The 57,671-nt window shown below is 55.6% G+C and carries 46 protein-coding genes, 1 tRNA gene, 2 rRNA genes and 9 pseudogenes (2 of these 58 running past the window's edge); 23 read left to right on the top strand and 35 right to left on the bottom strand.

Annotated elements, in window-relative coordinates; translation table 11 throughout:
- The 4 genes in view from IFJ82_RS01885 to IFJ82_RS01870 are tightly spaced (at most 54 nt apart) and all read left to right on the top strand, a layout consistent with a single transcriptional unit that may run on beyond the window.
- Nucleotides 1-18, top strand: the 3' portion of a protein-coding gene (locus IFJ82_RS01885; RefSeq protein ID WP_192265421.1) for a carbohydrate ABC transporter permease. Its footprint begins 798 nt before the window's first position; only the last 18 of its 816 coding nucleotides appear in the window; its start codon lies beyond the left edge, outside the window; it ends in the stop codon at nucleotides 16-18.
- Complete coding sequence (locus IFJ82_RS01880) at nucleotides 15-1,241, top strand: ROK family transcriptional regulator (RefSeq protein ID WP_062809605.1); 1,227 nt, start codon at nucleotides 15-17, stop codon at nucleotides 1,239-1,241. Before IFJ82_RS01885 ends, IFJ82_RS01880 begins: the two co-directional genes overlap by 4 nt.
- Before the next feature lie 54 nt (nucleotides 1,242-1,295).
- The gene (locus tag IFJ82_RS01875; protein WP_192265420.1) at nucleotides 1,296-2,447 is read left to right on the top strand and encodes an ABC transporter ATP-binding protein; all 1,152 of its coding nucleotides are present in this window, start codon (nucleotides 1,296-1,298) and stop codon (nucleotides 2,445-2,447) included.
- Between the two features lie 48 nt (nucleotides 2,448-2,495).
- The gene (locus IFJ82_RS01870; protein WP_192265419.1) at nucleotides 2,496-4,823 is read left to right on the top strand and encodes a GH92 family glycosyl hydrolase; all 2,328 of its coding nucleotides are present in this window, start codon (nucleotides 2,496-2,498) and stop codon (nucleotides 4,821-4,823) included.
- A gap of 438 nt (nucleotides 4,824-5,261) precedes the next feature.
- Here IFJ82_RS01870 and IFJ82_RS01865 read toward each other — a convergent pair whose 3' ends face one another.
- The 10 genes from IFJ82_RS01865 to IFJ82_RS01820 all read right to left on the bottom strand — a co-directional run bounded on the left by IFJ82_RS01865 (nucleotide 5,262) and on the right by IFJ82_RS01820 (nucleotide 15,826).
- Nucleotides 5,262-7,034: an AMP-binding protein gene (locus IFJ82_RS01865; RefSeq protein ID WP_192265418.1), complete on the bottom strand. Its 1,773-nt coding sequence runs from the start codon at nucleotides 7,032-7,034 to the stop codon at nucleotides 5,262-5,264.
- A 175-nt stretch (nucleotides 7,035-7,209) separates the two neighbouring features.
- The gene (locus IFJ82_RS01860) at nucleotides 7,210-8,457 is read right to left on the bottom strand and encodes an MSMEG_0569 family flavin-dependent oxidoreductase (protein WP_192265417.1); all 1,248 of its coding nucleotides are present in this window, start codon (nucleotides 8,455-8,457) and stop codon (nucleotides 7,210-7,212) included.
- Nucleotides 8,458-8,471: 14 nt separating this feature from the next.
- On the bottom strand, nucleotides 8,472-8,759 hold the full coding sequence (locus tag IFJ82_RS01855) for an MSMEG_0570 family nitrogen starvation response protein (RefSeq protein ID WP_062809611.1): 288 nt from the start codon (nucleotides 8,757-8,759) through the stop codon (nucleotides 8,472-8,474).
- Nucleotides 8,747-9,928 (bottom strand): MSMEG_0565 family glycosyltransferase, encoded by a 1,182-nt coding sequence (locus tag IFJ82_RS01850; RefSeq protein WP_192265416.1) that lies wholly within the window; start codon nucleotides 9,926-9,928, stop codon nucleotides 8,747-8,749. Before IFJ82_RS01850 ends, IFJ82_RS01855 begins: the two co-directional genes overlap by 13 nt.
- Nucleotides 9,925-10,896: a sll0787 family AIR synthase-like protein gene (locus tag IFJ82_RS01845; RefSeq protein ID WP_075595768.1), complete on the bottom strand. Its 972-nt coding sequence runs from the start codon at nucleotides 10,894-10,896 to the stop codon at nucleotides 9,925-9,927. Before IFJ82_RS01845 ends, IFJ82_RS01850 begins: the two co-directional genes overlap by 4 nt.
- Nucleotides 10,896-11,483 carry an MSMEG_0567/Sll0786 family nitrogen starvation N-acetyltransferase gene (locus IFJ82_RS01840; protein WP_192265415.1) on the bottom strand — a complete coding sequence of 196 codons (588 nt, stop codon included), beginning with the start codon at nucleotides 11,481-11,483 and terminating at the stop codon, nucleotides 10,896-10,898. The genes IFJ82_RS01845 and IFJ82_RS01840 overlap by 1 nt, the downstream gene beginning before the upstream one ends.
- Nucleotides 11,480-12,589, bottom strand: coding sequence for an MSMEG_0568 family radical SAM protein (locus tag IFJ82_RS01835; RefSeq protein ID WP_192265414.1), 1,110 nt, complete (start codon nucleotides 12,587-12,589; stop codon nucleotides 11,480-11,482). Before IFJ82_RS01835 ends, IFJ82_RS01840 begins: the two co-directional genes overlap by 4 nt.
- Nucleotides 12,586-13,560 carry a Nit6803 family nitrilase gene (locus tag IFJ82_RS01830; protein WP_192265412.1) on the bottom strand — a complete coding sequence of 325 codons (975 nt, stop codon included), beginning with the start codon at nucleotides 13,558-13,560 and terminating at the stop codon, nucleotides 12,586-12,588. Before IFJ82_RS01830 ends, IFJ82_RS01835 begins: the two co-directional genes overlap by 4 nt.
- 24 nt (nucleotides 13,561-13,584) lie before the next feature.
- Entirely contained in the window at nucleotides 13,585-14,067 is a 483-nt protein-coding gene (locus tag IFJ82_RS01825) for an MSMEG_0572/Sll0783 family nitrogen starvation response protein (RefSeq protein ID WP_003621328.1), read from the bottom strand.
- 355 nt (nucleotides 14,068-14,422) lie between these two features.
- Nucleotides 14,423-15,826: an aminotransferase-like domain-containing protein gene (locus tag IFJ82_RS01820; RefSeq protein ID WP_003621326.1), complete on the bottom strand. Its 1,404-nt coding sequence runs from the start codon at nucleotides 15,824-15,826 to the stop codon at nucleotides 14,423-14,425.
- Nucleotides 15,827-15,993: 167 nt separating this feature from the next.
- Between IFJ82_RS01820 and IFJ82_RS01815 the strand changes: the two genes are divergently transcribed.
- On the top strand, nucleotides 15,994-16,635 hold the full coding sequence (locus tag IFJ82_RS01815; RefSeq protein ID WP_192265409.1) for an HPP family protein: 642 nt from the start codon (nucleotides 15,994-15,996) through the stop codon (nucleotides 16,633-16,635).
- Here IFJ82_RS01815 and IFJ82_RS01810 read toward each other — a convergent pair.
- Nucleotides 16,630-17,226, bottom strand: coding sequence for a DUF488 domain-containing protein (locus IFJ82_RS01810; protein WP_192265407.1), 597 nt, complete (start codon nucleotides 17,224-17,226; stop codon nucleotides 16,630-16,632). The genes IFJ82_RS01815 and IFJ82_RS01810 overlap by 6 nt on opposite strands.
- Here IFJ82_RS01810 and IFJ82_RS01805 point away from each other — a divergent pair.
- The 3 genes from IFJ82_RS01805 to IFJ82_RS01795 all read left to right on the top strand — a co-directional run bounded on the left by IFJ82_RS01805 (nucleotide 17,204) and on the right by IFJ82_RS01795 (nucleotide 19,619).
- Nucleotides 17,204-17,443 carry a hypervirulence associated TUDOR domain-containing protein gene (locus tag IFJ82_RS01805; protein ID WP_332828114.1) on the top strand — a complete coding sequence of 80 codons (240 nt, stop codon included), beginning with the start codon at nucleotides 17,204-17,206 and terminating at the stop codon, nucleotides 17,441-17,443. The two genes, IFJ82_RS01810 and IFJ82_RS01805, sit on opposite strands and share 23 nt — an antisense overlap.
- A gap of 489 nt (nucleotides 17,444-17,932) precedes the next feature.
- Nucleotides 17,933-19,153, top strand: coding sequence for an NO-inducible flavohemoprotein (hmpA, locus tag IFJ82_RS01800; protein ID WP_192265406.1), 1,221 nt, complete (start codon nucleotides 17,933-17,935; stop codon nucleotides 19,151-19,153).
- A gap of 91 nt (nucleotides 19,154-19,244) precedes the next feature.
- Nucleotides 19,245-19,619 (top strand): DUF488 domain-containing protein, encoded by a 375-nt coding sequence (locus tag IFJ82_RS01795; protein WP_192265405.1) that lies wholly within the window; start codon nucleotides 19,245-19,247, stop codon nucleotides 19,617-19,619.
- A gap of 106 nt (nucleotides 19,620-19,725) precedes the next feature.
- On the opposite strand, the gene acuI is transcribed toward IFJ82_RS01795, so the two are convergent.
- A complete protein-coding gene (gene acuI / locus IFJ82_RS01790) occupies nucleotides 19,726-20,709 on the bottom strand; it encodes an acrylyl-CoA reductase (NADPH) (protein ID WP_192265404.1) in 984 nt (327 codons plus the stop codon).
- Between the two features lie 582 nt (nucleotides 20,710-21,291).
- On the opposite strand from acuI, the gene IFJ82_RS01785 reads away from it, so the two are divergent.
- Nucleotides 21,292-22,197: a LysR family transcriptional regulator gene (locus tag IFJ82_RS01785; protein WP_225578734.1), complete on the top strand. Its 906-nt coding sequence runs from the start codon at nucleotides 21,292-21,294 to the stop codon at nucleotides 22,195-22,197.
- A 14-nt stretch (nucleotides 22,198-22,211) separates the two neighbouring features.
- Here IFJ82_RS01785 and IFJ82_RS01780 read toward each other — a convergent pair whose 3' ends face one another.
- Together IFJ82_RS01780 and IFJ82_RS01775 are read right to left on the bottom strand one after the other, a co-directional pair.
- A complete protein-coding gene (locus IFJ82_RS01780; protein WP_075632164.1) occupies nucleotides 22,212-23,288 on the bottom strand; it encodes an NAD(P)H-dependent flavin oxidoreductase in 1,077 nt (358 codons plus the stop codon).
- A gap of 373 nt (nucleotides 23,289-23,661) precedes the next feature.
- The gene (locus IFJ82_RS01775) at nucleotides 23,662-23,838 is read right to left on the bottom strand and encodes an SDR family NAD(P)-dependent oxidoreductase (RefSeq protein WP_192265402.1); all 177 of its coding nucleotides are present in this window, start codon (nucleotides 23,836-23,838) and stop codon (nucleotides 23,662-23,664) included.
- A gap of 143 nt (nucleotides 23,839-23,981) precedes the next feature.
- Here IFJ82_RS01775 and IFJ82_RS01770 point away from each other — a divergent pair, with 143 nt between their 5' ends.
- The 3 genes and pseudogenes from IFJ82_RS01770 to IFJ82_RS15935 all read left to right on the top strand — a co-directional run.
- A complete protein-coding gene (locus tag IFJ82_RS01770) occupies nucleotides 23,982-24,872 on the top strand; it encodes a LysR family transcriptional regulator (protein ID WP_239026120.1) in 891 nt (296 codons plus the stop codon).
- A 25-nt stretch (nucleotides 24,873-24,897) separates the two neighbouring features.
- Nucleotides 24,898-25,713 carry an alpha/beta hydrolase gene (locus IFJ82_RS01765; RefSeq protein ID WP_225578733.1) on the top strand — a complete coding sequence of 272 codons (816 nt, stop codon included), beginning with the start codon at nucleotides 24,898-24,900 and terminating at the stop codon, nucleotides 25,711-25,713.
- A gap of 134 nt (nucleotides 25,714-25,847) precedes the next feature.
- Nucleotides 25,848-26,054, top strand: a pseudogene (locus IFJ82_RS15935) (type II restriction endonuclease); the annotation flags it as partial.
- Nucleotides 26,055-26,126: 72 nt separating this feature from the next.
- Here the strand turns inward: IFJ82_RS15935 and IFJ82_RS01760 are convergent.
- The 8 genes and pseudogenes from IFJ82_RS01760 to IFJ82_RS01725 all read right to left on the bottom strand — a co-directional run.
- Nucleotides 26,127-26,741 (bottom strand): annotated as a pseudogene (locus IFJ82_RS01760) (IS5 family transposase); the annotation flags it as partial.
- A gap of 1,080 nt (nucleotides 26,742-27,821) precedes the next feature.
- Nucleotides 27,822-28,151, bottom strand: a pseudogene (locus tag IFJ82_RS01755) (NAD-dependent dehydratase); the annotation flags it as partial.
- A gap of 128 nt (nucleotides 28,152-28,279) precedes the next feature.
- On the bottom strand, nucleotides 28,280-29,527 hold the full coding sequence (locus IFJ82_RS01750) for a PepSY-associated TM helix domain-containing protein (protein ID WP_192265400.1): 1,248 nt from the start codon (nucleotides 29,525-29,527) through the stop codon (nucleotides 28,280-28,282).
- Between the two features lie 455 nt (nucleotides 29,528-29,982).
- On the bottom strand, nucleotides 29,983-32,478 hold the full coding sequence (locus IFJ82_RS01745) for a TonB-dependent siderophore receptor (RefSeq protein WP_225578732.1): 2,496 nt from the start codon (nucleotides 32,476-32,478) through the stop codon (nucleotides 29,983-29,985).
- A 381-nt stretch (nucleotides 32,479-32,859) separates the two neighbouring features.
- Nucleotides 32,860-33,075: pseudogene (locus tag IFJ82_RS01740) on the bottom strand (ParB/Srx family N-terminal domain-containing protein); the annotation flags it as partial.
- A 214-nt stretch (nucleotides 33,076-33,289) separates the two neighbouring features.
- Nucleotides 33,290-33,766 carry a DUF2840 domain-containing protein gene (locus IFJ82_RS01735; protein ID WP_192265399.1) on the bottom strand — a complete coding sequence of 159 codons (477 nt, stop codon included), beginning with the start codon at nucleotides 33,764-33,766 and terminating at the stop codon, nucleotides 33,290-33,292.
- A gap of 81 nt (nucleotides 33,767-33,847) precedes the next feature.
- On the bottom strand, nucleotides 33,848-34,291 hold the full coding sequence (locus IFJ82_RS01730; RefSeq protein WP_192265398.1) for a GNAT family N-acetyltransferase: 444 nt from the start codon (nucleotides 34,289-34,291) through the stop codon (nucleotides 33,848-33,850).
- Nucleotides 34,292-34,396: 105 nt separating this feature from the next.
- On the bottom strand, nucleotides 34,397-34,948 hold the full coding sequence (locus IFJ82_RS01725; RefSeq protein WP_192265397.1) for a 5' nucleotidase, NT5C type: 552 nt from the start codon (nucleotides 34,946-34,948) through the stop codon (nucleotides 34,397-34,399).
- Nucleotides 34,949-35,541: 593 nt separating this feature from the next.
- Between IFJ82_RS01725 and IFJ82_RS01720 the strand changes: the two genes are divergently transcribed.
- From IFJ82_RS01720 to IFJ82_RS01690, 8 genes and pseudogenes are all read left to right on the top strand, one after another.
- A complete protein-coding gene (locus IFJ82_RS01720; protein ID WP_192266614.1) occupies nucleotides 35,542-35,787 on the top strand; it encodes a hypothetical protein in 246 nt (81 codons plus the stop codon).
- 72 nt (nucleotides 35,788-35,859) lie between these two features.
- A complete protein-coding gene (locus IFJ82_RS01715) occupies nucleotides 35,860-36,114 on the top strand; it encodes a type II toxin-antitoxin system prevent-host-death family antitoxin (protein WP_192265396.1) in 255 nt (84 codons plus the stop codon).
- Nucleotides 36,115-36,123: 9 nt separating this feature from the next.
- The gene (locus tag IFJ82_RS01710; protein WP_192265395.1) at nucleotides 36,124-36,549 is read left to right on the top strand and encodes a hypothetical protein; all 426 of its coding nucleotides are present in this window, start codon (nucleotides 36,124-36,126) and stop codon (nucleotides 36,547-36,549) included.
- Between the two features lie 27 nt (nucleotides 36,550-36,576).
- Nucleotides 36,577-37,762 (top strand): annotated as a pseudogene (locus IFJ82_RS01705) (recombinase family protein); the annotation flags it as partial.
- A 555-nt stretch (nucleotides 37,763-38,317) separates the two neighbouring features.
- Nucleotides 38,318-39,097 (top strand): annotated as a pseudogene (locus tag IFJ82_RS15635) (AbiJ-related protein); the annotation flags it as partial.
- Between the two features lie 42 nt (nucleotides 39,098-39,139).
- The gene (locus IFJ82_RS15630; protein WP_225578818.1) at nucleotides 39,140-39,607 is read left to right on the top strand and encodes an abortive infection family protein; all 468 of its coding nucleotides are present in this window, start codon (nucleotides 39,140-39,142) and stop codon (nucleotides 39,605-39,607) included.
- 139 nt (nucleotides 39,608-39,746) lie between these two features.
- Nucleotides 39,747-40,628: a hypothetical protein gene (locus IFJ82_RS01695; protein ID WP_192265394.1), complete on the top strand. Its 882-nt coding sequence runs from the start codon at nucleotides 39,747-39,749 to the stop codon at nucleotides 40,626-40,628.
- The gene (locus tag IFJ82_RS01690) at nucleotides 40,606-41,166 is read left to right on the top strand and encodes a hypothetical protein (RefSeq protein WP_192265393.1); all 561 of its coding nucleotides are present in this window, start codon (nucleotides 40,606-40,608) and stop codon (nucleotides 41,164-41,166) included. Before IFJ82_RS01695 ends, IFJ82_RS01690 begins: the two co-directional genes overlap by 23 nt.
- A 101-nt stretch (nucleotides 41,167-41,267) precedes the next feature.
- Here the strand turns inward: IFJ82_RS01690 and IFJ82_RS01685 are convergent, their stop codons facing one another.
- On the bottom strand, nucleotides 41,268-43,571 hold the full coding sequence (locus tag IFJ82_RS01685; RefSeq protein ID WP_225578871.1) for an ATP-binding protein: 2,304 nt from the start codon (nucleotides 43,569-43,571) through the stop codon (nucleotides 41,268-41,270).
- Nucleotides 43,572-43,853: 282 nt separating this feature from the next.
- Nucleotides 43,854-44,021, bottom strand: a pseudogene (locus IFJ82_RS15970) (hypothetical protein); the annotation flags it as partial.
- Nucleotides 44,022-44,442: 421 nt separating this feature from the next.
- On the opposite strand from IFJ82_RS15970, the gene IFJ82_RS01680 reads away from it, so the two are divergent.
- Both IFJ82_RS01680 and IFJ82_RS01675 read left to right on the top strand, forming a co-directional pair.
- Nucleotides 44,443-44,694, top strand: coding sequence for a LysR substrate-binding domain-containing protein (locus tag IFJ82_RS01680; protein ID WP_239026119.1), 252 nt, complete (start codon nucleotides 44,443-44,445; stop codon nucleotides 44,692-44,694).
- A 420-nt stretch (nucleotides 44,695-45,114) separates the two neighbouring features.
- Complete coding sequence (locus IFJ82_RS01675; RefSeq protein WP_192265391.1) at nucleotides 45,115-46,293, top strand: site-specific integrase; 1,179 nt, start codon at nucleotides 45,115-45,117, stop codon at nucleotides 46,291-46,293.
- 244 nt (nucleotides 46,294-46,537) lie between these two features.
- On the opposite strand, the gene IFJ82_RS01670 is transcribed toward IFJ82_RS01675, so the two are convergent.
- The 8 genes and pseudogenes from IFJ82_RS01670 to IFJ82_RS15965 form a co-directional block, all read right to left on the bottom strand.
- Nucleotides 46,538-46,909 carry a very short patch repair endonuclease gene (locus tag IFJ82_RS01670; RefSeq protein WP_225578817.1) on the bottom strand — a complete coding sequence of 124 codons (372 nt, stop codon included), beginning with the start codon at nucleotides 46,907-46,909 and terminating at the stop codon, nucleotides 46,538-46,540.
- Between the two features lie 26 nt (nucleotides 46,910-46,935).
- A complete protein-coding gene (locus IFJ82_RS01665; protein WP_006115426.1) occupies nucleotides 46,936-47,868 on the bottom strand; it encodes a DUF4928 family protein in 933 nt (310 codons plus the stop codon).
- Nucleotides 47,865-48,728 carry a hypothetical protein gene (locus IFJ82_RS01660; RefSeq protein WP_035353460.1) on the bottom strand — a complete coding sequence of 288 codons (864 nt, stop codon included), beginning with the start codon at nucleotides 48,726-48,728 and terminating at the stop codon, nucleotides 47,865-47,867. The genes IFJ82_RS01665 and IFJ82_RS01660 overlap by 4 nt, the downstream gene beginning before the upstream one ends.
- Nucleotides 48,725-49,873 (bottom strand): DNA cytosine methyltransferase, encoded by a 1,149-nt coding sequence (locus IFJ82_RS01655; protein WP_035353456.1) that lies wholly within the window; start codon nucleotides 49,871-49,873, stop codon nucleotides 48,725-48,727. Before IFJ82_RS01655 ends, IFJ82_RS01660 begins: the two co-directional genes overlap by 4 nt.
- A 368-nt stretch (nucleotides 49,874-50,241) precedes the next feature.
- Nucleotides 50,242-52,527, bottom strand: a complete 2,286-nt coding sequence (locus IFJ82_RS01650) for an efflux RND transporter permease subunit (protein WP_225578730.1) — start codon at nucleotides 52,525-52,527, stop codon at nucleotides 50,242-50,244.
- A gap of 29 nt (nucleotides 52,528-52,556) precedes the next feature.
- Nucleotides 52,557-53,579: pseudogene (gene trbL / locus IFJ82_RS01645) on the bottom strand (P-type conjugative transfer protein TrbL); the annotation flags it as partial.
- Between the two features lie 5 nt (nucleotides 53,580-53,584).
- Nucleotides 53,585-54,322 (bottom strand): P-type conjugative transfer protein TrbJ, encoded by a 738-nt coding sequence (gene trbJ, locus IFJ82_RS01640; protein WP_192265389.1) that lies wholly within the window; start codon nucleotides 54,320-54,322, stop codon nucleotides 53,585-53,587.
- Nucleotides 54,319-54,417 (bottom strand): annotated as a pseudogene (locus IFJ82_RS15965) (conjugal transfer protein TrbE); the annotation flags it as partial. The gene trbJ and the pseudogene IFJ82_RS15965, both read right to left, overlap by 4 nt.
- Nucleotides 54,418-54,422: 5 nt before the next feature.
- Here IFJ82_RS15965 and IFJ82_RS01635 point away from each other — a divergent pair.
- On the top strand, nucleotides 54,423-54,701 hold the full coding sequence (locus IFJ82_RS01635) for an O-methyltransferase (RefSeq protein ID WP_192265383.1): 279 nt from the start codon (nucleotides 54,423-54,425) through the stop codon (nucleotides 54,699-54,701).
- 174 nt (nucleotides 54,702-54,875) lie between these two features.
- Here the strand turns inward: IFJ82_RS01635 and IFJ82_RS01630 are convergent.
- The 3 genes from IFJ82_RS01630 to IFJ82_RS01620 all read right to left on the bottom strand — a co-directional run.
- Nucleotides 54,876-54,952, bottom strand: a tRNA-Met gene (locus IFJ82_RS01630).
- Nucleotides 54,953-54,983: 31 nt separating this feature from the next.
- Nucleotides 54,984-55,099, bottom strand: a 5S ribosomal RNA gene (gene rrf, locus IFJ82_RS01625).
- 102 nt (nucleotides 55,100-55,201) lie between these two features.
- Nucleotides 55,202-57,671, bottom strand: a 23S ribosomal RNA gene (locus IFJ82_RS01620); it runs 271 nt beyond the window's last position.

Here is a 57,671-nt window from a genome sequence, read left to right as displayed (position 1 = left end):
GCCGGAGCCGTCAAATGAGCGCGACATCAGGACCGGACGGTGCGGGGCAGGCCTATTCACGCATCTATAACCGGCGTCTTATCTTTGAACTGCTGCATCAGGCCGGACCGCTAAGCCGCGTGGATATCGCCGAACGCATTGGCCTGAAACCACAGACGATTTCAGGCATCACGCGCGAACTCCTCAACCAGGGCCTGATACAGGAGGTGGGGAAATCCGTCGGGCAGCGCGGGCAGCCCCAGACCTACCTCGCCCCCAACCCGGAGGCAGGATATTCGCTGGGAATGCATGTGGACCGGGGGCACATTTCCATCGTGCTGGGGGATCTGCTGCTTAATGTCACAAAACGCATGGAATGGGACGGGGATACGACCGACCCTGTCCAGACGACGGCGGTTATGGCCGACCTTGTGGAGGCGGCGATCACCGCAGGCGGCATCCCCAAGGACCGGATCTGGGGCATCGGCCTGGTGCTGCCGACCCTGAATGCCGACACGTACGAGGCGGAAATGACGATGCCCGGATGGGACCTGTGGCGTGGTTTCGACGTTGCGGGCACCCTGGGGACACAGGTGGCGTTGCCGGTACTGCTTGAAAACGACGCGACCGCAGCAGCCGTGGGCGAACTGTTTTCCCATCCGGGCACGGCCCCGCGCAATGCCGTGCTGATCTATATCGGCTATGGCACCGGGGCGGGCATCGTCGTTGATGGCATGCCCATGAAGGGCGCACGCGGCAATGCCGGGGAACTCGGCCTGCTGCCTCTACCCGCGCCATGCGCCGACACGGGGGGCGCGGGCGTGATTGACGACCAGCTCTCCCTCCACGCCATTGCGCGACTGCTGCAACGCCCAAGCGAGGAACTGACCCCCGACATGCTGGGCACGTTGCATGCGCGGCGTGACAGCAACCTGATGCGATGGATGGAAACGGCGGCGCAGACGCTGCGCTTCCTCGTGGCGGTGGTGGAGACCGCGTTCGACCCGGAGACGATCTTCCTTGGCGGGGTGCTGCCGCCCTCCATGCTTTCGGCCCTGGTGGAACGTGCCTATCCGCTGCTCCCCTCGCTCAGCGCCGTGCGCGAACGCGACCTGCCCCGCCTGGTGGTGGCAAGCCTGCTGGCGGATGGCCCGGTGGTCGGGGGCATGACTCTGCCGATTTTCGTCAATACGCAACCCGATTTCCGGCACCTGTATATCCGCCAGGTCGGCAGTGACGAACGGCCCTTCGACCATCGCTGAGGGAGGGGCGTCACATGTGGTTCCGCCTCTCTGCCCCGCTGGAAACAAGCCCCGATGACGACACTTACGCTTAAGAACATCCGCAAGTCCTATGGTTCGGGGGAGATCATCAGGGGGGTGTCCCTGACGGTCGGGCATGGTGAATTCACCGTGTTCGTCGGTCCATCTGGCTGTGGCAAGTCGACATTGCTGCGCATGATCGCCGGGCTGGAGGAAATCAGCGGGGGGGACCTGCTGATCGACGGGCAGCGCGTCAACGATGTCGGCCCGGCCGGGCGCGGGCTGGCGATGGTGTTTCAGTCCTATGCGCTCTATCCGCACATGACTGTCTACCAGAACATGGAATTCGCCCTGAAGCTTGCGAAAATACCCAGGGCGGAACGCCATGCAAGGATCGGGGCGGTGGCCCGGACACTCCAGCTTGAACCTTACCTTCAGCACAGGCCCGCGGCACTGTCGGGGGGACAGCGCCAGCGCGTGGCCATCGGGCGGGCGATCGTGCGCAACCCGCGCCTGTTCCTCTTTGACGAACCCCTTTCCAACCTTGATGCGGCCCTGCGGGAACGGATGCGCGTGGAACTGGCGACACTGCACCGTCGCCTGGGGGCCACAACAATCTATGTCACCCATGACCAGGTCGAGGCGATGACGCTGGCCGACCGGATTGTCGTCCTCAACAAGGGCGTGGTCGAACAGGTGGGCGCGCCGCTTGAACTTTATCACCATCCGCGCAACCTGTTCGTCGCACGTTTCATCGGCATGCCGCCGATGAACCTGCTGCCCGCGCATGTCCGTGGCGCGGATGCGCGGGGCATGCACCTGATTCTGCCTGATGGGGGGGAGGCGCGCGCATGTGTCACCACCAGCGGCAGCCTGGATGGCACGGATGTCACGCTGGGTATCCGCCCCGAACATATCTGTCATATCCGTCCCGGCCCCGCAGGTGCTGACGCGGCGGGGAAGAATGTACAGCATGGCAGGATCATGCTGGTCGAACATCTTGGTGCGCTGAGCCATGTGCATGTACGCCTTGCCACGGGGCATGACCTTATCATCCAGACCCATGATGGCGGCGGACTGTCACGCGATGCCCCCATCACGTTTTCCCTGCCGGCACAACATTGCCAGGTTTTTGATTCCCATGGCCGCGCCATGGCACGCATGCCCCTGACGGCAGGCGCACATGCAGCAGGGCACGAAACGTAGCAGCCTTTCCCCAATTCCCATCACCCAATTCCCAGTCGAGAAACAGCGATGCAGCCATGCCACCGACGCGCCTTCCTGCTGAGCGGGACCAGCGCACTCCTGACCGCCTGCCATGCGACAGGCGGGAGATCTTCCTTTCCCGTCACGAAAGGGGGGAACGGAAACCTTGGGACATTGGTGGACCCGTTTATCGGAACGGGGGGACACGGACATACCTATCCCGGTGCCAGCGTGCCCTTCGGGATGGTGCAGGTCAGCCCGGACACGGACAATACGCGCTGGGACTCCGTCTCCGGCTATCATATCGACGACCCGACGATGCTGGGATTTTCGCACACACATCTCAGCGGGACAGGCGTGGGGGACATGCTGGATGTCCTGCTGCGTCCGGGGCAGGGCCGGGTGACGCTTGACCCCGGAAGCCTCATGCATCCGCAGGGCAGCTACCGCGCTCGCTTCCGCCACGAGGACGAACAGGCCGAACCCGGATATTACCGTGTGCGCTGGCCCGACGAAGGTATCGTGTCGGAACTGACGGCCACGGGGCGTGCCGGCATGCAGCGCTATCACTTCGAAAGGGACGGGGAAGCGTTTGTCCTCCTCGACTTCACGCACGGTATCCGCACGGATAATAACCGCCCGACCAGGGTGCATGATGCGTCCCTGTGCTGGTCGGGCGCTCTGCTCAGCGGATCGCGCATGGTGTCTGAATGGGCGTCAGGACGTGAGATCTGCTTTGCGCTGGAGTTTTCCCCCGCCCCGCACCATGTCGCCTTCTTCGTCGATGACCAGCCCGCCGCCGATGGCACGACGACGGTTTCCGGCACGTCACTCAAGGCCGTATGCCATTTCGGCAGGGCACGTGACATCATCACCCGGACAGGTATTTCCAGCGTCGATGTAAACGGCGCGAAGCACAATCTTGCCACCGAAATCACGGACTGGGATTTTGATGGCGTGCGGGCGCGGGCACGGGCGGAATGGGAAAGTTACCTGCAACGGATCGGGATATCGGGGGCGACATCACACCAGCACCGCATCATGCGTACCGCGATGTATCATGCCCTGCTGGGGCCGACACGGATCAATGACTGCGACGGTCGTTACCGGGGGCTGGACCGGCAGGTACATACCCTGCCGCCAGGACGGAAGGATGCCTATTCAACCTATTCCATATGGGACACCTATCGCGCCGAACATCCATTGCTGACGCTGCTGTGTCCTGAACGGGTGCCTGATATTGTCCAGAGCCTTGTCGAGATGATGAAGCAGTCGGGGGGACAGGTTCCGGTATGGCCGCTGCAGGATGTCGATACGCAGTGCATGACCGGCTACCACGCCGCAAGCGTGGTGAGCGAAGCCGCGAACAAGGGGTTTGGGGGCATCGAATATGCCGCCGCATGGCGGGCGATACGCAGGCGCGCATTCGCCAGCACCGATGGCGGGATGGGTGAATATCGCCACAGGGGCTGGATACCGGCGGATCGGGTGGGGGAATCCACATCAAGGACCGTCGAATACAGTTTTGATGATTGGGCCGCCGCACAGCTTGCCACCCGCAATGGCGCACGCGCGGATGCACGTACCCTTTTGGCGCGGTGTCATTCCTATCGGAACCTTTATGATTCCCACACGGGTTTTATCCGCCCGCGCCTTGCCTCCGGCCGCTGGGCGGAACCGTTCAGCGCCAATGAAATGGGCCATTCAGGCCAATGGCGCGATTATACCGAAAGCAACCCATGGCAGGCGACCCTGCTGGCGCAGCATGACGTATATGGCATGATGGACATGATGGGGGGTGAAGGAAAATTCCTGTCCTTCCTCGACGGCATCTTCGCCGCCAACCCCGCGCTTCCACCTGACGCACCGCCAGATATCTCTGGCCAGATGGGACAATATGCACATGGGAACGAACCCAGCCATCATATTGCCTATCTGTACGCCTATGCCGGGCGACCGTGGCAGACACAGGACCGTGTGCGCATGATCCAGACGCAACTTTACGCACCCCGGCCCGACGGCATGGCGGGCAACGAGGATGTCGGGCAGATGAGCGCCTGGTTCATCCTGTCGGCGCTGGGCTTTTACCCGGTGGATCCGACAACGGGCATTTATGTTTTCGGAAGTCCGCTTTTCACATATATGCATTTACAAACCATCGGCCCACGCGCCCTGGTCATCGAAGCGCCAGGGGCCAGTGACACGCGACGTTTCATACGCGGGGTTTCATGGAACGGGCAGCCATGGACGAAAAGCTGGATATCCCACCAGCAGCTTGCCAATGGCGGCGTACTGCATTTCGATATGGCCGATGAGCCGAATTACACATTCGGCAAGGAGCACAAGGACCGCCCACCCAGCCTGGGCCGCACATGAGCGCAAGAATTTTCACGAACTGTTTGAAACGAAATGCTTCATGGAAACTGATAAAATCATTCAGTTTTTTCATGAGAGAAAATTTTCAGAGATGTTTAAAAAACCTTTTCCAGAACTTTCATGATTCAGGCAGGTTGCCCGTCCCGCCTGTTACAGGATTCTTGAACAATTTTCGCCAGAAATACACTGAAACAATGGAAGTTTTTTCTTAAATCATCGCATTTTCAAAATATTAAAGTGAAAATGACATTTCCCATCAATAAAAAACAGGGGAAGTTTTTGGGTGCCGCCTTTCGATCGAAAGGCGGCGTCTTCTGAAGCTTTTTAGAAAAAGCTTCACCAAAAACTTTTATAATTTCAGGATGTTATTAAGCCTGACTTTTCAGATATCCTCTTATATCCAGTAGCATCGGAAAATTCCCTTCATGCCCGGCCCGTTCAGCAGGCGGTCAGGTGACGTCGCCTGATCTTGCCAGATATGGTGGTTGGCAAATGCCTGACGAAACGCACATCACGCAGCCCGACCCACCTGCCGATGACCCGGCGGACCTGCGCGATAATTTCTTCAGAAGACGGCGCACAGCCGGTGCCAGCAACCGGCACCACATAAGCAACGGGTCGCTGTCCGCGCAGATCGTCTGGAACCGCGACCACAGCACACGCATGTACGGCCGGATGGGTGGCAATGACCTTTTCAATCTGCACCCCTGAAATCCGCCGCCCCGCGACCTTTATCACGTCATCCGAACGCCCGAGCATATGCACGCCATGTGCACCGTCGATCATGCCTTCGTCAAAAGTCCGGTAATACCTGCCTGTGTCATCAAGATATGTGGACGGGACACGGACGCCCCCGTCCTTCCACATCCCGGCAAGGCAACCAGGCGGCAGTGGCAGGGACAAGATAATTTCGCCACAGGAATGTTGTGCAAAGGCGGGCGCGATGGCCGGACGAAATCCCGGTGCAGGCCGCCCGATCTCGTTCATCAGTGATGTCGGCTCACATTCAGGCAGGCCAAAGAAATGGGCGGTGATACTCCACCCGGTTTCGGTCTGCCACCAGTGGTTGACCACCGGTTTGCGGAAATATGACCGCGCCCAGTCCAGAAGGGTCGGGTCCGCATACTCGCCCGCCACGAAAATACGCGCCAGCGCGGGCAGGATCACCCCTGACGGATGACGCCCCTCCTGTCGCATCAGGCGCATCTGTGTCGGTGTCGTGAACAGGCACCTGACCCCATATTCATGACACAACGCCTGGATAAGCGAGGCGGACGGCGCACCTTCGACAATCACGCTGCTACACCCGTTAAGGAGTGGCGCATAAACACCATAAGAATGACCGACAACCCAGCCGAGATCCGATGTCGTGAAAAAGGTATCACCGGGTTTGCAGCCATAGATCAGTTCCATGGACAAGGCGAGGGCCACGGCATGTCCGCCATTGTCACGCACGATGCCCTTCGCATGACCTGTCGTGCCGGATGTATGCAGGATATAAAGGGGATCTTCGGAACGCAGTGTGACTGGTCCTACGGGCGTGGAATGTTCCAGCATATGGAAATCATGATCCCGCCCCGGCAGGAGCGGCGCCGTACAGGCCCGGCGCTGCACGATCACACAGGCCTGTGGTCTGTGCATCGCGGTGGCAAGCGCATCATTCAGGACAGGTGCGGCCGGAACCGCCGAATGCCCCTGAAAGCTGCAACTGGCGATCATGATGACTTTGGGCGCCACGTCATCAATCCTGCGCGCCAGTTCAGGCCCGGCATAGCCGGAAAAAACCACCACATGCACGGCCCCGATCCGGGCACAGGCCAGCATGGCGATGGCGGTTTCAATCATGGTGGGCATGGCGATCAGGACGCGGTCGCCCTGTCCTACCCCCAGCGACCGCAAACCCCCGGCAAACCCGGCCACCCTCCGCCTCAGGTCGTGATAGGTGATGGCCTGCCGTTCCTTGGTGGCACAGGAATGCCAGATCAGGGCGGCCTGCCCGCCACGCCCGTTCTCTACATGTCGATCCACGGCATTATGACAGGTGTTCAACGTGGCGTCGGGAAACCAGTCATGCCACCCGTCCGCCCGTGTCCGGCACGCAAGCCGGGGCTTTTGTGTCCATGTCACGCGCCGTGCTGCGTCCAGCCAGAATTGTCCTGGCTGGTTCAGGGCCGCGTCATACATTGATTTGTATGTTGCCCATGGCACCATGGCCCTTCCTCCGCTCAGAGACTGTCTGAAAACACATCATTGATAAAAAAGAAAAGTTTTTGGGTGCCGCCTTTTGATCGAAAAAGACGGCGTCTTTCGAAGATTTTTGTAAAAAGCTTTACAAAAACTTTTATGATTTCATTACGTTGTCGATCCTGACGTTTCAAAAACTCCCTCAGGCTATGGGAACATCTTTGCCGGTAATCTGGCTTGCCAGCCATGCGGCATCACGTGAAACACCGGAAAACCGCCCCGACCCCCATGTATGCAGCCATGGCAGGCCAAGAAAGTAAAAGCCCGGCATATCGGTCACACCCCGACGCCAGACCGGCTTGTTGGCCCCATTGAAAACCGGCACATCAATCCAGCGATAATTCGGGCGGAAACCAATGCACCAGATGATCGCGGTGATTCCAGCAGCCTTCAGGTCCAAAGGCATGTTGCCGCCATCGGGTTCCCATACAGGGACATAGTCTGTTTCCGTCGGGGCGCTGATACCTTCGCGGGCGATATAGGCGTCAATGGACTTCTTGATGTCGGCGTTGGTCCTGTCCGCATCATCAAGGTTTTCCTTCAGATCCGGTGCGAAATGCGCCACCTCGTCCCGGATGGTCGCCAGCGTGCCATGCAGGCCCACGCCTTCGCGGGCGAAACGGCGCAGATCAAGGTCATGACCACCATTGCGCCCAGTCACATAATGATTGGTCTTGTCACGCGCACCATCACGCAAGGGATGATTATCCACCGTCAGGTCGTAAAAATGCATGTCCGCAAGCCAGTCTACAACATCGCGGCCACGATAAAAGCGTGAAACACGCGGGGCGGACCCCACACACAGATGCACCTTGCGGTTTTCAAGGAACAGGTCCTCAGCAATCTGCGCGCCGGACTGCCCACTGCCCACAACCAGCACCGCCCCTTGTGGAAGCTGGGAGGCATTTCGGTAATCCTGCGAGTGGATCTGGAAAATTGATGGGTCAATCGCACTGGCATAGCCGGGGATCACCGCATCCTGATACGCGCCCGATGCGATGACCACATGCCCTGCATGCCAGACTTCATCGCCCACCACCACGCGATACCCCCCCGCTTCATGGCGGGTGATGGAGGTGACGGCACTATGTTCACGCAGGGGTGGATTGAACGAGGCGACAAAACCTCTGACATAATCTATGATTTCGTTCTTTACCATAAATCCATGCGGATCGTTTCCCTGATAGGGATGGCCGGGAAGCGCACATTGCCAGTTGGGCGTCACGAGACAGAAATTATCCCAGCGTTCATCATCCCACGAATGACAGGCGGTTTTTGCCTCAAAGACAATATGCTCCACCTTCTCGCGGCAGAGGTACCAGCTCATGGAAAGGCCGGCCTGGCCCGCACCCACGATCACGACGGGAATGGTTTTTTCCTGCTGTGTCATAAGAATATTCCGCCTTATGGTCTGAAGGACAGGACGCGCACCTGCGCATCGGGTCGCGTGAGGAAGGGCGTGCAGGTCTGGCGGATGGCCTGAAGCTGACCAAGGGCACGGCTGCACGGGACGCCATAACGCGCCCGCACCCGCGCGCTGGCCTCTGTCAGGGCTATGTCTGCCTTTTCAAGAAATTCATGCACCGGATAGTCCTGACCGGCCGTGAAATGGTCCCTGATGACCAGTGAGGGAGAGTAACACTCAGCCTCCTTCCCATCGGGCCAGCGCACACGAAAAATCATTTCGGGCATAATGATACCCTCCTTGGAACAGGGCGTCCGGCGGGCTGCAATGCCGCCAGGCGCCGATATGCGCGAAGATGCCGTCCGGCGACGCGGCGCCAGTCGAAACGGGCCGCCGTTACAGGCCCACTGACCCGAAAGCGGCGCGCGCTTTCGATACTGAGGGCCGTGCGTAACGCATCACCAAGTGTCCGGGGACATTCTGGCTGGCACCACACAACCTCCGGCGTATGGAAATGTTCGCTAAAGGGCGGCGCAGCAGGCACCACCACCGGAATTCCGCAGGCCAGGGCCTCAAGCGGGCACAGGCCGAAGCCTTCTGTCCGTGAAGGATAGGCCAGTACGCAGGACTGCCGATATAATGCGGGCATATCGTCATCGGCAATCGTGCCCGTCACACTTACCGCACCGGCCAGATCCCCTGCCTGAAGCTCTTGATCGAAAAGGCGGCGATAATCGGAATGGTCCAGCAGGGACGCCCCCCCGGCGATTACGAAATGCAGGTCAGGTTGTTCGCGGTGCAGTTCCTTAAATGCCCTGAGCAGCACAAGCGTATTCTTGCGGCGCTCTATCCCGCCAACCGACAGCACAAGACGTGCCGTACGCGAAAGCCCATAGCGGGCGCGCAACGCATGATCGCGCGGCCCCGCCCCCGGAAAGAACCTTGTCAGGTCAACGCCATTTCCCACGACAGGCGCATGCCGCCCATAATCGGCAAGGAGGGTATCCTCCCAGACGCGGCTGACCGTGAAAAGCTCGCTTGCACTGGTAATCCCTCTTGCCTGACGGGCTGCGACACCACGATGCGGGAAATGGTCCAGATGATGGACCGTGCGGGCAAAACCCGGTATCCGCCCTTCCGCCACCAGATCCGCCAGCGCGTTGGCGCTGATCGGGTCCTGGGCATGCAGCACATCGAAATTCGCATCCTCTCTGACTGCATCACGGATTTCCATAATGCGTCGTTCCACCAGTGCCGGCAGGTCGTCCCCTGCCATGGCCGCGATGTAGCGGGTGGCGCAACGGGGCCTGCGAAAGAAACCCGCCCCCGTCACATCCGGGGCGATCAGCATCGCGTCATGCCCGGCGTCACACAGGGCTTCCGCCAGCGCCATGCCATGCACCACACCGCCGCGCGGATTGGTCGAATGGGTCAGGATACCGATGCGAAGGGTCATGGCGCCACCCCCATGAGCGGCCTGTGCGCAAGGTCCCAGAAGGTTTCCCGCGCATCCGCCCACAGGACATCGACCCGATGCGTGTTGTCACACCGACCGATGACGGACGCCGCAATGTCACGTCCGCGAAACCGGTCCATGATCGCCCCGGCATCCTCGGGGCGGGCCGTCAGCAGATAGCCATAGCTGGGAAATGCGGACAGCCAGCGTTCCATTGGCGCATCCCCCGGACGCGGGATGTCATCAAGCATGATGGTCATGCCCACGCCAGAACATTCAGCCAGCATGAGGGCCGTGCCGAGCAGCCCGGCCATGCTGATATCCTTGGCGGCGCGGCTCAGGCCATCTTCGGCAATCATGGGCAGGAGTTCGATATCCCCGCGCAGCCGCGCAGCCCCGCCGGTACCGCACAGGGCGGAACTGGCATCCCAGAACGGGTGCGGATCATGCCAGCGCCCGCGCAGGTCGATGGCGGCGATCAGGACCTCGCCCGGTCGCGCATCGAAACTGCTCAGCAGATGCCGGGCACGGCCAAGGATCGCAACCGACAGCGAATTATGGGGGCTGCGCATGTTGGTATGCCCGCCCACGACAGGCACGCCATAGGTGCGCGCGCCATCATGCAGGCCGGTCAGGATCGGGGCTGCAACCTCTGGCGTGTCACTCCACAACGCATCGACCACCGCAAGCGGGCGTCCCCCCATCGCCGCGATGTCGCTGACATTGACCATCACGCCGCAATAGCCAGAAAACCATGGCATGGACCGGACGAAACTGTCCTGGAACCCTTCGCTGGCTAGCAGGAGGTAACCATCGCCATCGGGTATGGCGGCACAGTCATCCCCAAGGCGGATGGCCTGTCGCGCCCCCTTACCCAGAATGGCGACGGCCTGTGTAATGTCCTGCTTTGCCACAAGCGCACGCCCGGTGCGCAGGCGCGAAAGCATGTCGCACAATATATCGGCCATCACGCCACCTGTCGGTTGCGAAGCTGTTGACGGGAATATTGACGGGGCTGTGGCCGCAGCAGCCATGTCTGGTCCTGCATATGGGCGGGATACCGCGACAGGTCGGCCTGCATGTCATGATGCGGCAGGCCGTGCAGGGTGATGGCGCCAAGGCTTTTCCAGTGCAGGCGGCGAAAGAACGGTACATTCTGTTCCTGCACCTGTGCCATAAACCGCGTGGCCCCAAGCCCGTGCGCGGTACTGACCGCCATTCGGATCAGTTCCGCCCCGATCCGCCCCAGTTTGCGGTGATCCGCATGAACAGCCAGACGGGAACCACGCCAGATACCGGGTTCGGCTTCGTGGATGCGCACGGCACCCACAATCCGGTCCGGCATGCCCGCCATGCAGCACGCTGCGATAATGGGAATGGCAACCGCATCGGTCGCATCGCGGTCATCATCGGCGAACACGTGCTGTTCAGTGCAGAACACCTCGCGGCGCAATGCATGATAACCAGCGCATTCCCATGACGCACGGGCAAGGCGCACGACATATTCCGTGGGAATGAACGGCCGGTCTTCCATCCCTTCAACCCGCATATTCATCGTTCATACGCCGAAAGCGAGGAACAGGCGCCACAACGGCCGCACCCGGCCCGGATATCGGTGGATTTCATGCCTGCTTCCCGCAGCATCCGCCCGAGCGGCGCCAGAACGGACTTCATGAAATCTGACGAAGGGGGCGCGTGATTTTCCAGGGGCGTGCCGGAAATAGGCACAAACGGCACCACAAAGGGGTAGACCCCAAGTGCGATCAGACGCCCGGCCAGGGCCAGAATATCTTCGGCACTGTCACCAAGCCCTGCAAGAATGTAGGTATTGACCTGCCCACGCCCGAAAATGGGCACGGCGCTGGCAAACGCCTCCATATAGCGGTCGATGCTGACGGTGGCCTTGCCGGGCATGATCTTCTCACGCACGGCCTGCGTGGCCGCTTCGAGATGCATGCCAAGGCTATCCGCCCCCGCCTCACGCAGGCGATGGAACCAGTCATGATCGCGCGGCGGTTCGCACTGCACCTGAAGCGGCAGGTCCACCGCCGCCTTGATGGCGCGGGCGGACTCCGCCAGGACCGCCGCCCCCCGATCCACCATATTGGGCGTGCCGGTCGTCAGCACCATGTCGCGCACACCATCCAGCTCCACGGCAGCCCTTGCGACCTCCGCCAGTTGCGCGGGCGTCTTGTGGGCAATGGTGCGCCCGGCCTCCAGCGACTGGCCAATGGCGCAGAACTGACAGGCGGTGCGCCGGTCGACATAACGGATGCAGGTCTGGTGTACCGTGGTCGCCAGCGTGTCACGCCCATGCAGCAGGGCAATTTTCCAGTAAGGGACGCCATCTGCCGTGCGCAGCCCATAAAAACGGGGGGCAGCGGGAAAATGGATCGTGCCCAGAACCCGTCCATCACGCAGCAGCGTACTCGCGCCCTGCGGGTCCGGCGGGCTTGCCTGAAACGGGGAACGCCGGGCACCGGATGTATAGACTGGGACCATGACGGTCTGGCCCGCGATGGTGATGGTCTTGTGGTCCGAAGGGCCGGCCCCGCCCTTGCGGGCGATGCCAGCATTATCGCTGCCGATCTGCAGCCCGAAGGATTGCAGATCCGTGACGAGCTGGCGGCCCGAAAGCGTGCCGAGGGTCGGTACGGTCATGGCGCGGCCTCATCCGTAAATGGGAAAGACGGATCCACCTCACCCGCGTAATGCACCATGCGCGCGGGCCGTCGGTCATGCAGCAGGCTGAGCAGTTCGGGACGTGCGTAATGCCCGACGGAATCCATCATCCGCTTGCGCTTGGTAATCAGGGCAAAGTCGAGATCGGCAATGACCATGCCCTCCCCTTCCGTCAGCGGCGTGCCAAGCAGCCTGCCTTCGGGTGAGACGATGGCGGTAAAACAGCCCCCCCGCATCGGTCCTTCCAACGCGGGATCACGCGCGATTTCCTTGATCTGTTCGTCCGTAAGCCAGCCTGTGGCATTCACGACAAAGCAGCCGGATTCCAGCGCATGGTGGCGGATGGTGACTTCCATCTGATCGGCGAAAATCTGCCCCACCAGTGAACCGGGAAACTGCGCGCAGTGTATTTCTTCATGCTGGGTCATCAGCGCATAGCGGGCAAGCGGGTTATAATGCTCCCAGCATGCCAGCGCCCCGATGCGCCCGGCGGCACTGTCCACCACTTTCAGCCCGGCGCCATCGCCCTGCCCCCATACCATGCGTTCATGGTAAGTGGGCGTGATCTTGCGCCGTTTCAGCAGGATTTCACCTGTTGCGTCAAAAATGACCTGTGTGTTGTAAAGCGTGCCGAAATCACGTTCATTCACACCCAGCACCACGACCATGCCGGTCTGGCGCGCGGCCTCGGCCACCATCTTGGTCACGGGGCCGGGAATGACGACGGCACGTTCGTAAAGTGCCAGATGCTCGTTCCCAAAACGGAAGGCAGGCTGGATAAACGAAAAATAGGGATAATAAGGCACGAAGGTTTCGGGAAAGACCGCAAGCGCAACACCTTTTTCGGCGGCATCACGGATGGCCTGGCAGACTTTCCGGGCAGTTCCAAGACCATCATCCCCCAGGACAGGGCTGATCTGGATGGCTGCGGCGCGAACGATACGGGACATGGCGTGCGGTCCTCCCTTCGACCTTCAGAGAGTCCAGGTATTGAGGATGAAGGCGTTGTCGCGCCGCGCCAGCAGGATGATGTCAAGCACGTCCTGCGGATTGATCGGCGTAATGCCGGGGATCAGGTTCTGCTCGCCATAACCATAAAGGGCCTGAAGCGCAAAGCGGCAGGCATAGACTTTGCCGCCTTCTTCAAGGATTTTTGCAACCTGCCTGTTGCAGTTCATGTGCCCCGGAAAAGCTTCATCACCCAGGCGGGGGAAGCCGCGCTGCACACCAAGGGTCACACCCGGCCCATACAGCAGCACCGACGTCTCGAACCCCTTGCGGATCAGGCGTGTGGCCTGCAGCAGATTTACAAATCCGACCGATCCTTCATTGGCGACGGTATGGAAGGTGATGAGGGCTTTCTCGCCGGGCCGGGCTTTGACGTCCTCGAAAACCTTGTTTTCATAATTGACGAAGCAATCACCATCTTTATGCGGAGTGTGTTCGACTTTCGGCATGATATATCTCCCGTATGCTACGATCATCGGCGAGACGCCGGGACTGATCGTGTTGCCACAGCGAACGTGGCACGGGATGACGGAAGGCCAAAATATTGTATACCTGTGTTCAGGGGTACAAATGGTTCAAAGAAAAGCCTATGCCCCTCTCTGCGTAAGACAGAGCCATACAAAAAATATTACATTGCCATACAATCAAGGAATAATTCTCTAACGCATTGTTTTAAAACGCTTTTAAAATCACTTATTCGTGAATGAAGGGGCTGTTTGTTTTTCGGGATTCCCGCATCCCTCCCTCTGGAAGCAGGAAATTTTGTCGATTCGAAGCATGACAGCCCGGTCACACAAAGCCCGGTCACACAATATCGGCGAAACCGGGGGAGCGTTTGTGCTGGAGCACCGACAGCACCCCGTGCAGGGAGTCCTCAAGGCTTGCGGCATCCGGCGCACTGCCCAATGCGATTCTTGCACGTTGCGGGGGCTCCCCACTGATGGTGAAAACGGTGCTGGGCACCAATGCAAGGCCACGCCTGCGTGCATACGCGACAAAATCCGCACTGCCCCACCAGGCGGGCAGTTTCAGCCAGACATGTGGCCCGTCAGGATTCATGCAGTGTCCCGCCCCCAGCACCTTGCGGGCAATGGACTGGCGCAGGCGCAGTTCCGTGCGGATGGCATGCAGGATCGTATGTGCCTGCCCGGTCAGCATCCACCGTGCCGTCAGCGCGCTGAGCAGGCCGGCATTGGTCAGGGCGATGGCCCGTATGGCCGCCGCAACCCGCCGGGTCATGTCCGCATTGGGCAGGGCGACATAGGCGGTGCGCAGGCCCGGACTGAGTGTCTTGGCAAGGGTGGCCACATAGCTGACACGGCTATGGTCAAGGGCCGCCAGTGCGGGGGGCGGGCTGTCCATCAGCAGGCTGTAGGGGTCATCTTCCGCGATATGCAGGTGATGGCGTTGGGCAACCGCAAGAATATCCCTGCGCCTTTGCAGGGACATCGTGGCCGTGGTGGGGTTGTGAATGGTCGGAATACAGTAAAGCAGCCGGGGGTGATGTTCGGCACAGACCCGAGCAAGCTGTTCTGGCATCATCCCTTCCATGTCACTATCCACACCGACCAGAATAAGGTCGAACTGTGCCGCTATGGTTCGGATGCCGGGATAGGCGATGCGATCTGTGACAATCACGTCGCCCGGCTGTGTATGGGTGCTGACGATTGCCGCAAGCGCACTCTGGGCCCCCGGTGCGACAAGGATTTCATCCGTACGACGCTGTCCGATGACAGGGGCGATCCATTTCGCGCCAAGCTGGCGTTCCTCGATCGTCCCCCCTGTTACCCGATAGGACATCAGGCTGTTCAGGTCCTGCTGCTTCAGAATGGCTGTAATATCGGTTTGGATAATACGCTGTAACGATGGGTCCTGCGGGATGGGCGGCAGGTTCATGGTCAGATCCACCACGGCAGGCCCGGTATGGCGCCAATGGCTTTCGCCCGCGCCGACACGGACAAAGGTGCCGCGCCCCACGGTGGCGTCAATCAGACCACGCCGCCGGCCTTCGGTAAACGCCCGGGTTACGGTCGTCAGATTGGCGCCAAGATAGTCTGCGATCATGCGTTGGGGTGGCAACCTGTCCCCTTCCCGCAGGTCGCCCTTGCGGATGGAAAGTGCCAGAGCATCCACAATCGTCAGGTACATGGCGTTCGGGCTGCGGCTGATCGCATCTTTCCACTGTGCAAGATAGGCGTATTGCGGCACAGAATATCTCCCTACATTTTTGTCATAATTTTCTATATTACAGTCATACAATGATAGCCTAAAAACATTCGGGCCATTATGCTTTTTCATACAGACCCCTGCCAGAATGCCAGGCCGGGAGTATCAGGCGTCCCCAATATTCCGATATAAAACGAAGGTTGTATCTCATGACGATCTTATTGCGCGCCGCCACCGGGGCATTGCTGGGGATTGCAGCAACCTATCTCATTGGCGACGCCTTATCAGATTTCGATCATATCGCGATCATCGCCCCCATGGGGGCCTCGGCAGTGCTGGCATTCGCCGTCCCGGCCAGCCCACTTGCAACACCACGGGCAATTATTCTTGGGAATACTTTGTCCGCCATGATTGGCGTTGGTATCTCCCTCCTTTGCGGCCTGCCCCTTGCGCTTGCCTGCGGGCTTTCGGTCTGCCTGGCCATCATGGCGATGTCCATGACGCGGTCACTGCACCCACCAGGAGGGGCGACCGCGTTGATGGCAACGCTGATCCATCCGGCCAGCCATGACCTGATGACGGGACTTGCCTTCCCCTTCCTGCCTGTTGCGCTCAATTCAGCCATATTGACGTGTGTTGCGGTCCTGTACCATCGCAGCACCGGTCATGATTACCCACACAGGCCCGGACCAGCCGCCCTGACCGCCCTGCCCATGGGCCATTTCACACGGGATGATATCCATGTTGCCCTTCAGAAAATGCCTGATCCGCTTGATGTCGATGAACGGGACCTGACGGCACTTATCACCCTGGCAGAAGAAATCTCTGCAACCAAAAGGAAGAAATCATGATGCAGGTACTGAAGGTGGATAAGTGACACAACCATCATCACCGATCACAGCCTCTGGCGTCATCTGTGCCGCGACGATCTTTGTAATGGAAAGGATATGGAAAACCTGCCGGTGGTTTTCCAGAAGATAGTCGGTGATGATACGCCGATGACATCGCCACCACAGGATTTCGGCGCACATGATGGCGACAGTGAAATGTTCCCCCAATTCCATGAGGGTTTTCAATCCCTGGTGGAATTCCCCTCCCAATGCATAATCAGCATAATTGTGAAAACTCTGCACATGCCAGAATGCATTGGTTTGTGTGCCAACCGTTTTCGAGCGCGGACGTCGCCCCCCAAGCTCCCGAACATGACGGTAGCCAATCCCATATGGCGCCAGTTCGGTTATAAGGCGTGAACCGTCAAACTCCCGATTACGTCTGGAATATGGAAAAGCCCGGACATCGACAACCATCGTAATATTATAACGATGCAAGATCGCGATAAAATCAGAGACTGAATGCGTTGAATGGCCAACCGTATAAAAAGCGTTCGAAACAGGATCAAAGGCCCCGTCGCCCTTTAATATGTTGAGAGAGGAAACCGTCATGCAGTCAAAGACTTTCGAAATCGGTGATATCGTATCGTGGAATTCCGAGGCCGGTTACGTCAGCGGCCGTATCCGCAACATACATACCGCACCTTTTATGGTGAATGGATACCAGCATCATGCAACGGCGATAAACCCGCAATATGAAATTGAAAGCCTTAAGACCGGACATATTGCGTTTCACAAAGGTACGGCCTTGACCCGTATAACGTCATAGGAAACCTGTTGGAAACAAGCCATTCATCAGGAATGATAAAGGTTCTGGGACAGTCCATTTTTCATAAAGACACCATATCCCACAGGCTTTACGCATCGTGGGCAATAATTTCAGTAATCCGTCGCGATTATACGCATTTTTTGGATCAGTATAACACAGAACACGCGCCAGGACCTCTGTATGGCATCCTGACATCAACGCACAGGAACATGTGAATACGGCCACAGCGTCCATACCGGGTCATAACATTGCACAGTAGCGCCGCCCTGAGCGAGCCAGACGGTCACAACATTCCCGTGCTGTTGCGCCGCCGGGGTCACGTGACGACACAGCACCTTCCCGGCGGAACGCAAGAGGGATCAAGGCGCATAACGCGTCATCGGTTCGCAACATAAGCTTCATGGTCGATTAAAGGTATCTGATATTGACATGATTTCCAATGCGGATAAATTAAGGTGTATGGATCATAAACCTTAAAAGGAAACGACCATGTCCGCCCCCCTGGACGACCAGACACGCTCCATCATCCTTGCCACCGTTCCGGCGCTCAAGGCACATGGCCTGGCGATTACGACAGAGATGTACAAACGTCTTCTTGAGACACCAGCCATTCGCGACCTGTTCAATCTCTCCCACCAGCAGGATGGCGAACAGCCCAAGGCCCTGGCTTTGGCCGTGCTGTGCTATGCCGAACATATCAATGACCTTGGCGCACTCGGCGGCATGGTGGAACGGATCGCGGAAAAACATGTTGGCCTCAACATCCTGCCCGAACATTATCCTTATGTAGCAACCGCGCTCCTTGGTGCGATTGGCCATGTTCTTGGTGATGCCGCGACACCGGAAATTCTGGATGCATGGGGAAAAGCTTACTGGTTCCTTGCTGATATCCTGATCGGGCGTGAAAAACAGATTTACGAAGGCAACGAATCCACGCCCGGTGGCTGGACGGGCTGGCGTGCATTCCGCGTGCGTTCGCGCCGTCGTGAAACATCCACGATTACCTCCTTCGAACTGGTCCCAGCGGATGGGGGCACGATCTTCCGCCACAAAGCGGGACAATATCTCAGTTTCAAGCTGGATGTGCCCGAACACGGATCACAGCGCAGGAATTACAGTATTTCTTCCGCACCGGGGGAGGATCATTATCGCATCAGTGTACGGCGACAGGACGGGGGCATCGCGTCCACCTGGTTGCATGACAGTGTGAAGGAAGGCGATATCTTGCAGGTTGCCAATCCTGCAGGTGATTTTTTCCTTAACGAAACAAACAGAAACCCTCTTGTTTTTCTGACGGCAGGTGTCGGGCTGACCCCGGTCATGTCCATGCTCGGTGAACTTGCACAAGCACATACGGACAGAAGCATCCGTTACGTTCACGGTGCCGATACACAGGCATTGGCGGCTTTTGTCACGCAGATTGAAGATTTTGCAAAAATCGATGTCTTAAAGGCTGATTTCTTTTATTCACAGGAATCATCACCAACAAAGGAAAGTGTGTCAGGCATAACCACCCATGCAGGACGGATCAGCCCGGACTGGTTGCGGCAAACACTTGATCGCTCTGCCACCTATTATATCTGCGGCCCGGATTCCTTCATGCGGGATATGGTGGATACACTGAAGGACGAAAAACTGCCGGCAACGCAGATCCGATATGAGTTCTTTGGCTCTGCCGCTGACCCGGACCTTGTTCTTTCCGCAGCCTGAGATCAGCAGACCGGTTCTTAAAACGTGGGAGGCACGCTGCCTCCCACGCACCATGACGTCAGGGGAGCCATGCCATGTGCGGTACCATCAAATGCCGGACATAAAAATCAAGCGTGTGTATGACACGCCTGACCCACATGACGGCGTTCGCATCCTTGTCGACCGGCTATGGCCACGTGGGCTGCATAAAAGCGATGTACACATGGAGTACTGGTTAAAGGATGTCACACCCAGCCCGGAACTGCGGCGCTGGTTCGGTCATGACCCTGCCAACTGGAACATGTTCCAGATCCGTTACCGTCAGGAACTGATGCACGGGAACGCCGATCTGTCACGCCTCATTCATCTGGCAGGGCAGCAGAACGTCACACTCCTTTATGCAGCCCACAATACTCAATGTAACCATGCACTTATATTGCAGGATTTCCTTCGCAAAACCGTCGCAGAGCAGAAAATGCACGAGTAACGCATGGTATGTTGAGTCCATGCCTGTCATATGCTGTGTGCCACACCGAATTTTCTGCACATCAAGCCCCATGATTTCAGAACTGTCCTGAATCCCGAGCTGAATATCAGGACATACGCACCACAACACGCCCACGTATCTTTCCATCAAGAAGCGCGGCTGATGCTTCTATGGCGTCAGCCAGCGCAATCTCAGACGTCATTTCCACCAGTTTTACCGGATCGATCAATTCCGCCAGACGCGACCATGCGGCAAGTCGCCTGTCGCGGGGGCACATAACGCTATCCACTCCGACCAATGTCACCCCACGCAGGATAAACGGCGCAACGGTCGAGGGAAATGACATATCCGCCGCAAGTCCGCACGCTGTCACAACGCCACCATACGCCATGGACGCACAGACATTCGCCAGAACCGTGCCCCCGGCCACGTCAACCGCCCCAGCCCACCGTGCCTTCTCCAACGCCTTGCCAGGCGTGGTGAATGCCTGTCGTGGAAGCATTTCCTTCGCGCCGAGAGCAGTTAGATAGGCTTCCTCCTCTGGACGACCTGTCACGGCTACAACGTGATAGCCAAGCCTGCTCAACAGCATGATTGCCACACTTCCCACACCACCAGTGGCCCCCGTGATCAGGATCGGCCCCTTGTCAGGGGTCACGCCTTCACGCTGCAGGGCCTGTATACACAGCATCGCCGTATAGCCAGCCGTGCCGATTTCCATGGCCTGCCTGCTTGTCAAACGGTCGGGAAGCGGCACCAGCCAGTCACCAGAGACCGTCGCTTTTTCTGCAAGCCCGCCCCAATGTTTTTCACCAACACCCCAGCCGTTGAGAATGACCCGCGCACCGGGCCTGATGTCTTCTCGTTGCGAGGACTCGACAATGCCTGCGAAATCTATGCCCGGTATCATCGGAAAGGAACGTACGATCGGGCCACGCCCGGTAATGGCCAGTGCATCCTTATAGTTCAGGGTTGACCATTCTACCCGAACCGTCACGTCCCCTTTGGGAAGCTGGTTATCCGCCACATCCCTGACGGACACGGACTGTACACCGTCCGCAGATTTTTCAATCACGACAGCCTTGAACATGGCATTTCCTCCCGGCGATATTACCGATTATATATAAAACAATAACTGTGCCCCAGAAACATCATGCGGCATACAAGAATTTACACTTTCCCGGCAGCGCCAGAAAGCTGCTCTCAAAAACGTGCGGTCTCCAAGTATGTCACTTTCGCAGAATAATATTTTCCTACTTGATCCATGAAAAGAAAGTAATTTTCTGAAATGCCCATATTATCATCATTGACCAGTCATAATGCCACATGCGCGTTCATTGCCGCATGATTTCTGCATCGTCAGTTTTTCCGCAGAAACAACATCAGGGCCACCGGCACAGTACGGCGATGTTTATTAGAGGCAGCTTGAAAAGTCAGGCGCGACAACATACCAAAATTATAAAGTTTTTAGTAAATATTTTCCAAAAAGCTTCGAAAGACGCCGCCTTTTTGAAAAAGGCGGCACCCAAAAACTTTTCCTGTTTTTATCAATTATTTGTTTTCAAACAATCTTTTAGATAATCCCTATATATTTCCAGGAATCTCTATATAAGATGAATTGATAAAAAAACATGCTGATGTTCAGATATTAAACATCTGCGGGAGAGATGACGTGAATAGCGGCGATCTTCAATTCTTTATGGCTGTTGCCACAACAGGTGGCATTGGAAAGGCAGCAGAGCAGCTCAATACCGTTCAATCAAACGTTACATCACGGATTCAGCGGCTGGAAGTCGAACTGGGTGTGCAACTGTTCACCCGCCACACACGCGGCGTGGAACTGACATCAGCAGGCCGCAAGCTGATACCCATTGCGGAACAGATTAATACCCTGCTTGGGAGCATCCGGACCGTCGTACATGATGATGGTACGCCCCAGGGCAAGCTTATCATTGGTGCAATGGAAACCACCACGGCACTCTACCTTCCTGATATCCTCAGTAACTATGCCAAAGATTTTCCCAAAGTGGATCTGGCACTCCGCACCGGCACGACGACGGAACTGACCCGGGATGTGCTGGAACAGAAACTGGATGGTGCGTTCGTCTGTGGCCCGATCGCCCATCCCCGCCTGCACACCGAACGGATCCATGCGGAAGAACTGGTTCTTTTGAGCGGCCCGCACATCAAGGATCTGGCGCAAATCGTCGCATTGGGCGAAACATCCATTTTCGTGCTGCGTCTGGGATGTTCCTATCGCCAAAAATTGGAAGATATTTTAATAAATAAGGGAATTTCCATCGCAAGAATAAATGAGTTCGGAACCTTTGAAGCCATTTTCAGCTGTGTGGCTGCGGGTCTTGGCATAAGTATCGTGCCCCGATCAATGCTGCCCATGATCACTGCACGATGGATGCTGACGGCACATAGCCTTCCTGCCAGTATGGCATCCGTGGAAACGGTTTTCATTCGCCGTACCAGTACCTATATATCAAATGCCTTGTCCCGGTTCATCGACCATGTTCAGGACGCCAATCACCTACGTTCCAATGATGGGTGTTTTTTTTATTCCTCTTGATAAATAATTAGCTTTTAACCAGTGGCCAGTTCCAGTTCGTTGACAAGGGTACGCATCAACTCACCCGCAGGCATGCGGCGGGCCAACGGTGCCCCCTGTCCGGCCCATTGCGCCCCATAATCTGTCCGGTTATTCCGCTTCGCCGCCGCGTTAAGCGCCTTTGCAAGGTCGTACGCCACAGGATATGCCGGCACTTCATCAATATGGATTGTGCGACCGACCTCAGTATAACGATTTGCCAGACAGCGTGCGGGGCGACCGGAAATAACCGATGTCATCACCGTATGATACCCTGCATTACCGACCAGCGCGGCACGATAAGCATCATCAGCCAGCGATTCATCACAGGCGATAAAAGCTGTTCCCAGTTGGGCAGCAGCAGCCCCCAGTTTCATGATCGCAGCGATTCCTTCCCCATTCATGATCCCGCCTGCCGCGATAACAGGAACATCAAGAGACCGGGTGAGAATTTGGGTTAGGGCTGCTGTAGTCAGTTGATCATCAGGGTGTGAGGGATCAAAAATTCCGCGATGTCCACCAGCCTCGTAACCCTGTGCAATCAGGGCATGCACACCCGCCGCCACGGCAGTCTGTGCTTCGGCAAGATCCGTCACGGAACAGAGCAATATAATCCCGGCAGCGCGCAGGGCCTGAATCACATCCACTGCAGGCAAGCCAAAATGGAAGCTGACAACCCTGGGCCGTACAGCCAGAAGAAGTCGCATCATTTCTTCATTGGCAACGAAACTTCGATAAATCTCCCGTAACATGGAAGGTGACGTACCGCCCTCCATCATAAAATGTTCCTGGAAGCGTTCGATCCATTTTTCTTCGACCTCCAAAGATCGGGTCGATGGCTGATGGCAGAAAACATTTAAATTAAACGGACAGTTGGTACGTTCCTTTAATTCAGAGATCATATGCGCTGCCGCTTCGACATTCGATGCCCCCAATCCCAGGGCACCCAATCCCCCGGCCCCGGATACGGCAGCCGCCAGTGCGGGGGAAGAAACACCCGCCATAGGTGCCTGGAAAATCGGCAACCGGATACCGATCGCCGTCAGGAGTTCCTGTCTTTTTATTCCTGTCATGGGATGCACCCGCATTATCGCAAAACTTTTTCGCCATCATGATAGGCAATCATGAGCGGAATAATGCATTATTTTTTATGATACCAAACATCATGAAACCAGAATTCGATCAGATATAAATTCCACGATATTGTAATACTATATTTATAAATACCGTTAAAATTATCAATAACGCACATGTATTTATCCGGGAAATATTTGCATATGGGATCTGGAAAATAATGTTGCCTTTCGATCGAGAAAGGCGACGTCTTTCGAAGCTTTTTGAAAAAAGCTTCACCAAAAACTTTCATTATTCCAATATCTTGTCGGACTTACCATTCCAAACAGTCTCTGAAGTAAATACAACCAAATATAGCTGTATTTATTGGACTCAAGAATACTCCAGCGCAAAGCTGGCAGCCTCTTTTACAGCCGCCGCACCTTTCCCCGCGATGTCCCGCACGCCGGCATAGACGCACTGTCCGGCGGCTGCGAGCCTTCGGGCCGTCATGGCGCCAATGCCACGCGATGACCCCGTGACGATCGCGACTTTTCTATTCTGTGTCATGTCCATTTTCCTTTTGCGTGTGACCCTATCTGGCCTTGGCGTGACAGTGCCCCTTTTCATCGCCCGGATAATCCCGCACAATCCGGATAGATTATCCGGAAATAGAGAATAGTGATGGACCGGCTGATATCATGCGACTGTTCATGCGCATCGTGGAGCGCGAAAGCTTCACGCAGGCCGCCCAAGACATGAACCTGCCGCGCTCGACGGCAACCGACGTCATCAAAGCTCTGGAAAAGCGACTGGGCGCGCGCCTTCTGCACCGCACGACACGTCAGGTCAGTCCGACCCCCGAAGGCGAAGTCTATTATCGTCGCTGCCATCATATCGTCGCGGAAATCGAAGAGTCAGAGAGGGGTTTTAGCGCTGTCAAACCCAGAGGAACATTGCGGATCGACGTTCACGGCACTCTGGCCCGTCACTTCATCATGCCTGCCCTACCCGCATTTTTCGCGGCCTACCCTGATATCGTGCTGCATATGAGTGAAGGCGACCGTCTGGTCGATCCAGTGCGTGAGGGCATGGACTGCGTTCTGCGGGTTGGGGAATTGCGGAACAGTGACATGATGGTCCGGCATCTGGCCACCCTGCATGAAGTGACGCTTGCATCCCCGGCCTATCTGGAATCCCACGGCATCCCGACACATCCGGACGATCTGCCCGAAGGTCATGCCATGGTCTGTTTCCAGTCAAGCCTGCGCGGCAGGATCCTGCCGCTGGAGTTCGTGATTGATGGAACGTCCCGGAACGTCACACTGCCGTTTCCTATCGCCGTCAACGCAGCGGAGAGCTATATTGCAGCCGCACGGATGGGGTTAGGTCTCATCCAGATTCCGCACTATCATGCAGAGCACGCCATCCGGTCCGGTGCCCTGGTGCAGGTACTGAGCAGGTTTCCACCGCTCCCCTCCCCGGTCTCGCTGCTTTATCCGCATAACCGGCAAATGTCTCCGCGCTTACGCGTCTTCATCGACTGGCTGGCGGAACTGTTCAAACCTGCCAGCACATCATCTTCTCAGCATTATGACCAATGAGGCCACCATGTGGAGCACATTCCCCTTGAAACGCCTTACTGTTTTGCTGGCTCCGGCATTTTTGCTCACACCAGCCTTCGCGCGTGACCACCATCGCCAGGACATTCCCGCCATTTCCGAGCAAAATCAGGCAGAGCGGAGTGTCGACCTGTCTCTCGGCGATGGAAGCCAGCTGAGAGTGCTCATCTCCGCTCCGTCCACCCCACGGGGAACCCTCATCATGCTCCCCGGAGGCGCTGGTGACATCGGCCTTGAAAAAGACGGTAATCTTGAACATGGGCACAATTTTGTCGTCCGGACACGCGGTCTCTGGAACAGGCAGGGCTATACGGTTCTCATCCCGGACACGATCAATCGCACCAATCTTCGGGGAGAACGGAGTTCCCCGGCCTATGCCCGTCTTGTCGAGGATCTGATCACTTACGCGCACCAGCAGGAAACAGGCCCTGTTTTCCTGCTAGGCACGAGCCAGGGATCAATCGCGGCCGTGAATGGTGCTGCCCATGCCCGCCCCGGTAGCATCGCTGGTGTTGTACTTACTGAATCCGTTTCCGTCATGGGTGGCAGCGGCGAAACAGTTTTCAGCGCTGACCCGCAACAGGTCCGTGTTCCCGTCCTTATCGTCGCCAATCGAGATGATGCGTGCACTGTCGCGCCACCACAGAATGCGCAGAAGATTGCAGCGTCGATGACATCCAGCAAGGACGTACATGTTCTCATGGTCTCAGGTGGGATCACCAGATCCAGGAAGGACTGCGGCTCCCTGACACCACATGGCTATTTCGGCATAGAAGATCAGGTCGTGGCCAAAATCAGCGCATGGCTGGATGCCCATTCCTGAACAGTCAGCTCAAGGCAGCGTATGCATCCGCGATGTTCGTCGCTAACGGATGATGTAACCACAAACCACCGGACGAAATAAAAAACTGGATCGGCTCCATCATGTGAACGTGAACTCCAACAAAAACGCGCCGGATTGAAGGACTGTTTCTTGTGGCACCAGACAAGCGGGAAGCTGATGTGCGGGATCAGTTGAGGCGGCCGGCCTTCAGTAGAATAGCCGATCTGAAAGTCCGATATTTGCCTTATGGAGCGCTGGAGAAGGACCGTAAGGCAATCGAGCGCTTTGGTCACGGACTGGAGCCTATTCAGGCCATATCCCATCTGCTTACGCCAGTATGATCGTGATGACCGGAATGGGGGGAGAAAATTGCCGGTCCGCTTTCGGGCGCTGTGAGTAGGCTCAGGACTTAGTAGCCAGAACATGACGGTAGCTGCGAGGCAGATGACAGAGAAGAAGACTGTTGGGCTCCTGTCGTATCTGATGGGTTTTCCACGGGATTTCCGACCTGGAATGCGGGGCCTTATCCCTCTTTCTTTCAGGGTATCCCTGAACCAGTTGGCGTCGTAAACACGATCAGCCAGAAGCCATTTCGCCATGGGGAGACTGTCTAGCAAGGCACCAGCACCGGTGTAATCACTGATTTGCCCATCAGTCATGAAGAAGCTGAGCGGACGTCCATTCCGATCTGTGACTGCATGAAGCTTCGTGTTCATGCCACCTTTGGTGCATCCGATCAGCCGCCCCGGATCCCCTTTTTTACCCGAAGGCTTGAGGCCATGCGGTACGCCTTGAGATAGGTCGCATCGATCATGGTGGTCTGGGGCTCTGCTTTCCCGGATGCCAGGCCATCCATCATCCGGGCGAAGACCCCGTGGCGCATCCCGCCAACGCAGGCCATTGCGGTTAACGAAAATGATCCCACTCAACACACGGCGACCGTCCACCCGAGGGCGGCCATGGCTCTTTGGAAAGAAGGGCCGCAGACGGGCCATATGCTCGTCTGTCTGCCAATATAGGTCGCTCATCTCCAGTCTCATCACGGATGCCTGAATGCGCCAGCACTAAATTGCATATAGAAGCTAAGTTTTATCGGAAAGATCCAGCTTCATTAGGAATAGCTCGCTCTGTCGTTGGGTTGAAGGCCGAATTTCCCAATATCAGAATTCGATTAGTAACGAGTTCGAAAGAAAATAAATCCGCTATCGATCTTCTTAAAGCACACCAATGTATTTATTTATACAATGTTTTTCCGAACTCTATCGCGGAAAGTTATTTTATAAATTCAATTAAATCAAATATTATTAATATAATAAAATGAGGTTATTCATATGCCAATTATATATGCAGCATATAAAAATATTTTCTTTTCCTGTTTTCGGTATATAAATCAACGCTTATTGCATCCTAAATGAGCGCAACCGCCACCTGTCTACCCGATATTTTAAAAAGACAGGTGGCGTGCCTAGGAAAGCAGTCATTTTTATTAGTCGTTCCAATCTCGAGTCATATACCATCCACCTCCGCGATATTCGTAAAGCGCACTTAATGTGTGAGATCCACTTTGGAATGTGACTTCAGCTACGTATTGACCTGGTTTCCCGGTGATAGAGGAATAAAAATTAGGAAGAGTCGGATATCGACGCTTTACATCCTCATCAAGCTCACGCCGCATCTGTTCTTGAGTGAGGTTCCGGTTCATCTTTTTTCCCTTAATTAAATATCTATCGATATATACCCAGAGAGACAGGCTGCGCGATGGGTAGAGTATAACATTATGTCTGATTTCGGAATCTTTGGCTACCTATCAGAGGTCCGAAATGAGGCGGAAGCGGACATAGCTTTGGATGCATAAGCTCCACGCTTGAGGAGGGCAGGGGGTATTTATTTCAGTAAGAGATCATGCGTGTGCCGAAAAAAGTTCATTAAAACAGCCTATTAGACCAGATTCATTCTCAGCTTGCGGTTGCCGCAAGTTGAGAACCAATCCTGCCCCGCAACCAAGCATAAGCGTCTGAAAAGACAGAAGAAAAGCCACCCAATCGGGTGGCTTTTTTTGTGCCCGGAATACGCCGCAGGATGCACATAGGAAACAGATGGAAAGGTAAGAGGTTAAAGAACGAGCCCGGCGTATACTGATACGCTGTAAAGCCAGCCCGACGGCTTTTGCTCATATCGGTCACACACTCCACCGGACGTCCAAGATCGGCATCGGTATGCCAGGCTGAAGCAAGGCGCCCCATCTGTGTCTCCTTCAGACCATGACGACCACTGATCTCCGCCCATAGTTCTACATCACCCGACAGCATGGCTTCCAGAGAAGCGGCCTGTCCCGGATAAGGGGCAGCTTCGAAACCAAACCATGCCGCCAGCTGGGGCCATAGCCATTTCCAGCGGAAAACGTCACCGTTCACGATATTGAATGCCTGATGCTGGCCCAGCAGGGCGGACAGCAGACCGAAAAGGGTGAGGAGCCCCAGCGCAATTGGCCAAGTCCAGACCGAGACAGGCTGTCGCGGTGCGGAAGCGGGCACGACAGAGTCTGGCGTCTCGGGAGAAACGGCGCTCATCGGACCATCTCCCCTGTCAAAACAGGCGGCGGCGCATCCTCGGCGTCATCCAGATCATATCCCAGCGCGCGCAGACGGGCATCGGTCGCCATCTTGCGCTTGCCAGCCCACAGCACCAGACCGCTCACCAGAACCACGATCACCACGACATCAAGGAGCGCCCAGAGGATTTTCAAAGGCATGCCACCATAGTCGCCGAAATGCAGAGGGCGGGAAATTTCGAGGAAGCGTAGGTACCACGGCATCGGATACGCGCCCGTCAGTTCCCCCGTACGGGCATCGACCAGAACCGGGGTGAACAGCCGGGCGCGCAACGGTGTCGCGCCATGGGTCCACAGCATGTAATGCACGGGGCTACCAAATGGTGCGCCGGGGAAAGAAAGGCCTGTCACCTCATTGCCAGGGGCCGCCTTGGCCGCCGTGTCGAACGCCGCCTGTACCGAGGACAGATGATCCTGCGATACGACCGGAAGCTGCGCATAAGGTTTGAGGATCTGCCGGACATCGGTTATCCGCCACAGGCCGAACAATGGTGTCTGCAATTCGTTGACAAAGCCCGTAAAGCCGACAACCAGCGCCCAGGCGAGCGTGGCCACCCCCAGCAGGTTGTGCAGGTCCAGCCATGTCAGACGCGCTGCCCGGTCCCGGCGCACAGCCCCAAACGGCAGCCGCTTCATAAAGCGGCCATAGAGGACCGTTCCCGAGACTAGAGATGCGACAAACAGAACTCCCATAACACCCATAAACAGCGCACCGGGCAGCCCCGCGAACAGGTTCATGTGCAATCGCGTCGCTGTGCCGAGAATAACCCCAGTCCATGTCCGGGGCTTTTTGGGAGCGTCAGGAGGCGGAGACTGCTTCAGCACCTCTGCAGTACGGGCATCGAACTTGATCCAGTGGCTGGAATTGCGATCCGGATATTTCTCATCATCCTTTAACGCCTGCCAGCTTGGGGCCATGGAAATGAGCACCGCTGGTTCGTCATCATCCGGATTGACACCAGTGACAATCTGACCGGGAAACATCGCCCGCGCCTTCGCCACCATGACATCAAAGCTGGCATTCGGCGTACCGGATAGCAGCACTGCGTAAGGCGGGTCATCGTCACCAACGAATGTGTCCCAGATCTGCTCGGAGAACAGCATCGGCAGCCCGGTCACGCACACCACCAACAGGAACAGCGTGCAGACCAGGCTTGTCCATTTATGGATCACGAACCAGCGGCGAAGGGTACGGGTCGTCATGAACGCCGCATCCTCACAAATGCGTGTAAGAGTGAGTCGCAGTTGATGAAACGATAAACGCCCACGTGACCTCCTTTCCGGAAAACCCGCTTTCTGTCGGCAACGGCAGGACACAGCGTCCTGCTCTTCCGCCAGAAGGCGTGCCCTTATTTACTAAGACGATCTGGGAAGGAATTTTCAGTAACAAAAACTCAAAAAATCGACATACCATTTATGTGCATCTGAACTGGCAGGAGAACAGCTTTCCCGTGACAGCTCACGTAACTTGCACAAGACCATCCCACGACTTTGGCATAGGTCGCCCCTCGCATCTTGCTGGGGATAACCCACGTTTCTTGCAGGGATTTGTCCCACGGAAATTGCAGTGAAGCTGCCCCTCGACTTTGGCATGGAAACGAGGGGCAAGGTAATGAAACTAATAGGGAAAAGATGTTGTAGTTCGGGGTGGGGAAATTTCACCAATTATAGGTAAGGTTGCCATACACACGCCGCCCTTGGCCCAAGTAGCACGAGCTTGTACTACATGATGCGGTATAGTATTTATTTGTGAGGTTAGAGATGGCCAATTGTGCCTTCAAACCTTTAAGAGACGAAAGCGCTTTTCCGAAATCGTAGTGGGCTCCGACGTCAAACAATACATAAGCGGGGGATTTAAAGGATTCGACGCTATCGATATATGTAAAGCCGACGTACCGTGCTCCCCAGTTGACTCCGAAGCCGTCAAAGACATTTTTCGGGAATGTATAGTCAAAAAATCCTGATGCCATATTACGAGGGACATAAGGAACAGACATACCAGACTGAGAAATAGCAGCGCCATAACGTGCTCCAGTGTAAGGATTGAATCGTTTCGCTGTTTGGTTCGTGGTGGCGTATCGGACATCCGTATAGCTATACGAAGCTATAAATCTCAGATCCTTTGTAATGTTTGCATTGGCCGACACTTCAAAACCTTGAGACCTGACTCGGCCTGCATCTGAGCTAAAGTTTGTATGAACCGCGTCCTGAATCAAATAATGGTCTTCATCGATACGAAAGGCAGCTGCTGTTAGTATGATATCTTTATTGGGAACTTTGTATTTTAGTCCCGCCTCAAGCTGGCGTCCTTTCAATGGTGCGAAGGGTTGCCCCTGATAGTTCGTCGAGTATTGCGGAATAAATGATGTTCCATAGCTGAAGTAAGGGGTGAGGCCGAAATCGAAATTATAAATTATGCCTGCTCTCCATGTGAACGCGCTCTGCGGTTCCGGAGCGGGTGAAGAGCCACTTGAAATGGCGATGCTTTGATTCCCGGCGTTTGAGAATCGTGTCGATGTTGAATACGACTTATAATTCACCCAGTCTTGTCGGCTACCCAAGAGGACGGACAGTCTTTTCCACTTTATCTGATCTTGAAAGTAAACACCTTCCTGAAAATAATTATTTCGGGCAAAAGAGCGGATACCAACGCAGTGGGCAGACGCCACTGTGCTGTAGCAAGGAGTGTAAATTGGGTTAGGATTATAGATATTTACGGGGACTCCTGACGTACCTTGGGTATAATCTTGCCACCAAGGCAGCGTATAGTGATATTGTTGAAAGTCCGTTCCAACGACCCATGTGTGTTGAAGCGGACCCGTTTTGAGCTTTCCATCCAAGCGAGTGTCTAAGGCAACAGTTTCGTACGTTTGTATCCACCAGTTTGGCTTCACATAGATAGTATTAGGACCGCCAGTTCCATTATAATATATATTTTTTGCGTTATAGTTGCTATTTTCATACCTAAAAACTTGGCTGAAATTTATATATCGGTTAAATTTATGGTGAAACTGATATTCAAACATAGCATCACGTTCGCTCTGCGTATTCCAGTTAGGTATCCCGAAATAATTCCGCCTCGATATTTTTCTATATCCATCAGTAATTAGAGTTCCATGCAACGGATAGTAGCCGGAGTTCGTTCCGTCTCCCGGCGTGTACATGTAGCTTCCAATAAGTGTTAATGATGTATTCTTGTCGATGTCCCATGCAATTGACGGTAAGACACCAACCCGGTGATATGAAATATGATCTGTTTGCGAGCCCTGCGTGACGCCAATGGCCGCGATACGGTAACGGACACTGCCGGAATTAGTTATTTTATCGCTGATATCGAAGGTGGCTTGGTATCGGCCCCAGTTGCCAAAACCCAGTGTAGCTTCATGGAGAGGTGACTCAGTTGGTTTCTTCAAAGTTTCCGCTATCATACCGCCGGGAGTCAGTTTACCGTACATAACGGAGGTTGGGCCATTGATCGCCTCGATGCGTTCAAGAAAGGATGGTTCGCCGCTGCTTTGCGTATTTGTTAAAAGTCCATCCACAAACTGAGTGCTATTAAACCCTCTTTGCATTATTGCCCTTGCCTGTCGGGTGTTTGATCCATTGGAAGCAGTGCCGAATGCTCCCGCGTAAACACCCGCAGTATATTTCAGCGCGTCCTGTAGGCTTTGTGGCTGCTGATCCAATATTTGTTGTTTTGTGATAACATAAATAGAATTGGGTATCTCTGTGATCGGCGTATCCGTTTTAGTTCCTGCCATGGTGTTTGCGGCAACGTATCCAACACCCGGTCCAGTTGGATCCTGATGTGCAATAATGCCCCCCACACGGACAGGACCAAGCGTGATGTTGGCAGAAGCTTTAACAAGTGAAATTTTATTACCAGTTCTCGAAAAACTATAGCCACTGCCAGACAACATACGGGACAGAGCCTGATCCGCCGTCATTGTTCCCGAGACGGAGTTGGCATGCAGCCCCTTCACTTTATCCATATCATAAAAAATCTGGAGATGAGCAGTCTGGCTGAGTGTCAGCAGCGCGTGGTTGAGTTCGCCGGCCGGGATATTCACCGATAGGGTCTGCGCTGCCACCGGAACCACCGTCCCTTGCGCCATTGCAGGAGATGGACAAAGCTCAACGGCGCACCAGGTCAAGGCGCTCCCTGTCATTAGCTGACGAATCAATACGCCACATCTGGTCCGATTTATTGTCCTGCGCGGTACATCCCCACGTTCCATCATCGCCTCATTTCATCCATCACCACGGCACCCTCAAAACGAGAATGCTTTGCATTTGCGTCAATGAGTAAGACGCCTGAGGCTTCAGGACTCAGTAAGGAATTCTGCGTGATGGATGCAGATTTTTTTATTTTTGTTTCTGTATCAATGCATTAGATGGCGCATTTCCGCACGGGTGAGCAGCAAGGATAACCGACCCTCAATAAATGATCGTCGCAAGACCTGCGACCGATACCGATCGCAGGGCGAGTTGCCGGGTGATTGAGGACACCGCACCGTCAATATCGGAACAGGAGAAAAGGCGCGAAACTGATCCAGCGGGTGCAGGGGCACGCGCTGGACGTTCTCGGCCAGAGAGTCGTCCTCGGCAAGAATGGCCGATCCGGCTTCGCGCACGACACAGGGCACGGGCGCGGTCTTCGCCAGTTTCTTCTGTGTCACCAGCAGTTCGAGGGCACGGAAACGCCGTCCGCCCGCCGGGACTTCGTAAGTGCCGGTCTCATCGGCATCACCGCCGTGCTGCACAGTTGGGGCTCAGCGCTGTTCGAAGGAGCGCCAAAGGCGACCCTAAATAGACGCGGCGGCACAGCCGACGCCTTCCGCTCGCGGTGCGAAGCAGCGCGTTGTCCCGGCACAAAACGGACGCGACTGCATGACGGGAAAGCGGGCCGGAAAGAGAAGGAAAAGGCACGAACAAACGTCAGTAGGCCAGACGTGGGCAGGACGGTCAATGCAACGCGCGACGACGCAGCCATGCCCGATGCCGCGCTTTGGTGTAGGCATCGGGCTGTTGCCGTGCCTCCAGCCGATGGTGGACATGCCGCCAGTAATCGGGACTGACTTCGGTCGGATCGATGTCCTGCGCCTCGACCGTATCGATCGCTTCCAGCACACACTGGACGCGCGGCCATGAACTCTGGTGCAGCAACATCTCGCCACCGGGCTGCACGCAGGGGAGGGTCTGGTAGTCTTCGCAGGAGCCGACCGTGCGCACGATGTCGATGTGCGATTCAACCGTGCCATAGTCGTTGGCGGCCCAGCGAACGAAGGCGAACACACTGCCGGGCGCGAAGCTCAACAGACGACGGCGACGGTCCAGAATGGTGTCCGCGACCGGCCGGCCGAAGCGCAGCCAGCGTTCCACCTGCTTCTCGATCCAGGTCAGTTCGACCGTCGTGATCAGCGCGGACGGATTGTCAGGCATCACGGCTGTTTCCTCGTCACGGCGGTCTCTTCCGCCGGCACAGACTTCGGCGTGAGGATGACGGCAATAAGAAGACTGCCGTCAGGGTACGCGCTTGAACAGATAGATTGCCACCCCGCCATTTCGGGCTTCTTCACGTTCGATTTCGTAACCCAGTGACGCGTATAAGCGAAGATTTTCTTCGAACAGAGAGTTCGTATATAGGCGGACAATGCCTACACCGGCCTGGGCGGCCAGTTGCTCCGCATATGCAAGCATTTTTCTTCCATAGCCACGCTTCTGGAAGCGAGGATCAACGGCGACGTTTTCAATCAGAATGTCGTTTTCATGCTGGATTGTTTCGAGAAGCGCCACCAAATCTGAACCAGCGAACAGAAGGTCTACCCGGTGGTCACGAATGAATGCGGCGTGGTCTGCCTTCATCGGGAGCGGTTCTCGCCCGATCACTGGCACCCATTTGGCGTAAGCTGCCCTGGTAAGCGCTGCGACGGCCTCGGCATCGCTGATGGTCGCAACGCGAATCATCTCGGTTACACCTTTATATGGTAAGTTTTAAGAGCCAGTGAAACCTTTCCCAACAGCAACAAAGGCGGGGAAAGTGGTATGTCGGATCCCAGTTCGACACGAGAGTCAGTGGGTCGCCAGTCCGTCCAGTAAAGATACTGCCTCGGTCCAATTCTTCACTCGTGGCGTCCAGTCTACATATTGATTGTGGGCCGCGGAGAATAGAATTCCCTGACCTTTGAAACGTGAAAAATGACGGACGTTATCATCAATTAAATAATCAGCGGCAAGAATGCTTTTATCACCACAAAAAACAATTTGGAGAGGCGATATAAATGGAAAATGCTCCTGCAACCATCCAAATTTGGCCGCGCAGGATGCCGGATATTCCATGGCCGCAGTCGTTATAAAAATCTCAAAACGCTCGGATAAAGTCAGGAGTGCATTTTGCGCACCCGGCATCACATTCAGACCGCGAAAAAATTCTCCCCTGTGTAGCAAGGTTTCCATTTCTGCAGCATGCTCTGGGTTCGCCAACTCGTTGAAATGACGTCCCTGTAAAACCTCGTCGTTCCAGTCGTAGCCATGCGTCTCACAGTACCATGACTTCTGGGCTGTAAAAGCGTCGGCAATGACTTCGTCCATATCGATGGCTAGGCGAAGGCGATCGGTTCCCATGTATTTTACCTGTCTCTCGAAGTTGTTTTGAATACACCTTGGTTCATTATGGGGTATTGCAAGCCGATAGGCCAACCAGTTCACGTTCAACCGATTGGGAACGGCTTGCTATAGTCGGTCTATCTAATGTCGCATCAGAGGCTTATGCCGAAACATTCGGATTGCTCGCGTTATTTCATGGCGTTCTGCCGCTCGCCAGGCGCTTCATCAAGTCTTCAGAAAAGAACCGCAAGTCAGGGCCATCCTGACCTAACCAGGCATTGATACCTACCTGAGGGAATAAAGTCACTCAGCCAAACTTGGCGAACGTCGTCCGCTTTGAAGTTATTTGTTTGTGCTTCAAATCGTCCCACATGAAGGCGAAAGCTGCGTTTACCACTGGATCAACGAATCGTGCAGCTGAATTCATTATTCACCAACTTGTGATTGCCTGTTTTAAGAACAAAACACCGCCACGTGTACGCCTGACTACGCCCCGGTACGCAGCAACGGACGCAAGCCGACAATCCATTGGAATGGCATGATTTTTTCGGTTGCACAGCGTTTTTCAGCACGTGATGCTGCTGTTCTCTCCAGACGGAAAGGGCAAGACGATGACGGACGAAAACCGCATATCGAACGCCGGACCGAATTCTCCGGCCAACGATAACAAACCCACGAGCAATATCCAGTCCGCTCCTCCCGATCCGGCCATGAAGGCGCGAACAGACGCACTGATCCTCGTCCTGGCGCGCCTGCTGGGACGGCAGATCGCCCGCGAGGAATTCGAGCGGTGGCTGGGCGAGATCGCCAATGACAACAATCCCGCCACCGAAGCCGGGCCGGAGCGTGAGGAATGAGATTATCCTTGAGAAAGAGGTATTATACGTATAATTTGGGTGCCATCATTCAATCAGCAGGATGCCCCGCTCATGCCCACCGTCGGCGCCCTCGAATTCCAGCGCAAATTCGGCGAGTTCCAGCATCAGGCCCAACGTGAGCCGGTCGAAATCACCCGTCATGGTCGCCGGGAATATGTGCTGTTGTCCGCCGATCATTACGACTGGCTCCGCGCGGCGGCCCAGCGAAGCCATCGGACAGACGACGTATCCGACGTGGTGCTGGCGGCCGTGGAGCGCGCTGAAATGGACCCCGAACATGCGCATCTTGATGAGTTGCTGAAATAAGGGCCGTCCGTGTCGTTTCCCGAACCCAAACCGGGCCTCGTGGTCCGTTACGATTATCTGTGGACGCATGAAGCCGCGCGGGGACAGGATCAGGGTAAGGACCGTCCCGCCTGTATCGTCGCGGCCAGCGACAGTGTTCTGCGGCCCCGCTATGTCGTGCTTCTGCCGATCACCCACACGCCGCCTTCCAGGGATACAGTCGGGATCGAGATACCGGCGAAGGTCAAGGCGTCGATCGGACTGGATGATGTCCCAAGCTGGGTCATCGTCTCGGAGCACAACGTCGATGAATGGCCGAGCGGCGGCGTGTCGCCGGTCCCCGGCAAGACGGGTGTCTTTGCCTATGGTTTTATCCCGCCCGGCCTGTTTACCAAGATCAAAGCGGAATTCGTCGCCCTCGCCCGACAGAAGAAAAGTGCTGCCGTACGTCGCTGACCATGAGAAATCCGAAGGAGCAGAATCATGACCCGTGTCGCGCTCTATGCCCGCTATTCTTCGGACAACCAGAGGGCGGCCTCGATCGAGGACCAGTTCCGTCTCTGCGAAGAGCGCGCTACACGCGAGGGCTGGCAGGTGGTGGATACCTACCGTGACGCGGCGATCTCCGGGGCCAGCATGATCCTGCGTCCCGGCATCCAGACGCTGCTGCGCGACGCCCAGGCTGGGCAGTTCGATGTCGTGCTGGCGGAGGCACTGGACCGCGTCTCCCGAGATCAGGCCGACGTCGCCACCCTGTTCAAGCGGCTGCAATTCGCGGGGGTGACCATCGTCACCCTGGCGGAAGGCGAAATCTCCGAACTGCATGTCGGCCTCAAGGGGACGATGAACGCCCTGTTCCTCAAGGACCTCGCCATGAAGACCCATCGCGGCCTGCGTGGTCGGGTTGAGGCAGGCAAGTCCAGCGGTGGCCTGTGCTACGGTTATCGCGTCGTGCATCAGATGGGCGCACGGGGCGAGCTGATCCGGGGCGACCGCGAGATCGACGACGCGCAGGCCGAGATCGTCCGCCGCATCTTCCGCGAGTTTGCGTCGGGCCGAAGCGCTCTTTCCATCGCCGGACGCCTGAACGACGAAGGCATCGCCAGTCCTACGGGCGGCAAGTGGAACAACACCACGTTGCGGGGCAATGCCCTGCGCGGCACCGGTATTGTGAACAACGAGCTTTACGTGGGACGGCCTTGTCTGGAACCGGCTGCGCTATCTGAAAGACCCACAGACGGGCAAGCGCGTCTCGCGGCTGAACCCGCAATCGGAATGGATCATCACCGACGTTCCTGAACTGCGCATCATGGATGATGACCTGTGGCAGGCCGTCCGTACCCGGCAGGCCAGAATTGCCGAGAAGGGGGCGAACATCAGCGCGGGCATCCGGGCATCCAACAGCAGACTTAACGGTCAGCGCCGCCCGAAATCCCTACTCTCCGGCTTGGTGTTCTGTGGCGTGTGCGGCGGCCCCTGCTCGATCCGAGGCGGTGACCGCTTCGCCTGCTCTACCCATATGGATAATCGCTCCTGCACCAACAGAACCACCATCCGCCGTCCGGAACTGGAAGACCGGGTGCTGTCCGGTCTCAAGGACCGGCTGATGACCCCGGAAGCGGCAGCAGAAGCGATGCGCGCCTATGTGGAGGAAACGAACACCGCGCACATCTTCCAGCGTCAGAGACGGAGTATTGGACATCGTCTTGCTTCCTCCATGACACCGCTCGAAGCGAAAGAGACGATGCTCTTCCGCTGCCGCATACGCGGCATTGCGGAAATTGGTCGCCGTGTTGGTGTTGCCGGTCATGGTCTTTTGCCCTTTGTTCCGCGAGGAACAGCCCCCGCTGTTCCTCTGCCTCGCGGCGAGCAGCGGGGTAGCAACGGCAAGGGCGACCGGTGGGGAGGGGTATCTCCCGGTCTGCACGGAGCGTAGCGCAGGAAGATCGGGGACACCCCATCGGACGGCGTCAGCGCGCTGATGCGCACCCTTGTCGGCGCGAGGGCGGAGCCATTAGCTTTTTTCGACACTCTATGTTTCGGGTTGGCTGCTATGGGGGGTGAGCAGATTGTCCGCTGTATGGCAAATGAGTTAGATATCGGACATCGGCGTAAGGGCCTTTTCTACCAGCTAGGTCTGGGGCCAAAAGATATATAAATTGAAGTGAATTCAATGAGATACTATTTCCTTTAAACTCAAAGTGCGATGCTTTAGACTTGATATATGCAAGATTTGATTGAGAGCCCCGCCCGTTATCTCGCAACGGTCGAAGAACTGCTTGCCGCCGAACGAATGAACCAAGCCGCGGATCTGTTGCGCTCGGCCGCGCCGCGCATTGAGCGGACCGGGTTCGACAACTGGAACGGTGGGACCGAGTCGTGGACTGTTTACCTTGCCATCGATGCTGCCGACTACGCGCTCCTTGGCGCCGCTAAGACTGGCGTCGAGGAGCAAATCACCCAGCGCCTTAAAGCCGTTCTGGAGCCCTATAGCGAAGATTGGTATAGGGCCAAGATCGTCCCACGCCTTGCTGAGCCGGGTGCTGCCGCTAAGCCCAGTGTTCGAATTAGACGACAAACCCGGCTGAACATTATCGACGGCCTCCGGATTGAGAAAGTCAGATGGTGCGGTAACCTCGACGAAGTCGATTTCCTCGCACGCATCTATGATCTACAGGCGTTGCCGTCCTACGACTCCCGATACAAAGACGCGGCTGGCGACATCTATCAGCATCGCGTTAACAACTGTGATTAGTCCGAGAATTGGATCTATGACGATGTGCGTTTAGGTCTTCAAGGCGGCCCGGATGATGTATTTTTGCGCTTCCTTTGCGAAACTGTCCATCCGGTCGTCCGACCTGACAAGGATGCGTCGATAAGGCTAATTACACAATATAATGACCAACTCCGACAGGACGGTTGGTCCTTGGTCGAGGAGGAACGCATCGCAGGTAGGCCGCTCTTCGTTGCTCGTAGAGCCGGGCTTGCGGGACAATTAGCAGTCTCCCGTGCCAGAACTGTCGCCGATGCCCTTGACGCAGGCTGGATGCAGAAAGAGATTGAACGTCTTGTTGTGGCGGTCGAAGCTGACCCAGCATTAGCTATAGGCACTGCAAAAGACTTGGTTGAAAGCTGCTGTAAGTCGATCCTTACTCGACAGCAAGTTCCATTCACCAAGACCGCGAGCTTACCCGAACTCACAAAACTTCTCACAAAAGAGCTACGGCTCGTTCCGGAAGGTATCTCGGAAGAAGCCAAGGGGGCCGAGACGATCCGTCTTCTACTTCGTAATTTGACAACAATCACCCAATATTTGGCCGAAATTCGCAGCCTCTACGGTTCTGGCCATGGTCGCGACGGCAAGCACCGAGGTCTAGAGCCACGGCACGCTCGCCTCGCAGTCAGCGCGGCCGCGGCCTTCATCGACTTCATGTCGGAAACCTATCACCAGCGTATTTTACCCACCGCGCTGCCTCAGATCGATCCATCTTCGATACAGAAAACAACGTCCTGAAATGTAATCTGCTCGCTTTTCACTTGAAGGATCAGAAAAGAAGAACGTCCGCAATTTAACTACCCCGGTGCTCCACGGCGCATTCATAAAGGCGCGCAATAGGTTACGTGGAAGTTCTGTAACCTGATATGGTCCTACGATGATCAAAGCTTCTTATGGTAATCGGCAAGCCCATGCCCTATGCACGATGTCATATAGTGCACGGCTCGACTTCATCGCGGAAGGCTTGCCTATCATCCTCAAAAGCGCTCAAGGTTTTTGGAACGCTTCTCGCCAACTTGATCGGTCCCCGCGTGAGGCTCGCGTGTTGGAATGCTTTGCGGAGGAAGAGGCGGCCAAGACGCTCATTTTGCTCGACTTAGTGCGATGCCCATCTACTCACTTGAGCAGCCGGATTGGGCGCATCGTCAAGAAGGTCTTTTATGATCATCTTGCGCGTCTGATCTACGCCGAGGCCCAAAGCTGGAAGCCTGTCAATGTCACCCAGCTACAGGAATATGTCGATACGAAGCGTCAGAGTCATTATCTCGAAGGGAGAATGAACGAGTACATAATGCCAAATTGGGCGCTCTACAGCCGCGAAAGCGCGATGTATGCGGACATAGAGGTTTACGAGGACGGAAAGCCGCAATGGAGTGATCCACATCAATGGTCAGAAGTAATGATAGGGACGAAACCTATATCCTTGCTGCTGACAGAGGCGCTCAGCGCCCTCGGCTTGTTCTCGCGCGCGGGGGTGCAGGCGACGGCTGACGTTTGGAGGGCGGTCAATTTTGTCGACAGTCAAGGGTACTCGGAAGCGCGCAATCTGACTCACCGACTTGCAGCACGGCTGGACAAGGAGGGACTTGTCACAGAACAGGCTAATGAAAGTCACGTTCACGCATTTTACAACCTCTGGCAACTACCAATGTATAGCATCGACTTTAATAAAATCGACGTTTCACTAGAGCAACTGAAGGCTGAACGAGAGGCTGCATATCGGGCCGAGGTCGGTTATGAGCATTACGACGATTATTAAGAGTGATGACGGCTATGCCGACGGGGATTTTTCTCTACTCGGGAGACATTTGCGCCTTCTCGACCTTGAGCTGACCCGACTTAATGCGGCTATTGCTGCGTCTCAGGACCCCGAGACGGATGGCCTCTGCGACAGTGCCGAATACTTTATCGGACACGGCTTTGTGGCCATCCAACGCTACATAACGGCGACGCGAACAGGACTCGGTATCAGGATGGCGGAAGCGTTTGACGCACCGCCAATGACGAAAAGCGGATTGTCGCTGGCCACCGCGATCAACGCGGGGGCGAACTACTGGAAGCACATGGAAGAATGGATTGAGACGATCAACAAATCGGACTACGCTGATTTGAGGGGAAGTGCCCTGAAAACGCTTAAACAGATCGAGGCAATCACACCTTGGGCAGAATATACCTGCTCCAATCTGTTAGCCGTCTTGTTGGAGGGGCAGGCGCCGGAACTATCGCACCTCCTTCCAAAAATTGAGGAATGGCGAGACAACGTCTTCGCCCGTCGGACACCATTGCGGAACTCGTGAAGCTACGACGTCTGACTGAACGGTTGGTATGAAGGCGTCTGCCGCCTGTCTGGCCCCTTTTTGGCTAGAAAATCTGTATATCTGTTTTCTGATAGACATACTCAAAAGAGTAAGTCACCTCCAATCCCGATACGGTCCAGAGCTTCTTGGTCGCTCGTGGGTAATTCACGAAATAAAAATTTCAGATCCTCTTCAATTTGAGCGGAGGTAGCATGCACAACCAATGTCTCATCCACCGCTGCACCGAATGTTGAAAAGCCATGGACAAAATTAGGGAGCCTCTCCTCTCCGCACGTGTATCGCAGATTAGAAACATGCCGTCCTAATCGGGCGAGTTCCTCGTCGATGCGTTGTAGATAATCGTTCAATGCAACTGCCGACCGCATGTCAGATATTTCTGAGGGAAAGGTAACGGTGGCACCGATCTGGTCAAACGTGTCCACAGGCATCCACCGCCAATGAAGCGTTTGGGACGGATAACCTCGCCGGTTATGAGATTCGATCTCAATTTCGTACCGAACCGGCATGACTTGGTAAAGTGGAAGTTTGTACGCAAGTAGCGGGAAACTGGTTTCCACAATTTCTCTGTACGCGAGCTGCATTCGCCGGTAATACGTATCCAGAAGTTCGCTCAGTCGAGTTCGGCCCTCTGGATTACCCAAATCAAAAGCGTCGCATGTGCCCCACCAGGGATTAAGGTGCGTTCGCCCTTCCGTGATTAAAAACTCGATCTCGGCCACGAGGTCGTCAATTGCAAATGTTTGACCCGCTCGAAATGCGCCAGGCGCAACCCAACTTCCAGCACTCTGGATAAGAAGATCTCTTGCTTGCTCAAGACTCATTCCTGAAATGTAGGGGAAGTCATAATTGCGAACGAGATGCCGCAATCGACCGAGGGTCCTTTCCTCCGCCCAAACAATGCCGCCGTCGAGGCGACGCTCCTTTACCAATGTGAGTAGACCATCCCGAATGTGGCTCATGCCAATGAGGCGGCCACTGTCGAGCCTTAACCCCATTGCGGTAAGATGCATACCGTAGCTAGAGTTGGCATTAACGGCTTGACCAACCTTAACTTGGTCTTCGCCTTGACCACATGCTACAAACGAATAGCTTAAATGGCCACTCTTCGGTTCAATGGTTCCAATGATGCCCAAGCGTTGTGTATCAGATCCCACGAGATCAAACTGGATCCGGGACGCCAGACGAGGGACGTAAACCTCTAAAGGCAGCTCTATCCCTTGCAAGATTTCAGAAAGGCAGTCTCGAGAGAGTCCCGCAGGATCGGCCGCGTTGGAATCCGGAGTGAGGTCCGCACGATACCGTAATGCTCCCATTGCCTCAGTGATGTCGGCGGATACAACTTCTCTCCATATAAGGTGCTGCATTTCTGCGCTCTTGGCGACCGCCATCAGAAGAGCGGGCAGTTGCGATCCTTCTAGTAAAGGAAGCTTTTTTAGTCTTAATGTCACATCGGCTAATGTATGTTTAACTATATCAAGGGCCCGAAGGTAATCGGCTAGCGCTTCGTGTTGGAGTTCCACCGTCGCCCCTCTCTGTGTCAGGGCGTCAGCGTCGAGAAGTGATTGCAAGAGACTGTCTGAGAAACCCTCACTCCGAACGAGTTCGACCGCAGCATCTTCTGAAAGTGGCCCGTTGACGGTCGCGTTCGCGAAAGAGGTTAGCAATCTCTTAAGTTCTGTCCGGCGCGCAAGTGGAAGTGATCTCGGCAGTAAGCGGTCGAGCCAAGCCTGAAACAGGGGTTCAATTTGGCTCGGTAGCTGACCTTGTTCCTTGTAAAGCAGAAGGGTCAGTTGCAGAATAAGTGGGTGGCTACACAGCTCCCGCAGCATACTCGATGCACGATACCAGAACGACGCGCCGGTGCGCTTCTCTGCAAGCAAGAAGCGCTCGACTAAAGCATGTTGCTCGTCTCCATTCAGCTCTAGAAGTTCCACGCTGGACAGCGCCAAACGCTCTGGGCGCGAAATCGCGCGTGTGAATAAAAAAAGCTGTGTCTTTGGGAAATCACGTCGAAATGTGATAAGCGCGCTTTCGGTAACTGACTGATGCTCGGCTGGGACGCGGTCAAAGCCATCTGCAAGGAGAACAATCCCATCTTCGCGCAAGCAATCCCTGAACGCGGAAAGGCTAATTTGAGGGCAGTGCGCGGCCACCCTTGTATAAAGGAAGATTTCCAGGCTCTCTCGGTGGGACACCAGATCAGGCAGAAAAACCTCAACTGGAAGTTTGCTGCTCTCGCCGAACCATCGCCTTTCCAAGGCTTGTCGACGCAATTCACGTGCTAAGGTCGTCTTACCGTAGCCTGACGCTGCGAAGAGCGCTGCACCATCGGGGTAGTTTGTCAGAAGATCAGTCGAGGCGAATTCGCACGAGCCCGAATCCATGTTCTTCAACCTCCGCGAAATCGCGATTCCAGCACCGTCCCCTCTTTCGAACTCCGCCCGCTCATATGCCCCGAGATCTCGGGCCCAAACCCCGAAAGACTTGTGCCTCATCGTTCGTATGTGAGCGAGGACTGCCTCCCTAGCTAGAAGCGCTTCGATCTTACCCCGCAGTGCTGGGAGTTCGGTGACCGAGCAGTCTAGGACTAGTTCACTCTCGTAAGTCGGCTGGTATTGCCAGATTTGGATACATCGCCCGTTCGTAATAATCAGGAGCGGCGTGCGGATGTTGGCGGCATATGATTCGCCCTGCTCCTTTCCTCCCGAAAGCTCTTCGTTCGGATGCTTCGCTTCTACGGTTATGAGGGAAGTGGCGCGCGAGTGCGGTCGCTCGGCAAACACGATGAAGTCTGCTTCAGGCCTGCGCCCTTTCCGCCCCTCTTGGAAAATCACTGGGTACTTGGGAACTATATGGTCCGTCTCGTTATGGCCAAGGGCACGCAGTAACGGCACGACGAGGCGGGTCTCAACCGCAGCTTCGTTCTCGAAACTTAAGCTAGGCGCTTGGCTCCAAATATCGTCGTCGATAGACAAAAGTCCCCACAGGTTTTGTAGAGTATTATATCGTTTCTTCGTTCTAATACCAAAAAAAGTGATTGTAGGCTGATGTTAGTCACACAGGAACATTAGAACAAGAGCGCTTGCTGCGTTGCTTAACCCTTCCGCAACCACTCTTGTCCGCTAAGCGGAAAGCCATTGGGGGCACCATATGTCTGAGATGCGGACGATAGCCGACATGACATGGAGCCAGCCATCGTGGCTGCGGACACAGAATCGGTAGCAAGGCCCACTCATCGTCGATGAGCACGTTTTGATGCTGCAAGGCGCATTAGATGGCGTGGGTATTGCCTATGTCTATGAAAGCCTTGTCGAAGAATACCTTCGGGAAGGAAGCCTGATCCGCGTTCTAGAGGATTGGTGTCCGATAATGCCCGGCTTTTTCCTTTGTTATCATGGTCGGCGACACATTCCCGCTACGCTGCGCGCATTCATAGAGGTGGCACGAACGGCGCACCATCAAAACCAGGACGGACTGGAAGGCGACTTTGGTACATCGCCTTCCTGAGATTAGGTCCGGATTCCACCGCAACCTGAGAACCACATCCCGATTCGCGCCCTTCCCGGCCCTCTCGCGCCACACCCCGCGCGTCCCGGAACTACGCGGTTTTTCTCTCCCGAATGATTCCTATATGATTCCAGTTGGTGGAGCAGAAACGCCAAAGGCCGCCCTTGAGGCGACCTAAGCATTTGATATTAAACGGATTTCATGGTTGCGGGGATAGGATTTGAACCTATGACCTTCAGGTTATGAGTTTGTAGGTAAGAGCTACGCCCTGCCACGAAATTTCCCGACGCGCCCCGAAGAACCACTACTATCCTATTATTTTAATTGAATAAGTCATTCATTTTGGCTCTTCTGTCTACGCTTACTCACGCTGATGTTTCAATCCCATTTGCATCCTATATGCATCCTGTAGAGGAAGCCATGCCCCGGATATCAAAGCGCATAATCGCCACCCTCCAGCCTGCCGAAAAGGACTACATCGTCTGGGACGATCAGGTCGCCGGCTTCGCCTTGCGGGTCTGGCCTTCGGGCCGGATGAGCTACGTGGTTCATTATCGAGCCAATGGGCGGTTCCGACGTTATACGATCGGCCATCACGGTCCCTGGACGGCAGACAAAGCACGCGATGAAGCGATCAAAATCCTAGCCCGTGTGAAAGACGGTAACGATCCAAATACCGAACGCGGCGAAGAGCGGACCTCCCCCACTGTCAGCCAGTTCTGCAAGATTTTCATTGAACGGCATGTGAAGACGCATCTGAAATCAACCACACAAGCCGAATATCAACGCGCGATTGACCTGTTCATTACGAAAAAAATTGGCAGCCGGAAGATGGCCGCTGTCACGCATTCTGATGTCGTCACATTCCACCACACCTATCGGCATATCCCGTATCAGGCCAACCGGACTCTGGGGGTGCTGTCGAAAATGTTCTCTCTGGCAATTCTCTGGGGTGTGCGGACAGACAACGTCAATCCATGCAGGGGCGTGAAACGCTATAAGGAGCAGAAGCGCGAGCGTTACCTCGCAGCAGAAGAACATCAGCGCCTAGGCAAAGCACTCGACGATGCCAGGTCCACGATGCCGGAAGCCGTCAATGCCTTTCAACTCCTGCTTTTAACTGGTTGCCGTCTTCGAGAGATCCAGCGCCTAAAATGGGAATATGTCTTTCTGGACGAAGGAGTAATCAGGTTACCCGACAGCAAAAATGGCGCTCGCACCGTGCAGTTGGGCGAGAGCGCGGTGGGCCTGCTGAAGAGCATCCCCATGATCGCGGGCAATCCATATGTCATCACTGGACGGAAGGACGGTGGTCATCTGACCGATCTGGAGAAGCCGTGGCGACGCATCCGAAAGGAAGCCGGGTTGGAGGACGTCCGTATTCACGATCTTCGTCATTCCTTTGCATCTGATGCGCTTGAACTCGGCGAGGATCTGATCATGATCGGAAAGCTTCTAGGTCACCGTGATCTTAAATCAACAGCACGTTACGCCCACCTCAAGAAAGAGCCCATCCAGCGCGCGGTCAAAGGGATCGACCTAAAAATTTCTGCTGCCCTTGCCCTACCCAGAGAAACACTGGAGGCTACGATTGATTAGCCGGCGTCACGCAAAGTGGTGTCAAAACGATTAATGATACCCCGACCGTGCAAGCCTCCGTCAGACTTTCGCGAAACAATCAAGTCGTCTTTACACCAGTACGAATAAAAGAGAACAGCACCGTCGCGTCCAAATCATAAAGGAGAGAAACGACGACGATATTCAAACCCACGAGACCGCTAGAATTATACAAGTAATATTTTAAATATACATCATTAATATACCTCCAAAGGCGTAATCCATTCTATAATTCCATGAGACACTTGATATTTACTTCAAGGCGTTCCCTATCCTTAATCTCACATTCCCATATAACATGGACACGCCAACCTAACTTCTGCAATGCGATCAGCGTCTCTTTATCTCGCACGCGATTGCGTTCAATTTTTTTTGTCCAATACTCTGTGTTGCTTTTCGGAATCCGTGCTCCTCGTGGACAATCATGCCCATGCCAAAAGCATCCATTCACAAATAAAGCCAATTTTCGACCTGGAAAAACCAAATCTGGAGAGCCAGGAAGATCTTTACGATGGAGCCGAAACCTGTATCCCATTGCATGGATAAGCTTTCTTACCACCAACTCCGGGCTCGTATTCTTCGACTTAACTGCCCTCATAGTTCGTGAACGAACAGGATCTACTTTCATCCATCAAATTCAATTCTGAGGCTTGGGTCGCTCTCGCACTCGGCGATAATTTTATTATAATGATCGATAATATCCCTCACCGCCGTCTGTCTGGCGTCCCGTTCAAAGGTACTCCACTCATAAACATTCGTCGCTAAAAATTGCTCGATTTCAATAATATCAAGGCGATCGTCTACTCCAACCTGCTTGGCGAGTGCTTTGGCACCACCTACCCCATCTTCTGTAGTCACAATAAGAGGACGTAAACCGGAACTGAGATTGTCTTGGCATTTCCGAATAAGCGCTTCTCCAGGCGCAGTTGTGACATGAATAGCCACATCTCCGATCAAAAAATCTCCTGAGCGATTAGATGGCGCATCCGCAACCGAAAAACCGTGATGACGAATACTACCTTTTGTGATCACATTTAGTTTGGCTCCGACCAGATGCTGCATAACAGCGCCCGCATACATGGTGCCGGAAACCTCACGTTGACGTTCTACGGCCTGCGCCAAAAGATCTCTTACACAAGCCCGTAAAGAGCGTGATGGATCAAGTTTGAAAGTAAACGGAAGAGCGTCAAAATACGCCTGAGCACGCTCTACCCAATATTTCTCCGCAGCATCTAAATCCAATAAATTGTGAGAATGCAGATCGTTTAGAACATCAATGTATGCATTCATTCTCTCCATATTCCCTCGACTGGTTCTACCCCCTTCACTAGAGAGAATACGCTCAATGCCATGGTCTTTAAGTATTTTCTTTACCGCCCCACCGCCCAATCCGGCGACTTGCCCTCCTTTTGTTGTTACGAACGAATTTTTATCTAACGGGAACTGCTTCGATGCCGCATTCCTCGTTAGGATCAGAGCAAGAGATAAAGACCCTTTTGACAAACCGATATAATCATCGTCAAACGCCGCCAATACTGCTCGTTGTGATAACATCATAAATCTTTCTCAACTCGTCGAATTGCCGTCATTTCTGAAACCTGTTCTATCGTGCCAGCACGTCGCACAACTGTCTGACGCATCAACTCACTTCCTCGCATTTCCATCCGAAAGTCGACATGATGGATTTCCTCGGCATATCCACCGAAAGCAGCATTAAAAGCCGCGAGAATTTCAACTTCTCCAATATCCCGTCCTTTAACAAAAGGAATAGAAATTGAAGGGATATTCTCAGGAAACAGATAGATACACGGAGGAGGCACACAAAAAGGACCAAGATTGGTCAACCGATCACCATCTACGGATTTTGGGCAAGGTCTACCAATTGTCGCGCAAACCATATCCCACAACAGCACCCCATCCACTCGCTGGTTCCGCGCAATCATTTCAGCGCTAAGACGTGTATGAATGCCCGACCAAGCGTTTCGTTGAGGATCTGCACCAGGATTGGAACAGATACTCCAGATCACAAACTCATCAGCGAGTGGCGGTCGTTCAAAAATATTCGTGTTATTCCCATCAAGACAGCCCTTAAGGTCAATAACAGCAACACGTCCACTATTTAGACGAACAATATAATCATTACGGTTTGCATTATCTGTCAGATCCCATCCAGCAATAAAACCGCCGTCTTCCATATGATTCAGCGCATGCTGAACAAACTCTCGTTTGCCACGCATAGTGGCCGAAAACTGGCCACGGACACGCTCTATCGCGCCACGAAACAAACCAGACTGATAGAACTCTCGCTCATCCAAACCATGGTCGCCAAGTTTATGCGCTTCTGTTTTAAGTATTTCAGCAAACCTCTCGATTTGATCGCGCAATCCCTTGTTCTGTTTACAGGGAATAATGGTCATGCCGCTTCCTGTTTCCCTTCGGAAACCATGCCAAGTAACGGTTCCAGGATATGCTGCGCCAGATGACGAACGACAGGCACAGCTACGCCATCCCCTGTCAGGTGATAAGCTTCATTATAATTCTTAGGCAGCTTGTAATGATCTCCGAGCCCCATCAGCCTTGCTGTTTCACGAGTGGAGATTAGCCGCGACCGAACCTTCCGGCCGTCAACAACAATAATTGTCTGACGGCTTGAACCCCCTGCCGGCGTCCGAAGACAACCTGCGATATCGTCAAACCGCACTTCAGCACGCTGAACTTTCGCCCCGTTTTCATCAAGACGTGTTCGTCTATAGATGGCTCCCACCATACGCCTGCCCGCACGTTTTGCAGCATTTACTTTGGCGAGATTGGTGGCAGACATCATCGAAATCAATCTTTCGGTTTCGCTGGCTGTATGCCAAGGCACTCCAGTAGGCGCCTCCTCAATCAGATCAGCGAAAGTTGTATGCCGATGCGATGGAGTAGGAATATTCCACCACAAAAATTGAGTTTGCGCCTTTTTTGATATTCCCTGAACAGCCCTCTTCAATCCATTGGTGTGAAACGGGTCAAGCGGTTCAGGAGATAACAATGAAGGATGAATTTCGACATCCTTATGCACCCCGATCATGAACAAGCGAGGACGTGACTGAGGCACAAACAATGAGGCGTTGATTACGAGCGCTCCATACCGATATCCGGTCTCGACAAAAGTCCGACAGATAGCGTCGAAATCCTGTCCCCCATGAGACGTCAGCGTGCCAATGACATTTTCAAGAGCTATAATTTTCGGGGCTCTTCCCTCTGAAACAAGCTCTCTCACGACATGCCAGAAAGGATAGAAGGTGCCAGAACGCTCTCCTTTAAGACCTGCGCCCCCTCCAGCCAACGACAAATCCTGGCATGGGAATGAACCCCATACGAGATCTGCAACACCAGGTAAGTCTTCAACACGGACATCATTGACGTCCCCAACCCGCAATTCTCCTCCTGTTCCCCAGTTGGCCTGATAACTCAGACCTTTTTTATGATCAAAATCATTGGCGAACAGACACGTCCAGCCGTCCCCCAGTCCCGCACGGGCCATCCCGCCGCCAGCAAAAAATTCGTAAAAACTAGGCATTGGCTGTAGACCTGACGTCATCTTCTTGTAACGACACCACCTCACGCGCGAGCTTTTCTTCAATCGCTTCCGCTATCCAAGTGTTACGAGACACTCTTCCAGCCCTTTTTGCGCGCGCGTCATCAATCGCTCCAAACGTCTCCGTAGAGAGGCGCAGATTGATCCGGTCCATCGCGCGAACTCCCGAATTTTCTGTAGCATGGCTCATGGCGCCATGATGGCGCCAAAATATTCGTATGTCCAGACGAATGTTCCTGGCTTGTTCTCAAAAATAAACCTGGAAAAAGAAATCATTCGTATCAGACGCTATCGACGATCTATCCGAGCCTATCAGACGTTATGTAGTGATAGTGGCGATAAAGAACCTATTAGTAAGTGCGAAAATGATTTTTTGCGGCCCCTCTTGCCACCAGCAGATAGAGTGCCGGGGTCGTGAACATGGTCTGGGTCTGGCTGACGAGCAGACCGCCAATCAGCGCTATCCCCAGCGGTTGACGCAGTTCCATGCCATAGCCCCCCATCAGCACCAGTGGCAGCGCGCCAAGAGCGGCGGCGAAGGTGGTCATGACGATCGGCCGCAGACGCAGCAGACAGGCCTCGCGGATGGCGTCCCGCGCAGTCAGGCCGCGTTCGCGTTCAGCATGGATGGCGAAATCCACCAGCAGGATCGCGTTCTTCAGCGAGATGCCGGTCAGCAGCAGCATGGCGATCACCGCCATGCCCGAGAACGGCAGCCCGAACAGGTCGAGCGCCATGACAGCCCCGATCCCGGCCGAGGGGATGGTGGAGAGAATGGTCAGCGGGTGCCACACGCTTTCATACAGCATGCCCAATGTCAGATAGACGGCGAGCACAGCACCGACGATCAGGATCTCGCTGTCATGGGTGCTTTTGCCGACGTCACCCTCATCACTCTGCAGTTCACCGTTTATGGTTCCCGGGAGATGCAGGCTGCGCCATTCCTGATCGATGATCGCCTGCGCCTGTGACAGGCTGACGCCGGGCGCAAGTTCCAGCGCCAGCGAGGCGGAACTGGCGTAACCGATATGGGTCACGGCCACCGGGTCGAGGCTGGGGGTGATCCGGGCCACGACGGACAACGGCACCAGTGTTTCCGCCCCGGTCGCTACAGCCGATCCGGTCGAGGCATTCGCCCCGCCAGCCAGCGAGTTGGCAATCTGGTTCCTGAAGGCCGTCGCACCGGTCGAGGTTGTGGTGCTGGCCGCAGCCGATGTCACCACCCGGATGGTGTTGGACGCCGAACTGCCCGAGGCGGAGCCGCCCGAGGGACTGACCCAGAACTGCTTCAGGATTTCAGGATCACGCTGGAAGCGGTGTTCCACGGTCAGCACCACGTTATACTGCCCGTGTGTCGTGTAGACGACCGAGGCCGTGGTCTGGCCGAGCGCGTCCGACAGGGTGTTGCCGATCACCTGTGGCGTCACGCCAACGCGGGCGGCGGTATCGCGGTCAATGGTAAGCGTGATCCCCTGCCCCGGTGGATCGATGTCCGGGTCAACATCCGTGAACTCCGGATGGTGGCGCAGGGCTTTTGCCAGCCTGCGTGTGGCTGGTCCCAGCAGCCGGTCATCCTCGCTGCGCAGGATGTAGCTGACCCCGCTGCTGTTCGAGCCGACCCGCATCATGATGTTGCCCGGTGCCTGGGCATGATATTCGGCGTGAATGTCTTTCCCCATCCGGGCCACCACACGCGCCGCCACTTCTGCTCCCGAAGCGCGCCCGGTGGACAGATCGCGCAGGGTTGCGAACACCATGCCGTGGCTGGAGCCTTCGCCGGTATCGAGATAGGCGATGACGTGGCTGACAGCGGGATCTTCCAGCAGCACCCTGCTGAACCGCTCCAGCCGCGCTTTGGTCTGGGCCAGTGAACTGCCACTGCCACGCGATCCGCCCGAGACGATGCCGATATCCTGACGCGGGAACACGACCTTTGGCATGCGGGTAAACAGGACTACGCCCACCAGCAGGGTCAGCGGCAGCAGCAGTGCCGTCTTGCCGGGATGGGTCAGGCAGACTTCCAGGGTGCGCCGATACAGACTGTCGCTGTGTTTTTCATGATCCAGAAAATCTGCGACATCCACTTCTGGATGCACGGCGGTTCTGTTTTCGGCAAAGCGCATGCACAGCGCCGTCAGACACGGTGTGACCACGCAGGAAAGAACCAGCGACACCGTCACGGCGATACCCACCGTTCCGGCAAACTCCCGGAACAGCCGCCCCGTCAGGCCCGAGGCCAGCCCGATCGGCAGGAACACCGCCAGCACCGAGACGGTAATGGACAGCAGCGTGAACGCCACCTCGCTGGCCCCGGAAATGGCGGCCTCGTCAACGGACAGGTCCCGCTCACGCATGCGGATGATGTTCTCGATCACCACGATGGCGTCATCCACTACCAGCCCCGTCACCACCGTCAGCGCCATGAGCGAGAGATTATCCAGCCCGAAGCCTGCCAGATGCATCGGCCCGAGACTGGCGATCAGGCAGCACGGCACGATGATCGCCGCTGCGATAGACGCAGTCCATGAACGCAGGAACACCCAGACCACGACCAGCGCCAGCACGCAGGACGCCAGCAGCGTCACCAGCGTGTGGTGCAGCGAGGACCGGATCACCGCCGAGCCATCCCGCGCCACTGTGATATCCGCGCCCGGCGGCATGAGCGTGCGCAACTGCGGCAGGCGGGCCTTTGCCCGGCAGCGCCAACGGAGTATGCGGTGGTAGCTGCCCCTGCGATCGCAGCCCCGCCACGTGCAGCAGCGGCGGTCGCGCCGATGGCTGCGGCACCGCCGGAGGCAACGGCTCCAACGCCCGCCACCGCCGCAGCCCCCATCGCGCCGACTGCCATGCCGGTGCCGACAGCGGCTCCTGCCCCAAGCTGGGGGGCGCCGGAAATCAGACCGTTGGCAATGCTGCCGCCATAAATGGACAGACCGACAATCGCGAGCGAGGCCAGCACCACCGATACGGATTGCCCGATCGTGGGAACATCGCTGCCGTAGGAGATGGTGAACTGTTTGAAGAGCACCGAGGCGATGGCAGAGATCACCGCCAGCACCATGATCTTCACACCCGACGAGACGACATTGCCCAGCACCTTCTCGGCCAGAAAGGCGGTGCGGTTGAACAGGGCGAAGGGGATCAGCACGAAGCCTGCCAGCGTCGTCAGCTTGAATTCGATCAGGGCGACAAAAAGCTGCACCGCCAGAATAAAGAACGCCGCCAGCACAATCAGCCAGGACAGGCAGAGCACAAAAATCTGGATGAAATTCGTAAAGAAGGCGACAGGGCCGAGCAGATTATGGACAGAGTCCAGAAGCGGCTGGGCCGCATCGAAACCGGTTGACGCCAGACGACCGGGACGCAGGAAATCCGAAAGCGCCAGCGTTCCGCCCCCTGCCCTCAGACCAAGTTGAGCAAAACTGTCGAACATCACCTTCGACAGATGGTCAAAATCATTGATCACAAAGGCGAAGAACCCGATATAGAGCGTCTTCTTCACCAGACGCTGGATGATGTCCTCATCCGCAGCCCAGGCCCAGAACAGCCCGGCCAGTGCGATATCCAGCACGGACAGCGTTCCGGCCAGCGAAAGCACGTTGCCCTTCAGCAGACCGAACCCGGTATCGATGGTGGTGGTGAAAGTGTTCAGGAAAGTATCGATGACGCCGACATCATTGGTGGCCATGGCGGTCAGTTCCCGCTGCTGCCGAACATCGACACCGTGCCGGGCACGTAGACGTCATGCTGGGAGAAATGCTGATATTGCGCCTCGCTCTCCGCTTCTGTTGCTGCATCGCGCGCCTGCTGCAGGGCGGTGGCCCGGCCATTTGCGGCGAGTTCGGCCTGGATGTCGGAAAGCTGGCGGGACTGAAGCGCCATAAGCTGATTCCCCGCCTGCACCGCCTGTAAGGCTCCCGAGGAGGTCTGGCTGGCCGAGACAAGCTGCGTCATGGCGCTGCTGTCGCTGGGGATATTGCCCACCACCCGCGCCTGCAACTTCAGGGCGTCTTCAAACCCACCGACGGAATTCTGCCAGCGCGTCTGCGCCTGAGAAAACAGGGCGCTGTCAGACATACCCGACGAGACAGATGTGTACGCCTGCTGATACTGCTGCTCGACGGACTGGACGCTGTAGGCAATATTCTGCGCCTGCGCGAGCAATGACGTGGTCTGGGAAATCGTCGCTTGCAGTGTCGAGAGTGTCGAAAGCGGCAGGCTCGCGAGGTTACGTCCCTGATTGACCAGCATCTGGGCCTGGTTGGCCAGTGACGTGATCTGATTGTCGATCTGCTGGAGCGTACGGGCCGCGATCAGCACGTTCTGGACGTGGTTGGCACCGTCATAGACCGCCCATTGCGCGTTGGCAGGAGGAGAAGATGAAGCCGTAAAAGCAATGACCACTACGGCAGGAATCAGACGATATCTCACGGCACGTCTCCTTGCCGCAGAAGATCGGCCGCCCACATGACACCACGCGCTTCGAACCACGCAGGCAGGAAACCATCCCGCCCGTGCTCAGCCAGATGCCATGACTACGCTTGCCCGCGATGTGCCGCAGCCAATCGACCTGATCCTGCTTGATGCCTCGAAAGGGCTCTATCTGGATATCCTTCGCCTGCTCGAACCGGGTCTAAGACGACGAGGCCTCGTCGTGAGCGATCGCGCCGATCTTGATGGGGATGATGGCGGCCGCGCCGGTGCCTACCTAGCCTATCTGAGCAACCCGGCGAACGGATATCGCATGGCGTCGATCACAACTGAAGCTCTTGGCCAGAACTTTGCTCACGACATTGCGGTTCGAGTCTGACCGGACTGCCTAAAGAACCTCGCTCCCACGTTCACGCACACGTGAAATCAGCCCAACCTACGCTGCGCTTTCGCTCCCGATTGCATCCTATGTGCATCCTGCGGCGTGATTTGGGCACAAAAAAAGCCACCCTTCGGGGTGGCTTTTATCGTGTCCTATCAAAGACTTATTGCCTGGTTGCGGGGGCAGGATTTGAACCTGCGGCCTTCAGGTTATGAGCCTGACGAGCTACCGGGCTGCTCCACCCCGCGGTGGTATTTTTCATTCAGGGCTGACTGGAAGATCTGGCGGCGACCGACTTTCCCGTGCCTTAAGGCACAGTATCATAGGCGCTGGGTTTTTTCACGTCCGAGTTCGGGATGGGATCGGGTGGAGCACGTCCCGCCATGGCCACCAGATCATCCAGTCAGTCCTGAGGGACTGTGTGGGAGGTTGGTGCTGAGAGGATAGAGTGGGTGGATGACTGCTGTGCATGTATGTTTTCCACGTTGAGTGGCTGTGTGAATGAGCCTATTGGGCGATTAGGACCAGTCAGCTGCACGCATTACTGCGCTTCCACACCTGGCCTATTGACGTGATGGTCTATCACGGCCCTTGGGGAGACCTTGTTTTGAGGTGGGTTTCCCGCTTAGATGCTTTCAGCGGTTATCCCTTCCATACTTAGCTACCCGGCTGTGCCGCTGGCGCGACAACCGGTGCACCAGAGGTATGTTCATCCCGGTCCTCTCGTACTAGGGACAAATCCTCTCAAGTCTCCAACACCCACGGCAGATAGGGACCGAACTGTCTCACGACGTTCTAAACCCAGCTCACGTACCACTTTAATCGGCGAACAGCCGAACCCTTGGGACCTGCTCCAGCCCCAGGATGTGATGAGCCGACATCGAGGTGCCAAACCTCCCCGTCGATGTGGACTCTTGGGGGAGATCAGCCTGTTATCCCTAGAGTACCTTTTATCCGTTGAGCGATGGCCCTTCCACGCGGGACCACCGGATCACTATGGCCGACTTTCGTCTCTGATCGAGCTGTCACTCTCACAGTCAGGCGGGCTTATGCCATTGCACTCAACAGTCGATGTCCGACCGACCTGAGCCCACCATCGCGCGCCTCCGTTACACTTTGGGAGGCGACCGCCCCAGTCAAACTGCCCACCATGCAGGGTCCCGGACCAGGCTTACTGGTCTCGGTTAGACATCAGAAACAGTCAGGGTGGTATTTCAAGGATGGCTCCACCGGAACTGGCGCCCCGGTTTCAAAGCCTCCCACCTATCCTACACAGAATGTCTCTGATGCCACTGCAAAGCTGCAGTAAAGGTTCATAGGGTCTTTCCGTCTGACCGCGGGTACCCCGCATCTTCACGGGGAATTCAATTTCGCTGAGCCGATGCTGGAGACAGCGGGGAAGTCGTTACGCCATTCGTGCAGGTCGGAACTTACCCGACAAGGAATTTCGCTACCTTAGGACCGTTATAGTTACGGCCGCCGTTTACCGGGGCTTCAATTCGGTGCTTGCACACCTCCTCTTAACCTTCCGGCACCGGGCAGGCGTCAGGCCGTATACGTCGTCTCTCGACTTCGCACAGCCCTGTGTTTTTACTAAACAGTCGCTACCCCCTGGTTTGTGCCACCCGCCTGTGGTTGCCCACGGACGGGTCTTGCTTATCCCGAAGTTACGCAAGTAATTTGCCTAGTTCCTTCAGCATCGTTCTCTCAAGCGCCTTGGTATTCTCTACCAGTCCACCTGTGTCGGTTTCGGGTACGGTCTATATGCCAGAGCTATTTCCTGGAATGCTCCAAAAGCCGGGTCAATCCGATAAGACCCGACAACATATTGCATTCGTCACTTCTGGCAGGCCCGGGAATATTCACCCGGTTTCCATCGACTACGGCTTTCGCCCTCGCCTTAGGGGCCGGCTCACCCTGCGCGGATTAACCTTGCGCAGGAACCCTTGGACTTTCGGCGACAGTGTTTCTCGCACTGTTTATCGCTACTCATGTCAGCATTCGCACTTCCGATATCTCCAGGGAGGGTCACCCCGTCCCCTTCACAGACTTACGGAACGCTCCGCTACCGCGCATACAAAGTATGCACCCACAGCTTCGGCACGTGGCTTGAGCCCCGTTACATTTTCGGCGCAGGGTTTCTATTAGACCAGTGAGCTATTACGCTTTCTTTAAAGGATGGCTGCTTCTAAGCCAACCTCCTGGTTGTTTTGGAATCCCCACATCCTTTCCCACTTAGCCACGATTTAGGGGCCTTAGCTGGTGGTCTGGGCTGTTTCCCTCTCGACAATGGACCTTAGCACCCACTGTCTGTCTGCCTGGCTCATACTTCCGGGTATTCGGAGTTTGGTTAGGTTTGGTAAGGCTTTGGGCCCCCCTAGCCCATCCAGTGCTCTACCCCCCGGGGTAATACCAGACGATCTACCTCAATAGATTTCGCGGAGAACCAGCTATTTCCGAGTTTGATTGGCCTTTCACCCCTAGCCACAGCTCATCCCCGACTTTTTCAACAGGCGTGGGTTCGGCCCTCCAGTGCGTGTTACCGCACCTTCAGCCTGGCCATGGCTAGATCACTCGGTTTCGGGTCTTCTGCCAGCAACTCGTCGCCCTGTTCAGACTCGCTTTCGCTGCGCCTACACCTAACGGCTTAAGCTTGCTGCAAACAGAAACTCGCTGACCCATTATACAAAAGGTACGCCGTCACCCCATAAGAGGCTCCGACTGCTTGTAGGCATTCGGTTTCAGGTCTCTTTCACTCCCCTCGTCGGGGTGCTTTTCACCTTTCCCTCACGGTACTTGTTCGCTATCGGTCACCAGGGAGTATTTAGGCTTGGAGGGTGGTCCCCCCATGTTCAGACAGGATTTCACGTGTCCCGCCCTACTCAAGGATCATCACAGACACTACGCATAAGGGGCTATCACCCTCTATGGCCGGACTTTCCATTCCGTTCTGCTTCTTCTGCAACA

It is taken from the genome of Novacetimonas hansenii, from assembly GCF_014843995.1.
Classification (GTDB): domain Bacteria; phylum Pseudomonadota; class Alphaproteobacteria; order Acetobacterales; family Acetobacteraceae; genus Novacetimonas; species Novacetimonas hansenii.
This window is presented reverse-complemented; position numbering and strand designations above follow the sequence as displayed.

Excerpts from the sequence above, each read along its gene's own strand:
- IFJ82_RS01680 (WP_239026119.1), top strand. The coding sequence starts at position 44,443 with ATGCTGCAAGGCGCATTAGATGGCGTGGGTATTGCCTATGTCTATGAA.
- IFJ82_RS01655 (WP_035353456.1), bottom strand. The coding sequence starts at position 49,873 with ATGCCTAGTTTTTACGAATTTTTTGCTGGCGGCGGGATGGCCCGTGCG.
- IFJ82_RS01660 (WP_035353460.1), bottom strand. The coding sequence starts at position 48,728 with ATGACCATTATTCCCTGTAAACAGAACAAGGGATTGCGCGATCAAATC.
- IFJ82_RS01830 (WP_192265412.1), bottom strand. The coding sequence starts at position 13,560 with ATGTCCCGTATCGTTCGCGCCGCAGCCATCCAGATCAGCCCTGTCCTG.
- acuI (WP_192265404.1), bottom strand. The coding sequence starts at position 20,709 with ATGTTCAAGGCTGTCGTGATTGAAAAATCTGCGGACGGTGTACAGTCC.
- IFJ82_RS01730 (WP_192265398.1), bottom strand. The coding sequence starts at position 34,291 with ATGATTCGCGTTGCGACCATCAGCGATGCCGAGGCCGTCGCAGCGCTT.
- IFJ82_RS01815 (WP_192265409.1), top strand. The coding sequence starts at position 15,994 with ATGACGATCTTATTGCGCGCCGCCACCGGGGCATTGCTGGGGATTGCA.
- IFJ82_RS01770 (WP_239026120.1), top strand. The coding sequence starts at position 23,982 with ATGCGCATCGTGGAGCGCGAAAGCTTCACGCAGGCCGCCCAAGACATG.
- IFJ82_RS01720 (WP_192266614.1), top strand. The coding sequence starts at position 35,542 with ATGACGGACGAAAACCGCATATCGAACGCCGGACCGAATTCTCCGGCC.
- IFJ82_RS01835 (WP_192265414.1), bottom strand. The coding sequence starts at position 12,589 with ATGACCGTACCGACCCTCGGCACGCTTTCGGGCCGCCAGCTCGTCACG.
- IFJ82_RS01670 (WP_225578817.1), bottom strand. The coding sequence starts at position 46,909 with ATGAGGGCAGTTAAGTCGAAGAATACGAGCCCGGAGTTGGTGGTAAGA.
- IFJ82_RS01845 (WP_075595768.1), bottom strand. The coding sequence starts at position 10,896 with ATGGCCGATATATTGTGCGACATGCTTTCGCGCCTGCGCACCGGGCGT.
- IFJ82_RS01635 (WP_192265383.1), top strand. The coding sequence starts at position 54,423 with ATGACTACGCTTGCCCGCGATGTGCCGCAGCCAATCGACCTGATCCTG.
- IFJ82_RS01840 (WP_192265415.1), bottom strand. The coding sequence starts at position 11,483 with ATGAATATGCGGGTTGAAGGGATGGAAGACCGGCCGTTCATTCCCACG.
- IFJ82_RS01735 (WP_192265399.1), bottom strand. The coding sequence starts at position 33,766 with ATGCCTGACAATCCGTCCGCGCTGATCACGACGGTCGAACTGACCTGG.
- IFJ82_RS01775 (WP_192265402.1), bottom strand. The coding sequence starts at position 23,838 with ATGACACAGAATAGAAAAGTCGCGATCGTCACGGGGTCATCGCGTGGC.
- IFJ82_RS01750 (WP_192265400.1), bottom strand. The coding sequence starts at position 29,527 with ATGACGACCCGTACCCTTCGCCGCTGGTTCGTGATCCATAAATGGACA.
- IFJ82_RS01810 (WP_192265407.1), bottom strand. The coding sequence starts at position 17,226 with ATGACGGTTTCCTCTCTCAACATATTAAAGGGCGACGGGGCCTTTGAT.
- hmpA (WP_192265406.1), top strand. The coding sequence starts at position 17,933 with ATGTCCGCCCCCCTGGACGACCAGACACGCTCCATCATCCTTGCCACC.
- IFJ82_RS01825 (WP_003621328.1), bottom strand. The coding sequence starts at position 14,067 with ATGCCGAAAGTCGAACACACTCCGCATAAAGATGGTGATTGCTTCGTC.
- IFJ82_RS01865 (WP_192265418.1), bottom strand. The coding sequence starts at position 7,034 with ATGGTGCCATGGGCAACATACAAATCAATGTATGACGCGGCCCTGAAC.
- IFJ82_RS01665 (WP_006115426.1), bottom strand. The coding sequence starts at position 47,868 with ATGATGTTATCACAACGAGCAGTATTGGCGGCGTTTGACGATGATTAT.
- IFJ82_RS01805 (WP_332828114.1), top strand. The coding sequence starts at position 17,204 with ATGTTGAGAGAGGAAACCGTCATGCAGTCAAAGACTTTCGAAATCGGT.
- IFJ82_RS01685 (WP_225578871.1), bottom strand. The coding sequence starts at position 43,571 with ATGGATTCGGGCTCGTGCGAATTCGCCTCGACTGATCTTCTGACAAAC.
- IFJ82_RS01725 (WP_192265397.1), bottom strand. The coding sequence starts at position 34,948 with ATGGGAACCGATCGCCTTCGCCTAGCCATCGATATGGACGAAGTCATT.
- IFJ82_RS01795 (WP_192265405.1), top strand. The coding sequence starts at position 19,245 with ATGCCGGACATAAAAATCAAGCGTGTGTATGACACGCCTGACCCACAT.
- IFJ82_RS01780 (WP_075632164.1), bottom strand. The coding sequence starts at position 23,288 with ATGACAGGAATAAAAAGACAGGAACTCCTGACGGCGATCGGTATCCGG.
- IFJ82_RS01690 (WP_192265393.1), top strand. The coding sequence starts at position 40,606 with ATGAGCATTACGACGATTATTAAGAGTGATGACGGCTATGCCGACGGG.
- IFJ82_RS01880 (WP_062809605.1), top strand. The coding sequence starts at position 15 with ATGAGCGCGACATCAGGACCGGACGGTGCGGGGCAGGCCTATTCACGC.
- IFJ82_RS01855 (WP_062809611.1), bottom strand. The coding sequence starts at position 8,759 with ATGCCCGAAATGATTTTTCGTGTGCGCTGGCCCGATGGGAAGGAGGCT.
- IFJ82_RS01715 (WP_192265396.1), top strand. The coding sequence starts at position 35,860 with ATGCCCACCGTCGGCGCCCTCGAATTCCAGCGCAAATTCGGCGAGTTC.
- IFJ82_RS01875 (WP_192265420.1), top strand. The coding sequence starts at position 1,296 with ATGACGACACTTACGCTTAAGAACATCCGCAAGTCCTATGGTTCGGGG.
- IFJ82_RS01860 (WP_192265417.1), bottom strand. The coding sequence starts at position 8,457 with ATGACACAGCAGGAAAAAACCATTCCCGTCGTGATCGTGGGTGCGGGC.
- IFJ82_RS01695 (WP_192265394.1), top strand. The coding sequence starts at position 39,747 with ATGATCAAAGCTTCTTATGGTAATCGGCAAGCCCATGCCCTATGCACG.
- IFJ82_RS01870 (WP_192265419.1), top strand. The coding sequence starts at position 2,496 with ATGCAGCCATGCCACCGACGCGCCTTCCTGCTGAGCGGGACCAGCGCA.
- IFJ82_RS15630 (WP_225578818.1), top strand. The coding sequence starts at position 39,140 with ATGCAGAAAGAGATTGAACGTCTTGTTGTGGCGGTCGAAGCTGACCCA.
- IFJ82_RS01850 (WP_192265416.1), bottom strand. The coding sequence starts at position 9,928 with ATGACCCTTCGCATCGGTATCCTGACCCATTCGACCAATCCGCGCGGC.
- IFJ82_RS01675 (WP_192265391.1), top strand. The coding sequence starts at position 45,115 with ATGCCCCGGATATCAAAGCGCATAATCGCCACCCTCCAGCCTGCCGAA.